General features: G+C 68.0%; 50 protein-coding genes, 1 tRNA gene and 4 pseudogenes (2 of these 55 cut by a window edge). 22 read left to right on the plus strand and 33 right to left on the minus strand.

Translation table 11 applies throughout. The annotated features are described in order from the left end of the window. From ACFZCP_RS05805 to ACFZCP_RS05815, 3 genes are all read left to right on the plus strand, one after another. Positions 1-923 carry the 3' portion of an alpha/beta fold hydrolase gene (locus tag ACFZCP_RS05805; protein ID WP_391424359.1) on the plus strand. 64 nt of this gene lie to the left of the window's left edge, so only the last 923 of its 987 coding nucleotides appear in the window; the start codon falls outside the window, past its left edge; it ends in the stop codon at positions 921-923. Beyond that, positions 920-1,804 carry an SDR family oxidoreductase gene (locus ACFZCP_RS05810; RefSeq protein ID WP_362680817.1) on the plus strand — a complete coding sequence of 295 codons (885 nt, stop codon included), beginning with the start codon at positions 920-922 and terminating at the stop codon, positions 1,802-1,804. Before ACFZCP_RS05805 ends, ACFZCP_RS05810 begins: the two co-directional genes overlap by 4 nt. A 94-nt stretch (positions 1,805-1,898) precedes the next feature. Further along, positions 1,899-2,138, plus strand: coding sequence for a hypothetical protein (locus ACFZCP_RS05815; protein ID WP_391424362.1), 240 nt, complete (start codon positions 1,899-1,901; stop codon positions 2,136-2,138). A gap of 333 nt (positions 2,139-2,471) precedes the next feature. Here ACFZCP_RS05815 and ACFZCP_RS05820 read toward each other — a convergent pair whose 3' ends face one another. Then, positions 2,472-6,074, minus strand: a complete 3,603-nt coding sequence (locus tag ACFZCP_RS05820) for a S41 family peptidase (protein WP_391424364.1) — start codon at positions 6,072-6,074, stop codon at positions 2,472-2,474. 237 nt (positions 6,075-6,311) lie between these two features. Between ACFZCP_RS05820 and ACFZCP_RS05825 the strand changes: the two genes are divergently transcribed. The 3 genes from ACFZCP_RS05825 (at position 6,312) to ACFZCP_RS05835 (ending at position 9,961) form a co-directional block, all read left to right on the plus strand. Beyond that, on the plus strand, positions 6,312-6,914 hold the full coding sequence (locus tag ACFZCP_RS05825) for a TetR/AcrR family transcriptional regulator (RefSeq protein ID WP_362680808.1): 603 nt from the start codon (positions 6,312-6,314) through the stop codon (positions 6,912-6,914). Between the two features lie 103 nt (positions 6,915-7,017). After that, entirely contained in the window at positions 7,018-9,243 is a 2,226-nt protein-coding gene (locus ACFZCP_RS05830) for an MMPL family transporter (protein ID WP_391424367.1), read from the plus strand. 256 nt (positions 9,244-9,499) lie between these two features. Next, positions 9,500-9,961, plus strand: coding sequence for a hypothetical protein (locus ACFZCP_RS05835; RefSeq protein WP_391424369.1), 462 nt, complete (start codon positions 9,500-9,502; stop codon positions 9,959-9,961). 96 nt (positions 9,962-10,057) lie between these two features. On the opposite strand, the pseudogene ACFZCP_RS05840 reads toward ACFZCP_RS05835, so the two are convergent. Further along, positions 10,058-10,294: pseudogene (locus ACFZCP_RS05840) on the minus strand (ATP-binding protein); the annotation flags it as partial. 171 nt (positions 10,295-10,465) lie between these two features. Here ACFZCP_RS05840 and ACFZCP_RS05845 point away from each other — a divergent pair. From ACFZCP_RS05845 to ACFZCP_RS05870, 6 genes and pseudogenes are all read left to right on the plus strand, one after another. Then, positions 10,466-11,307, plus strand: a pseudogene (locus ACFZCP_RS05845) (helix-turn-helix domain-containing protein). A gap of 2 nt (positions 11,308-11,309) precedes the next feature. Further along, a complete protein-coding gene (locus ACFZCP_RS05850; protein WP_391424371.1) occupies positions 11,310-11,558 on the plus strand; it encodes a DUF397 domain-containing protein in 249 nt (82 codons plus the stop codon). 303 nt (positions 11,559-11,861) lie between these two features. Beyond that, a tRNA-Met gene (locus ACFZCP_RS05855) sits at positions 11,862-11,935 on the plus strand. Between the two features lie 75 nt (positions 11,936-12,010). Further along, positions 12,011-12,109, plus strand: a pseudogene (locus ACFZCP_RS05860) (EamA family transporter); the annotation flags it as partial. Positions 12,110-12,231: 122 nt separating this feature from the next. Then, positions 12,232-13,125, plus strand: coding sequence for an NAD(P)-binding domain-containing protein (locus ACFZCP_RS05865; protein WP_391424373.1), 894 nt, complete (start codon positions 12,232-12,234; stop codon positions 13,123-13,125). Between the two features lie 152 nt (positions 13,126-13,277). Further along, entirely contained in the window at positions 13,278-13,553 is a 276-nt protein-coding gene (locus ACFZCP_RS05870) for a dsRBD fold-containing protein (protein ID WP_391424375.1), read from the plus strand. A 329-nt stretch (positions 13,554-13,882) separates the two neighbouring features. Here ACFZCP_RS05870 and ACFZCP_RS05875 read toward each other — a convergent pair whose 3' ends face one another. The 4 genes from ACFZCP_RS05875 to ACFZCP_RS05890 form a co-directional block, all read right to left on the minus strand. Next, a complete protein-coding gene (locus ACFZCP_RS05875) occupies positions 13,883-15,043 on the minus strand; it encodes a serine hydrolase (protein WP_391424720.1) in 1,161 nt (386 codons plus the stop codon). A gap of 204 nt (positions 15,044-15,247) precedes the next feature. Then, positions 15,248-16,009: an ATP-binding cassette domain-containing protein gene (locus ACFZCP_RS05880; RefSeq protein ID WP_391424377.1), complete on the minus strand. Its 762-nt coding sequence runs from the start codon at positions 16,007-16,009 to the stop codon at positions 15,248-15,250. Beyond that, positions 15,997-16,794 (minus strand): cobalt ECF transporter T component CbiQ, encoded by a 798-nt coding sequence (cbiQ, locus tag ACFZCP_RS05885; protein ID WP_391424379.1) that lies wholly within the window; start codon positions 16,792-16,794, stop codon positions 15,997-15,999. The genes ACFZCP_RS05880 and cbiQ overlap by 13 nt, the downstream gene beginning before the upstream one ends. 1 nt (position 16,795) lies before the next feature. After that, a complete protein-coding gene (locus ACFZCP_RS05890) occupies positions 16,796-17,848 on the minus strand; it encodes an energy-coupling factor ABC transporter permease (protein ID WP_391424381.1) in 1,053 nt (350 codons plus the stop codon). A 149-nt stretch (positions 17,849-17,997) separates the two neighbouring features. Here ACFZCP_RS05890 and ACFZCP_RS05895 point away from each other — a divergent pair, with 149 nt between their 5' ends. Beyond that, positions 17,998-18,336 carry an SsgA family sporulation/cell division regulator gene (locus ACFZCP_RS05895; RefSeq protein WP_362680763.1) on the plus strand — a complete coding sequence of 113 codons (339 nt, stop codon included), beginning with the start codon at positions 17,998-18,000 and terminating at the stop codon, positions 18,334-18,336. An 86-nt stretch (positions 18,337-18,422) separates the two neighbouring features. Here the strand turns inward: ACFZCP_RS05895 and ACFZCP_RS05900 are convergent, their stop codons facing one another. From ACFZCP_RS05900 to ACFZCP_RS05990, 19 genes are all read right to left on the minus strand, one after another. Then, positions 18,423-20,090 (minus strand): penicillin-binding transpeptidase domain-containing protein, encoded by a 1,668-nt coding sequence (locus ACFZCP_RS05900; RefSeq protein ID WP_391424384.1) that lies wholly within the window; start codon positions 20,088-20,090, stop codon positions 18,423-18,425. Between the two features lie 96 nt (positions 20,091-20,186). Next, a complete protein-coding gene (locus ACFZCP_RS05905) occupies positions 20,187-21,821 on the minus strand; it encodes a penicillin-binding transpeptidase domain-containing protein (protein ID WP_391424386.1) in 1,635 nt (544 codons plus the stop codon). 275 nt (positions 21,822-22,096) lie between these two features. Next, positions 22,097-22,858 (minus strand): calcium-binding protein, encoded by a 762-nt coding sequence (locus tag ACFZCP_RS05910; protein WP_391424388.1) that lies wholly within the window; start codon positions 22,856-22,858, stop codon positions 22,097-22,099. Between the two features lie 473 nt (positions 22,859-23,331). Then, positions 23,332-23,973, minus strand: coding sequence for a hypothetical protein (locus tag ACFZCP_RS05915; RefSeq protein ID WP_391424390.1), 642 nt, complete (start codon positions 23,971-23,973; stop codon positions 23,332-23,334). Next, entirely contained in the window at positions 23,930-25,210 is a 1,281-nt protein-coding gene (locus ACFZCP_RS05920) for a tyrosine-type recombinase/integrase (protein WP_391424392.1), read from the minus strand. Before ACFZCP_RS05920 ends, ACFZCP_RS05915 begins: the two co-directional genes overlap by 44 nt. 77 nt (positions 25,211-25,287) lie before the next feature. Next, a complete protein-coding gene (locus tag ACFZCP_RS05925) occupies positions 25,288-25,530 on the minus strand; it encodes a helix-turn-helix domain-containing protein (protein ID WP_391424721.1) in 243 nt (80 codons plus the stop codon). 456 nt (positions 25,531-25,986) lie between these two features. After that, positions 25,987-27,471: an ATP-binding protein gene (locus ACFZCP_RS05930; RefSeq protein WP_391424394.1), complete on the minus strand. Its 1,485-nt coding sequence runs from the start codon at positions 27,469-27,471 to the stop codon at positions 25,987-25,989. 2 nt (positions 27,472-27,473) lie between these two features. Continuing rightward, positions 27,474-28,316, minus strand: a complete 843-nt coding sequence (locus tag ACFZCP_RS05935; RefSeq protein ID WP_391424396.1) for a bifunctional DNA primase/polymerase — start codon at positions 28,314-28,316, stop codon at positions 27,474-27,476. Further along, a complete protein-coding gene (locus tag ACFZCP_RS05940) occupies positions 28,313-29,536 on the minus strand; it encodes a DNA cytosine methyltransferase (RefSeq protein ID WP_391424398.1) in 1,224 nt (407 codons plus the stop codon). Before ACFZCP_RS05940 ends, ACFZCP_RS05935 begins: the two co-directional genes overlap by 4 nt. A gap of 85 nt (positions 29,537-29,621) precedes the next feature. After that, on the minus strand, positions 29,622-30,074 hold the full coding sequence (locus tag ACFZCP_RS05945) for a hypothetical protein (protein ID WP_391424400.1): 453 nt from the start codon (positions 30,072-30,074) through the stop codon (positions 29,622-29,624). A gap of 11 nt (positions 30,075-30,085) precedes the next feature. After that, the gene (locus tag ACFZCP_RS05950) at positions 30,086-30,547 is read right to left on the minus strand and encodes a hypothetical protein (protein WP_391424402.1); all 462 of its coding nucleotides are present in this window, start codon (positions 30,545-30,547) and stop codon (positions 30,086-30,088) included. 207 nt (positions 30,548-30,754) lie between these two features. Continuing rightward, entirely contained in the window at positions 30,755-32,923 is a 2,169-nt protein-coding gene (locus tag ACFZCP_RS05955; protein ID WP_391424404.1) for a hypothetical protein, read from the minus strand. Continuing rightward, complete coding sequence (locus ACFZCP_RS05960; protein ID WP_391424406.1) at positions 32,923-33,537, minus strand: hypothetical protein; 615 nt, start codon at positions 33,535-33,537, stop codon at positions 32,923-32,925. Before ACFZCP_RS05960 ends, ACFZCP_RS05955 begins: the two co-directional genes overlap by 1 nt. Further along, positions 33,534-33,812, minus strand: coding sequence for a hypothetical protein (locus ACFZCP_RS05965; protein WP_391424408.1), 279 nt, complete (start codon positions 33,810-33,812; stop codon positions 33,534-33,536). Before ACFZCP_RS05965 ends, ACFZCP_RS05960 begins: the two co-directional genes overlap by 4 nt. 4 nt (positions 33,813-33,816) lie before the next feature. After that, a complete protein-coding gene (locus tag ACFZCP_RS05970) occupies positions 33,817-34,317 on the minus strand; it encodes a hypothetical protein (RefSeq protein ID WP_391424410.1) in 501 nt (166 codons plus the stop codon). Between the two features lie 31 nt (positions 34,318-34,348). Beyond that, positions 34,349-34,732, minus strand: a complete 384-nt coding sequence (locus ACFZCP_RS05975) for an RRQRL motif-containing zinc-binding protein (protein ID WP_391424412.1) — start codon at positions 34,730-34,732, stop codon at positions 34,349-34,351. Further along, the gene (locus ACFZCP_RS05980) at positions 34,732-35,631 is read right to left on the minus strand and encodes a DUF2637 domain-containing protein (RefSeq protein WP_391424414.1); all 900 of its coding nucleotides are present in this window, start codon (positions 35,629-35,631) and stop codon (positions 34,732-34,734) included. The genes ACFZCP_RS05975 and ACFZCP_RS05980 overlap by 1 nt, the downstream gene beginning before the upstream one ends. Then, a complete protein-coding gene (locus ACFZCP_RS05985; protein WP_391424417.1) occupies positions 35,628-35,939 on the minus strand; it encodes a hypothetical protein in 312 nt (103 codons plus the stop codon). The genes ACFZCP_RS05980 and ACFZCP_RS05985 overlap by 4 nt, the downstream gene beginning before the upstream one ends. Continuing rightward, complete coding sequence (locus tag ACFZCP_RS05990) at positions 35,936-36,229, minus strand: hypothetical protein (protein WP_391424419.1); 294 nt, start codon at positions 36,227-36,229, stop codon at positions 35,936-35,938. Before ACFZCP_RS05990 ends, ACFZCP_RS05985 begins: the two co-directional genes overlap by 4 nt. 409 nt (positions 36,230-36,638) lie before the next feature. Here ACFZCP_RS05990 and ACFZCP_RS05995 point away from each other — a divergent pair, with 409 nt between their 5' ends. Continuing rightward, positions 36,639-37,034, plus strand: a complete 396-nt coding sequence (locus ACFZCP_RS05995) for a GntR family transcriptional regulator (RefSeq protein WP_391424421.1) — start codon at positions 36,639-36,641, stop codon at positions 37,032-37,034. Positions 37,035-37,250: 216 nt separating this feature from the next. Here ACFZCP_RS05995 and ACFZCP_RS06000 read toward each other — a convergent pair whose 3' ends face one another. The 5 genes from ACFZCP_RS06000 to ACFZCP_RS06020 form a co-directional block, all read right to left on the minus strand. Beyond that, positions 37,251-37,754 (minus strand): flavoprotein, encoded by a 504-nt coding sequence (locus tag ACFZCP_RS06000; protein WP_391424423.1) that lies wholly within the window; start codon positions 37,752-37,754, stop codon positions 37,251-37,253. 56 nt (positions 37,755-37,810) lie between these two features. Beyond that, complete coding sequence (locus ACFZCP_RS06005) at positions 37,811-39,046, minus strand: helix-turn-helix domain-containing protein (protein WP_391424426.1); 1,236 nt, start codon at positions 39,044-39,046, stop codon at positions 37,811-37,813. 493 nt (positions 39,047-39,539) lie between these two features. Then, a complete protein-coding gene (locus ACFZCP_RS06010) occupies positions 39,540-40,967 on the minus strand; it encodes an AAA family ATPase (protein ID WP_391424428.1) in 1,428 nt (475 codons plus the stop codon). A gap of 826 nt (positions 40,968-41,793) precedes the next feature. Continuing rightward, positions 41,794-42,414 carry a hypothetical protein gene (locus tag ACFZCP_RS06015; protein ID WP_391424430.1) on the minus strand — a complete coding sequence of 207 codons (621 nt, stop codon included), beginning with the start codon at positions 42,412-42,414 and terminating at the stop codon, positions 41,794-41,796. Between the two features lie 272 nt (positions 42,415-42,686). Then, positions 42,687-43,262 carry a hypothetical protein gene (locus tag ACFZCP_RS06020; protein WP_391424432.1) on the minus strand — a complete coding sequence of 192 codons (576 nt, stop codon included), beginning with the start codon at positions 43,260-43,262 and terminating at the stop codon, positions 42,687-42,689. A 250-nt stretch (positions 43,263-43,512) separates the two neighbouring features. Here ACFZCP_RS06020 and ACFZCP_RS06025 point away from each other — a divergent pair, with 250 nt between their 5' ends. After that, positions 43,513-43,695 carry a DUF6233 domain-containing protein gene (locus tag ACFZCP_RS06025; protein WP_391424435.1) on the plus strand — a complete coding sequence of 61 codons (183 nt, stop codon included), beginning with the start codon at positions 43,513-43,515 and terminating at the stop codon, positions 43,693-43,695. Positions 43,696-43,796: 101 nt separating this feature from the next. On the opposite strand, the gene ACFZCP_RS06030 is transcribed toward ACFZCP_RS06025, so the two are convergent. Further along, complete coding sequence (locus tag ACFZCP_RS06030; protein ID WP_391424437.1) at positions 43,797-45,407, minus strand: tetratricopeptide repeat protein; 1,611 nt, start codon at positions 45,405-45,407, stop codon at positions 43,797-43,799. A gap of 823 nt (positions 45,408-46,230) precedes the next feature. Here ACFZCP_RS06030 and ACFZCP_RS06035 point away from each other — a divergent pair. The 5 genes from ACFZCP_RS06035 to ACFZCP_RS06055 all read left to right on the plus strand — a co-directional run bounded on the left by ACFZCP_RS06035 (position 46,231) and on the right by ACFZCP_RS06055 (position 51,992). After that, positions 46,231-47,268 (plus strand): HNH endonuclease, encoded by a 1,038-nt coding sequence (locus ACFZCP_RS06035; protein WP_391424439.1) that lies wholly within the window; start codon positions 46,231-46,233, stop codon positions 47,266-47,268. Between the two features lie 134 nt (positions 47,269-47,402). Continuing rightward, positions 47,403-48,491 carry a DNA cytosine methyltransferase gene (locus tag ACFZCP_RS06040; RefSeq protein ID WP_391424441.1) on the plus strand — a complete coding sequence of 363 codons (1,089 nt, stop codon included), beginning with the start codon at positions 47,403-47,405 and terminating at the stop codon, positions 48,489-48,491. A 116-nt stretch (positions 48,492-48,607) separates the two neighbouring features. Beyond that, a complete protein-coding gene (locus ACFZCP_RS06045; protein ID WP_391424444.1) occupies positions 48,608-49,825 on the plus strand; it encodes a NaeI family type II restriction endonuclease in 1,218 nt (405 codons plus the stop codon). A 242-nt stretch (positions 49,826-50,067) separates the two neighbouring features. Further along, entirely contained in the window at positions 50,068-51,429 is a 1,362-nt protein-coding gene (locus tag ACFZCP_RS06050) for a hypothetical protein (protein ID WP_391424446.1), read from the plus strand. Next, entirely contained in the window at positions 51,429-51,992 is a 564-nt protein-coding gene (locus tag ACFZCP_RS06055; protein WP_391424448.1) for an NUDIX domain-containing protein, read from the plus strand. The genes ACFZCP_RS06050 and ACFZCP_RS06055 overlap by 1 nt, the downstream gene beginning before the upstream one ends. Before the next feature lie 253 nt (positions 51,993-52,245). Here ACFZCP_RS06055 and ACFZCP_RS06060 read toward each other — a convergent pair whose 3' ends face one another. Next, positions 52,246-52,926, minus strand: a complete 681-nt coding sequence (locus ACFZCP_RS06060; RefSeq protein ID WP_391424451.1) for an HNH endonuclease — start codon at positions 52,924-52,926, stop codon at positions 52,246-52,248. Positions 52,927-54,343: 1,417 nt separating this feature from the next. On the opposite strand from ACFZCP_RS06060, the gene ACFZCP_RS06065 reads away from it, so the two are divergent. Next, the gene (locus ACFZCP_RS06065) at positions 54,344-54,481 is read left to right on the plus strand and encodes a hypothetical protein (protein WP_391424453.1); all 138 of its coding nucleotides are present in this window, start codon (positions 54,344-54,346) and stop codon (positions 54,479-54,481) included. Here the strand turns inward: ACFZCP_RS06065 and ACFZCP_RS06070 are convergent. After that, positions 54,465-55,673, minus strand: coding sequence for a hypothetical protein (locus tag ACFZCP_RS06070; protein ID WP_391424456.1), 1,209 nt, complete (start codon positions 55,671-55,673; stop codon positions 54,465-54,467). The two genes, ACFZCP_RS06065 and ACFZCP_RS06070, sit on opposite strands and share 17 nt — an antisense overlap. 339 nt (positions 55,674-56,012) lie before the next feature. Between ACFZCP_RS06070 and ACFZCP_RS06075 the strand changes: the two are divergent. Beyond that, positions 56,013-56,150 (plus strand): annotated as a pseudogene (locus tag ACFZCP_RS06075) (hypothetical protein) (its annotated part continues 78 nt past the right edge of the window); the annotation flags it as partial.

The following is a 56,150-nucleotide window of genomic DNA, read 5'->3' on the forward strand; positions in this document are numbered from 1 at the left end:
CCGTCGTCTCCGCCGACGGGGCGCGGTTGCACGTCGAGGTGCACGGGCCCGAGAACGCGCCCCCCGTCGTCCTCTCCCACGGCTGGACCTGCTCGACCGCCTTCTGGGCGGCCCAGATACAGGAGCTGGCGGCCGACCACCGGGTCATCGCCTACGACCAGAGGGGACACGGGCGCAGTCCCGCGAGTCCCGCGTGCACCACCGGCGCGCTGGCGGACGACCTCGAAGCGGTGCTCGCGCAGACCCTGGCACGCGGGGAGAAGGCCTTGATCGTCGGCCACTCCATGGGCGGCATGACGGTCATGGCCGCCTCCGCGCGCCCCCGTTTCCGCGAACACGCCGCCGCCGTCCTGCTGTGCAGCACCGGCAGCTCGCGGCTGGTCGCCGAGTCGCGCGTGGTGCCCCTGCGGGAAGGGCGCGTGCGCACCTGGATCACCGGGCACATCCTCGGATCCCGCGCTCCCCTCGGACCGGTCACGCCGGTCGCGAAGAGGATCCTCAAGTACGCCACCATGGGCGCCGGTTCGTCTCCGCACATGGTCGAGGCGTGCGCACGGATCGTGCACGCCTGCCCGCGCGCCGTGCGCCACGCCTGGGCCGCCGTTCTCGCGGCGCTCGACCTCGACCACGGCGTACGCGAGCTGCACACGCCCACCGAAGTGGTGCACGGCGCGTCCGACCGGCTCACGCCACCCGTGCACGCCCGTGCGCTGGCCGCCGCGCTGCCCCACTGCATCGGCCTCACCGAACTGCCCGGCGTCGGCCACATGACCCCGATCGAGGCGCCCCGGTGGGTGACCGGCAAGATCCGGGAACTGGTCACCACGTACGTCACCGGGAGCACCCCGGGGTCCCCGTCCGAGTCCCCGTCCCCGTCCGAGTCCCGTCCCACCCCCGCAGAGCACGTCAAGGAGGGCGCATGAGCAGGGTCAGCCTCGAAGGTCAGGTCGCCGTCGTCACCGGAGCGGCGCGCGGCGTCGGCGAGTTGCTCGCGCGCAAGCTCTCCGCGCGCGGCGCGAAGGTGGCGCTCGTCGGCCTGGAGGAGGAGGCGCTCAAGGCGGTCTCCGAGCGGCTGCACACCGACAGCGCGTACTGGTACGCCGACGTCACCGACCACGAGGCGATGAGCCGGGTCGCGCAGGAGGTGAAGGAGCGGTTCGGCAAGGTCGATATCGTGGTCGCCAACGCCGGTGTGGCGAGCGGAGGCCCGTTCGCCGACTCCGACCCGCAGGCCTGGCGGCGCGTCATCGAAGTGAACCTGATCGGTTCGGCGGTGACGGCGCGCGCGTTCCTGCCGGTGCTCGTGGAGAGCCGCGGCTACCTGCTGCAGGTGGCCTCGCTCGCCGCCATCACGCCGGCGCCGATGATGACGGCGTACTGCGCCTCCAAGTCGGGCGTGGAGGCGTACGCGCACAGTCTGCGCGCCGAGGTCGGCTACCAGGGTGTGCGCGTCGGTGTCGCGTACCTGTCCTGGACCGACACCGACATGGTGCGCGGCGCCGACCAGGACGAGGTGATGCGCGAGCTGCGGCAGCGGCTGCCGTGGCCGTCCAACAAGACGTATCCGCTGGGCCCGGCCGTGGACCGTATCGTCGCCGGGATCGAGCGGCGCTCGGCGCATGTGTACGGGCAGTGGTGGCTGCGCGGCATGCAGGGGGTGCGCGGATATCTGCCGGCGCTGATCGGCAGTGTGGGCCAGCGTGAGATGCGGCGGTTCGCTCCCCGTTTGCAGGGGATGCGTTCCGGACTCGTCGGTGCAGGTGGGGAGGCTGACGAAGCGGCGCGCTCTACGCACCGTAACTGATCGAAATGCGCCCTGTGTTCCTCCGTGTGAATCTGGTCGAGGCCCCATCTGGAGGCCGAACCCCCACTCTCACTCACCACAGGAGTGAACCCACATGGGTATGAAGGACAAGTCCAACCAGCAGCGCGGTCAGCAGCAGGGTCAGCAGCAGCGCGGCCCGCAGCAGGGGCAGCAGGGCCAGCAGCAGGGCCAGCCGCAGCGCGGTCAGCAGCAGGACCAGCGTAAGCAGGGCAAGCCGGGTCAGCAGGGCGAGCGCGGCAAGCAGAACTACCGTGACATCCAGGACACGGAGCAGGAGATGCGGGACCGGCTCGACCAGGACTACGACGCCTAGTCGCTGCGCTCGGCCTTGGCCGAAATGGTGTGGGGTGCCCCTTCTTTGGGGTGCCCCACGCTGTCGGTTCTGTGTGCTGCGGGTGCGTTGGCGGGTGCGGGGCCGTGGGCTTTTGCGCAGTTCCCCGCGCCCCTGGGGTACGCGTTGTGCGTTGGCGGGTGCGGGGTGGTGGGGGGCTTTTGCGCAGTTCCCCGCGCCCCTTTCAGGGCGCGTGGTTCCTCGCGTTCCTCGTTCCTGGGGGGCAGTTCCCCGCGCCCCTTCAGTCAGGGCAGTCAGGGGTCCCCGCGCTCCTTCAGGGCGTGGCCCCTCTACAGGGTGTGTCTTCAGGTTGGTTCAGGTTGTTCTCGGGGGGAGTTTTGGGCGGGTGCGGTTCGGGGTGTCGGTGTAGTCCGGGGGGACGGCCGCCGGGTTGGACTCCAGGAGGTCCAGGGCCAGTTGGATGGCGTCGTCCATTTCCACGTGGCGGCCCTCGGCCCAGTCCAGGGGGGTGCGCAGGACCTCCAGGTCGGGGGCGACGCCATGGTTCTCCACGGACCACCCGTAGGCGTCGAACCAGGCGGCGTTCATCGGCACCGTGATCACCGTGCCGTCGCCGAGGCGGTGCCGTCCCGTCATGCCGACGACGCCGCCCCAGGTGCGCTGTCCGACGACCGGCCCGAGCCTGAGCAGCTTGAAGGCCGCGGTGATCATGTCGCCGTCGGAGGAGGTCGCCTCGTCCGCCAGGGCCACGACCGGGCCCCGGGGTGCGTTCGAGGTGTACGACACGGGCTGCGCGTTGCGGGTCAGGTCCCAGCCCAGGATGGTCCGGGTCAGTTTCTCGATGACCAGCTCGCTGATGTGGCCGCCCGCGTTGCCGCGCACGTCCACGATCAGTGCGGGCCGCGACACCTCCATGCGCAGGTCCCGGTTGAACTGGGCCCAGCCCGAGCCGCCCATGTCGGGGATGTGCAGGTAGCCGCACTTGCCGCCGCTCAGCTCCCGGACGACCTCCCGGCGTTTGGCGACCCAGTGCTGGTAGCGCAGCGGACGCTCGTCGACGAGCGGGACGACGGCGACCCGCCGGGCGGTCCGACCCCCGTTCCCCTCGGGCGGGACGAAGGTCAGCTCCACGGTCGTACCGCCCGCGCCCGCGAGCAGCGGGTACGGTCCCGTCACCGGGTCCACGGGCCGGCCGTCCACATGGGTCAGGACGGAGCCCTCCCGGATGCCCGTACCGGCCAGCGGTGAGCGTGCCTTGGAGTCGGACGAGTCGCCGGGCAGGATGCGTCGGACCGTCCACCCCTCGTCGCGTCGTGCGAAGGTGGCGCCGAGCAGGCCCTGCCAGCGCTGGTAGTGGCGCGGGCCCTCGTTGCGGCGGGCGGCGGTGACGTAGGCGTGCGAGGTGCCCAGCTCGCCCAGGACCTCGCGCAGCAGGTCCGCGAACTCGTCGGGGGAGGCGACCCGTTCGACGAGCGGCCGGTACTGGGCGAGCACCGCGTCCCAGTCGATGCCGCTCATGCCCGGGTCCCAGAAGTAGGCGCGGATGAGACGGCCGGCCTCCTCGTAGGACTGGCGCCATTCGGCGGCCGGGTCGACCTCGTGCAGGATGCGCCGCAGGTCGATCCACACGGTCGTGTCGCTGTCGCCCGACTCGGTCGACGGCACCGCCCGCAGATCCCCCTCGTCGACCACCACGAGCCGGGTCCCGTCCCCGCTCACCACGAACCAGTCCAGGTGGTCGACGAGTTCGGACTTCTTCGCCTTGGTGATGTTGAAGTACTCCAGCGTCGGCCGCCCGCTGGTGTCGGCCGGGTTGACGAAGGTCTCGCCGAGCGCGCCGGAGATGGGCCAGCGCAGCCAGACCAGGCCGCCGCCCGCGACCGGGTGCAGCGCCGAGTACTTGGAGGCGATGACCGGGAACGGAGTCACCCGGTTCTCCAGGCCCTCCACCTCCACCATCACCGTGCCGTTCTCCCCGGTCTCCTCGTCCTCGACGGGGTCGAGCCCGCCGGCGGCCGGGCGGCCCTCGGGGTTCAGGGCGAAGGGGGAGGGGGTCGCCGAGGAGAGCGGTACCAGGTACGGGCGGCAGCCCAGCGGGAAGGACAGGTCGCCGGTGTGGACGTCGTACACCGGGTCGAAGCCGCGCCAGGAGAGGAAGGCGAGATAGCGGCCGTCGCGGGTGAAGACGGGGTTCTCGTCCTCGAAGCGGCCGTTGGTGACGTCCACTATGTGCCGGTCCTTGATGCGGGCCAGCTTGATCTGCCGCAGCGAGCGCCCGATGCCGGGGTGGGACCAGGCGAGCCAGGAGCCGTCCGGGGAGAAGGCGAGATCGCGGACGGGGCCGTTGACCGACCGGATCAGCTCGGCGACCGCGCCGTTCGTGCCACCGGTGGCCGCGCCGCCCGGGCCGCCGGCGGCCGCGCCGTTCGGGTCAGGAGTGGCCTCGCCGTTCGCGTCAGGAGCGGCCTCGCCGTTCGGGTCCTGAGTGTTCTCGTCGTTCGTGCCGTCCGTGGCCTTGTCGTCCGGGGTACCGGTGCTCGTGCCGCTCGGGTCACCGGCGGCCCCGTCGTCCGACCCCTCCGACCCCTCCGAGCCCTCCCCGTCCGCCCGCGCCTGTTCCCCGACCTCCCCGACCGCTTCCGCCACCTCCCGGACCGCTTGCGCCGCCTCCCCGACCGCTTCCGCCATCTCCCCGACCGCTTCCCCCATCTCCCCGACCGCTCCGGCCGTCGCGTCCGTGGCGTCGATCAGCAGCAGCCGTCCGTCGTGCGAGGCGACGGCCAGCCGCTCGCCCAGGGGGTCGCAGACCATCTCCAGGACCCGCCCCAGCTCCCCGGAGGCCAGGCGGCGCGGGGCGCGGTCGCCGGTGGCACGGGGCAGCTGGGCGATCTCGATGGCGTCCTCGCCCTCGGCGTCCGTCACGTACGCCATCTGCCCGGTCGAGCCGAGCATCTCCGGCAGCCGGACCCGTACGCCCGGGGTGTCGGCGATCGTGCGCGCCGGGCCGTCCCGGTGGGTGAGCCAGTACAGGCTGCCGCGGACGACGACGGCGCTGGCCCGGCCGGTCTCGTCCACGGAGATGCCGTCCACGTGCTGGGCGGCCGGCACCTGGTACCTGCGGCGCCCCGCACGCGGGGCGCCCAGCCGGATGTCGAGCCTGCGCGGAACGGCGCCGGGGGCGAAGTCGTCCATCAGCCACAGGTCGCCCGCGCACTGGTAGACCACCCGGGTGCCGTCGCCGGCGGCCTGCCGGGCGTAGAACGCGTCGTGGTCGGTGTGGCGGCGCAGGTCCGAGCCGTCGTACGCGCAGGAGTAGAGGTTTCCGACGCCCTCGTGGTCGGAGAGGAAGGCGATCCGGCCGGCGACGAACATGGGGGCTTCCAGGTGCCCGCCGATGTCCGGCAGCAGCCGCTGTCCGTGCAGCCACAGCCGGCCCATGGCGCCGCCCCGGTACCGCTTCCAGGAGGCCGGTTCGTGCGGTGGGGTGCCGGTGAGCAGCAGGGTCTTGTGCGCGCCGTCGATGTCGGCGACCTGGATGTCGGCGACCGGGCCCCAGGGCAGCTTGCGGCCGGGGTCGCCGTCGGGGGTGACCATGTAGGCCCAGGTGAAGTAGGAGAAGGGCTCGCCGTGGGAGGCGACGGCGAGGATGTCGCTCCTGCCGTCCTCGTCGGGGGGCATCCAGCCGCGGACCTCGGTGTCGGTGCTGCCCCAGTACGTCAACTGCCGCGCGGGGCCGCCGTCGACGCCGACGAGGTGGATCTCGGGCACCAGGCTGCGCCAGCTCGTGTAGGCGATCCGGCGCCCGTCGGGGGAGAAGCGGGGAGGGCCGGCCTTCGTGCGGTCCACCGTGAGCCGCCAGGCGCGGCCCGGGGTGTCGAGGGCGGTCAGCCAGAGGTCGTCCTCGGCCACGAAGCACAGCAGGTCGCCGCTGAGGTGGGGGAAGCGCAGATAGCTCACCTCCCCATGCTTTTCCGGGGGCGGGGGCCCAGCAACTTGTGGGGGCGGGCCCGACCCCTTATGCGGAACTGACACTCGTGAGGCAGCACACGTACGAAACGGTTTCGTTTCGCTAGAATCTGCGGTACCTTTTACGTGTACGGAACCGTGTCGTTCGAAGCGGTACGTGGAGCAGGATGTGTACCAGCAGCCGAAGCGGCAGCCGAAGCGGCAGCCGAAGCAGGAGGGGTGAGGAAGATGACTGAGATCGCCGCCGTGCGTCGCAGTCGGATCACGCCCGAGCGCGAGGCCGAGCTGTACGCCGCCGTGCTCGACCTGCTCCGGGAAGTCGGCTACGACGCCCTCACCATGGACGCCGTCGCCGCCCGCACCCGGTCCAGCAAGGCCACGCTCTATCGCCAGTGGGGCGGCAAGGCCGAGCTGGTGGCGAAGGCCGTACGGCACAACAAGCCGGGCGGGTCCGCGGACGAGGTCGACACCGGGTCGCTCAGGGGCGACCTGCACGCCCTCACCATGCGTTCGGACGACTGCGAGATGGAGCAGAACTCCGCGCTGATGCGGGGTCTGGCCATGGCGATCCACGGCAATCCGGACCTCCTGCGGGCGTTCCGGGAGCATCTCATCGAGCCCGAGACGGCGGACTTCCGGCGTGTGCTGCAACGGGCGGTCGACCGGGGTGAGGTCCGAGCGGACAACCCGGCGCTCGCCTACGTGATGCACATGATGATCGGCGGTTTCGCCGCCCGCACGATGCTCGACGAGCTGCCGCCGACGCAGGACTTCCTGCTTTCGTACATCGACGCCGTGGTCCTCCCCGCCCTCGGCGTCACCACCGGCTGACCCCTCTCCCCAGCAAGCCCACCACCTGACGTCACCGCTCACGTCGTCGGGCTGATCACCCCTGCCCTGATGAACCCAACGACCTGACCGGGAGTACGCCCTCGTGGCCACATTCCTCTACAAACTCGGCCGGCTCGCCTTCCGGCGACGGCACTTCGTCGCCCTCATATGGGTGGCGCTGCTCACCCTCGCCGGGGTCGGTGCGGCCTCCGCGCCCGCCGCCGGCAACTCGTCGTTCTCCATCCCCGGCACCGAGGCCCAGAAGGCCTTCGACCTGCTGGAACAGCGCTTCCCCGGGATGAGCGCCGACGGCGCGACCGCGCGGGTCGTCTTCAAGGCGCCGAGCGGCGAGAAGATGACCGGCAAGGACAACAAGGCGGCCGTGAACAGGACGGTCAAGGAGCTGAAGAGCGGCTCCGAGGTCGTCTCCGTCGCCGACCCCTACACCGGGCACGCCGTCAGCAAGGACGGCCGGATCGCCTACGCCTCGGTGAAGTACAAGGTCTCCGGCATGGAGCTCAAGGACTCCTCGCGCGACGAGCTGAAGAAGGCGGCGCAGGACGCGCGGGACGCCGGGCTCACCGTCGAGGTCGGCGGTGACGCGCTGCAGGCGACGCCCGAGACCGGCAACAGCGAGGTCATCGGCCTCGCGGTCGCCGCGGTCGTCCTCGTCATCACCTTCGGTTCGCTGCTCGCGGCCGGATTCCCGCTGCTGACCGCGGTCATCGGCGTCGGCATCGGCGTCTCCACGATCACCGCGCTCGCGAACGCCCTCGACCTGGGCACCACCACCTCCACCCTGGCCTCGATGATCGGCCTCGCCGTCGGTATCGACTACGCCCTCTTCATCGTCTCCCGCTACCGCGCCGAACTGGCCGAGGGCCGCGAGCGCGAGGAGGCGGCCGGACGCGCCGTCGGTACGGCCGGCTCGGCGGTGGTCTTCGCGGGCCTGACCGTCGTCATCGCCCTGGTCGGCCTGTCCGTGGTCGACATCCCGATGCTGACCAAGATGGGCGTCGCGGCCGCCGGTACGGTCGCCATCGCGGTCCTCATCGCCCTCACCCTGATCCCGGCGCTGCTCGGCTACGCGGGCCGCAGGCTCAAGCCGGCCGGCGAGAAGAGCAAGCTGCTCGGCGGCGGCAGGGCCAAGAGCGCCGAGAAGAAGGCCCGCCCGAACATGGGCACCCGCTGGGCCAGCTTCGTCGTACGGCGCCCGGTCGCCGTCCTGCTGCTCGGTGTGATCGGCCTCGGTGCGGCGGCGGTCCCGGCCGCCTCCCTCGAACTGGGCCTGCCGGACGACGGCTCCCAGCCGGTCTCCACCACCCAGCGCCGCGCCTACGACCTGCTGTCCGAGGGCTTCGGGCCCGGTTTCAACGGCCCGCTGATGGTCGTGGTCGACGCCAAGGACAGCGACCACCCGAAGAAGGCCTTCACCAAGGTCGGCGACGAGATCAAGGGCCTCAAGGACGTCGTCACCGTCACCCCGCCCATGCCCAACAAGGCCGGTGACACCGCGACGATCACCGTCGTCCCGAAGTCCAAGCCGTCCTCGACCACCACCGAGGACCTGGTCCACGCCATCCGCGACAAGGGCGAGGGCATCACCTCCGCGACCGACGCGAAGGTGCTGGTCACCGGCTCGACGGCGATGAACATCGACTTCTCGCAGAAGCTGAACGACGCCCTGCTGCCGTACCTCGCCCTGGTCGTCGGCCTGGCCTTCCTCCTCCTGATCGTGATCTTCCGCTCGATCCTCGTCCCGCTGAAGGCGGCCCTCGGCTTCCTGCTCAGCGTGCTGGCGGCCCTCGGTGCCGTGGTCGCGGTCTTCCAGTGGGGCTGGCTGTCCAGCCTGTTCAACGTCGAGCAGACCGGCCCGATCATGTCGATGATGCCGATCTTCATGGTCGGCGTGGTCTTCGGCCTCGCCATGGACTACGAGGTGTTCCTCGTGACCCGCATGCGGGAGGCGTACGTCCACGGGGAGAAGCCCACTCAGGCCGTCGTGACCGGCTTCAAGTACAGCGCACGGGTGGTCACGGCCGCCGCGATCATCATGATCGCCGTCTTCTCCGGCTTCATCGGCTCCAGCGAGTCGATGATCAAGATGATCGGCTTCGGCCTCGCCGTCGCCGTCTTCTTCGACGCGTTCATCGTCCGCATGGCCATCGTCCCGGCGGTGCTCGCACTGCTCGGCAAGACGGCCTGGTGGCTGCCGAAGTGGCTGGACCGCGTCCTGCCCAACGTCGACGTCGAGGGCGAGGGGCTGCGCACGCCGGACGAGCGCAAGGACGCCGACCCCGACGGGGAACGGCAGCTGGTACACGTCTGACGTACCGCCAGTGAAAGACCGCCGGTGAGGGATCCGTGGGGACGGGGCACCCTCACCGGCTTCTTTTATGTCCCCGTGATGCATTCCGAATCAATAGCGGAGTTGGGGTCTGGGCGTGTAAAGCTGCCCGGGGTGTCGGATTTCCCTGGTGCTGCCACTGGGGTAAATGGTGTTCAGAAATACGCTACGTCTAGTCCTGGCCGGGTGGGGGGATCCGGAGTAGATTCATCGCCTGGTCGCTCGAAAGGAGGTGAAGATGTCATTCTTGATAAACCCGAGCTTTGAGGGCAAGGAAGATCACTGGGTCCGCATCAACTATCCCAATTCCACCACCCTCGAATTCAATCCTGTACTGACGCCGGCCGGGCAGCCCGTACCCCCCAAGTCCGGCAGCCTCTACCTGTCTCTGACGTCCTCGCAGGCAGCAGGTTCCGTCGGGCAGGATGTAGTCATCCCCGAGCGCTTGGCGGCGATCTCTGCCTTCGCATGGGTCCGCGCAGGCGACGCGGGTTCGGTCCGGGGAGCGCTGAACATCTGGCAACTGGATACGGACCCCGACCGGGCCATGTCCGCACCGTTCGTCGCCGACGGTGAGTGGTCTCTTGTCACGAGCACCCTCGATTTCCCGAATCCGGCCGATCGGAAGACCATCCGCATCGAGTTCTACGTCCTGGAGCCGAACAAGTCTCTGCTTGTCGACAGTGTGAATGCCTTCTAGAGGGCATCGATTTCCAGGGTGGCCCCGAACCATTTCAGGCATGCCGGTTCGGGGCCGCTGGATTTCCCCCCGTTCAGCAGGAACGGTAATGCGGCGTCAATGGGCTCGGGCCGGCCGACTCCGGCCGCCGTCTCCGTGCAGCCTCACCTCGGCCCACACCGTCTTGCGCGGGTGTGGGCCTTGTGCGACGCCCCAGCGGTCGGCCAGCGCCGCCACAAGGAGAAGGCCGCGGCCCGACTCGCCGTCGGGGGCCGGGCATGCGTGGTGGGGGAGAAGGTCACCGCGCGTGTCGGTGACCTCGATCCGGAGGGTGTCGGCGACGACGTAGAGCGTGGGGGATGACGGCGGCGGTTTCTTTATTCACGTCACTCAGCGTGGCCGGTTCTGCTTACGCAAGGGAGTGATGACGCCTGTGCGTAGCGTGACTGTCCCGGCTTTGTCCTGGGCTGTCTCGGCTGTCCCGCGGGGCGTAGGGGTACCGGTGCGCGGTGGAGGTGTGTGAGCGTGAACGAGGGTGTGGACGAGTCGGGTTGGGACGTCGAGCCCGGGGACGAGATCGAGCCGCTGGTCCAGGCGGTGGGGCATCTGCTGAAGGTCTGCCGGGAGGCGGCCGGTATGCGGGCGGCCGACCTGGGCGAGGTCATGGGCTACGGCGAGGACATGATCCGCAAGATCGAGCGCGGGCAGCGGATTCCCCGACCCGAGTTCCTGGACAGGGTCGACGGGATCCTGAAGGCGCAGGGGGGCATCTCAGGGCGTTCATGAAGGACATGGAGAGGGCTCGGTATCCGAAGAAGGTGCGGAGGCTGGCCGAGATGGAGGCGCGGGCGGTTGAGCTGCTGATGTACGGCAACCACAACATCCATGGCCTGCTGCAGACCTCGGAGTATGCGAAGTCGCTGTACGAGATTCGGCAGCCCCCGCTCTCCCAGGATGTGATCGAGCGGGAGGTTGCTGCGCGCATGGCCCGTAAGTCGGTCTTCGAGCGGGACCCTGCACCGGCGCTCAGTTTTGTCCAGGAGCAGGTGACGTCAGAACGCCCGCTCGGAGGGAAAATGGTGCTGCGTCGACAGCTCGAACACCTGCTGGAGGTGGCGCAGTTGCGGAACGTGTCGATTCAGGTCATGCCGACCGATCGCGAGGAGCACGCAGGAATGCACGGCGTGATCGAGGTGCTGAAGTTCGGCGATGGCACAGGCATCGGGCGTTCCGAGGGCGCGTTCAACAGCCGCCCGATCTCGAACCCGAGGGATCTCAGGGTCCTTGATCAGCGGTATGGGATGATCCGGGCCCAGGCTCTCCCGCCGAGGGAAAGCCTGGCCTTCATCGAGGAAGTACTGGGGTGACTATGAGTGCCACGGAACTCCACTGGTTCAAGAGCAGCTACAGCAGCAGCAACGAACCCGGTGACTGCGTGGAAGTAGCCCTGGGCTGGTTCAAGAGCAGCTACAGCGACAGCAGTAACGGCAATGACTGCGTCGAAGTCGCCACCACCCCCGCCACCATCCACATCCGCGACACCAAGACCCCCGACACCGCGCAGCTGAAGGTCACCCCGGCCGCCTGGACGCAGTTCCTCGCGCACGCGGTCAAGTGAGCCGCAGGCGGACCTTCGGGCCTTGCTGACGCCGACGAATCCGCAGCTCACCCCCCTTTTTCGCCTCGCTCCGATCGCGGCCCTGCGCGAGTCCTCAGTCAAGCGCTGCTCATGCAGTAATGACTTGGCTGGTCGGGGGGCTGGTCGTCGGGTAGTGGCTGAGGCGTGGGCCCTTTTGAGCCCGCTCGGTCCCAGAGCGGCCAGGCCATCTGCCAAACCTGCTCCGACCTCTAGCCAAGGGCGTCGTCAGCCGAGGACTGGTCACTGGATGCCGCTGAGTGGCGTAGGGTGTTCCTACAACGACGCGGGGTGGAGCAGCTCGGTAGCTCGCTGGGCTCATAACCCAGAGGTCGCAGGTTCAAATCCTGTCCCCGCTACTACATGAAGCGGAGCCTGTGCATACACGCCAGGCTCCGCTTCATTTATTGCCAGGCGCTTTCCTTTCGGCCTGGCGGGTGATGTCGATCATCGTCGGCGCGGCCATCGGCGCCCTGTTCTTCAAGGAGCGGTTCGGTGCGCCCCGGCTCGCGGCGGCAGGTCTGCTGGTCGTGCAGGGTGTCGCTTTTGGCGGAGCCGACTTCGGCACCCGCCGCGGAAGGAGCCGTTCCGAGGGGCTTCCGTACGAAGATGACGGGGGAGCAGAGGACAGGAACCGTAGGAGAGGGAGCCGTCAATGACCGACAAGCCGACCGTCAGCGTCCTGGGCACCGGCATCATGGGCGCCGCCATGGCCCGTAATCTCGCCCGCGCCGGGCTCGCGGTCAGGGCCTGGAACCGCACCCGGGAGAAGGCCGAGCCGCTGGCCGCGGACGGGGTCCGGGTCACCGGTACGCCCGCCGAGGCGGTCGAGGGCGCCGATGTCGTGCTGACCATGCTGTACGACGGCAACACCGTCCTGGACGTGATGCGCGAGGCCGCTCCGGCACTGCGTCCGGGTGCCGTGTGGGCGCAGTGCACCACCGCCGGCATCGAACTGGTCGCCGACCTGGCCGACTTCGCCCGCGAGCACGGGCTGGTGTTCTACGACGCCCCCGTCCTCGGCACCCGCCAGCCCGCCGAGGCCGGTCAGCTGACGGTGCTGGCCGCCGGTCCCGAGGCGGGCCTGGAGACGGTCACGCCCGTCTTCGACGCGGTCGGCGCCAAGACGGTGTGGACCGGCGACGACGGGGCCGCGGGCAGCGCGAGCCGGCTGAAGCTGGTGGCCAACAGCTGGGTGCTCGCGGCCACCGCGGCGACCGGTGAGGTGCTGGCCCTCTCGAAGGGCCTCGGCGTGGACCCGCAGAGCTTCTTCGACCTCATCGCGGGCGGGCCGCTCGACATGGGGTACCTGCGGGCCAAGTCCGCTCTGGTGCTCGACGACAGGCTGACCCCGGCGTCGTTCGCCGTGTCCACCGCCGAGAAGGACGCGCGGCTCATCGTGGCGGCCGGCGCGGGCAACGGCGTACGGCTCGACGTCGCCGCCGCGACCGCCGAACGCTTCGCACGGGCCGCCGCCCAGGGACACGGCGACGAGGACATGGTCGCCGCCTACTTCGCCAGCTTCGAGGAGAAGCCGGCCGCGGACTGAGGACCGGGGGCCGGGGACCGAGTACCGGGACCGGGACCGAGTGTCGGAGACCGGGACCGAGTGCCGGGGACCGCGGAGCGACCTGGCCTCCACGTGACGTTCCGGGCCCGCGGGAGCACCCTGGAATCAGCGCTCTTCCGGAGGTGGTCGACATGATGAACACCGTTGTGGGATGGCACGTCGAGCTGGAATTCGAGGAGGACGACACGCGCACGCGCGCGGTCGCCCTGGTGCGTCTGCCCGACGGCACCGAGATCCGGGCGCACGGGCACGCCAGCCGCCACCGCATCGACGCGAACCAGCCCAGAGTCGGCGAGGAGATAGCGGGTGCCCGCGCCCTGAACGAACTGGCCATGCAACTGCTGACCAAGGCGCACGGCGAGATCGACGCGGATTCCGGGCGGACGTCGCACCCGATCAACGTGTGAGACGGGTCGGGCCGAGGGGGGGCGCGTGGCGCACGCACCACCGCCGCGCGCACCCCTTGCGCCCCGAGCGCCGCACCCGGGCCCCGAGCGCCGCACCCGGGCCCCGAGCGCCGCACCCGGGCCCCGAGCGCCGCACCCGGGCCACGAACCTCGCGCCTCTGGTCCGAACCCGGATTCTCCAGCCCGAGCCCGAGCCCGAGCCCGAGCCGCGTGCCCGAGCGCGGTACGCCCTACGCGAGCGCTCTACGAGAGTGCGTCCTGAGCAAGCGCTCTAGGAGACTGTGTCCTGCGCGAGCGCCCCACGCGAGCGCTCCCTGCGAGAGGGCGTCCTACGCGAGCGCCGTGCGTACCGCGCGTACCAGCGCCTGCGCCCTCGGGTCGGCCGTCACGCTCTTCCTGAAGCCGTTGGTCACATAGCCGAAGGCGATACCCGTCTCGGGGTCGGCGAACGCCAGGGCGCCGCCGCGGCCGGGGTGGCCGAAGGAGTGGGGGGAGAGCAGCGGGGACGCGCTGCCGTGCAGCATGTAGCCGAGGCCGAACCGGGTGCCCACCACCAGGACCCGGTCCGGCCCGGCCGACTGCTCGCCGCGGGCCAGCTCCATGGTCCGGGGGGTGAACAGGCGGGTGCCGCCGTCCACGTCTCCGATGAGCGAGGCGTAGAAGCGGGCCAGGCCGTCGGCGGTGGCTATGCCGTTCGAGGCGGGCAGGGCGGCCGCCCGGTAGCCGGGCGCGTTCTCGTCGGGGAGCGGGGTGATCGCGGCGAAGGCGCGGCGGGTGAGGGAGGCGGGGTCGGCGTAGGCCTCGGAGACCGCCCGCTTGGGGCGCGTCCTGAGCGTGCCGGCCGTCGGGGGTTCCGCCGCGGGCCCGACGCGGCCCGCGCGCCCCTGCTCCGCCTCGGGCAGCCCGAGCCACAGGTCCGCTCCGACCGGTGCGGCGATCTCGTCGGCGATCCACTCGCCGATCGGCCGCCCCGTGATCCGCCGGACCAGCTCGCCGGTGAGCCAGCTGTAGGTCTGCGCGTGGTAGCCGTGGTCCGTACCCGGCTCCCAGGCCGGCGCCTGCGCGGCGACGGCGGCGGCGCCGAGGTCCGGGTCGGCCGCCTCCCCGGGCGTCAGCGGGCGGTCCAGCACCGGCACCCCGGCGCGGTGTGCGAGCAGATGCCGCACGAGCGTGTGTTCCTTGCCGGCCGCCTTGTACTCGGGCCAGTACGTGCCCACCGGGGCGTCCAGGTCCAGCTCGCCGCGCTGGTGCAGCAGCAGGAGTACGGCGGCGGCGACGCCCTTGGTCGCGGAGCGCACGATCTGCGCGGTGCCGGGCTCCCAGGGGGACGTACCGTCCACGTCCCTGGTGCCGCCCCACAGGTCGACGGCCCTGTGGCCGTCCCGGTACACGGTGACGGCCGCGCCGCGTTCCCCGAGCAGCCCGAAGTTGGCTGCGAACGCCTCCCTGACCGGCTCGAAGCCCTCGGCCACCGTGCCGTGCACGTTCACACTCACGCCCGGGTCCCTTCCCTCGCTTGCGACAACGAGTGAAACACGGGGTGGCGGCCTTGGATTCCTCGGTGGGGCAGTGATTTCGGCTACGGTCCGGCGTCCTGCGGCCCGTCCTCGTACCTGGCCGGGACCGCCCGCCCGCACGGGCGACACCGGTGTGGTACCCGGGAAGGGAAGCCTCCACCCCGGCGTTCCGGCGCGTCACGCGCCCATGGCCACCGACTTCGGGTCGAAGCCGAACGGCAGCTCCAGCCTGTGTGCCCGCATCAGCGGGTCGTCGGAGAGCAGTTCGCCGGTCGGGCCGTCCGCCGCGATCACGCCGTCGCTGAGGACCAGCGAGCGCGGGCACAGCTCCAGCGCGTACGGCAGGTCGTGCGTGACCATCAGGACCGTGACGTCCAGGGAGCGCAGGATGTCGGCGAGTTCGCGCCGGGAGGCCGGGTCGAGGTTGGAGGACGGCTCGTCCAGGACCAGGATCTCCGGCTCCATCGCGAGGACGGTCGCCACGGCGACCCGGCGGCGCTGGCCGAAGGAGAGGTGGTGCGGCGGACGATCGGCGAAGTCCGCCATGCCGACCCGCTCCAGGGCGCCCCGCACCCGCTCCTCCAGCTCGGCGCCCCTGATCCCGGCCGCCGCCGGGCCGAACGCCACGTCCTCGCGCACGGTCGGCATGAACAGCTGGTCGTCCGGGTCCTGGAAGACGATGCCGACCTTCTGCCGGATCTGGGCCATGTGCCGCTTGCCGACTGGCAGTCCGGCCACCGTCACCGTGCCGGTGCCGCCGCCCAGGATGCCGTTCAGGTGCAGGACCAGGGTCGTCTTGCCGGCGCCGTTCGGGCCGAGCAGCGCGACCCGCTCGCCGCGTGCGATCGAGAAGTCCACGCCGAACAGGGCCTGGTGGCCGTCGGGGTAGGCGAAGGCGAGGCCGGAGACCTCCAGCGAAGCAGTACTCACAGGACCCATCCCAGCAGACAGACGACGAGGGCGGTACAGGGGAGCGCGAGGGCGTGCGACCACTGCGCACGGGATGCGGTCACCTCGTCGATGACCGGCATCGAACCGGCGTACCCCCGGCTCACCATGGCCAGGTGCACACGCTCCCCGCGCTCGTAGGAGCGGATGAACAGCGCGCCGGCGGACTTGGCGAGCACACCCCAGTGCCGCACGCCCCGCGCCTCGAACCCGCGCGACTCCCGCGCGATCCGCATGCGGCGCATCTCGTCCGTGATGACGTCGCCGTAGCGGATCATGAAGGAGGCGATCTGCACGAGCAGCGGCGGCAGCTTCAGCCGTTGCAGTCCGAGCAGAAGTTCGCGCAGCTCGGTGGTGGCGGCCAGCAGCACGGAGGCGGCGACGCCGAGTGTGCCCTTGGCGAGCACGTTCCAGGCGCCCCAGAGACCGTTCACGCTCAGCGAGAGCCCAAGCACCTGCACCCGCTCGCCCTCGGCCACGAACGGCATGAGCACCGCGAACGCCACGAACGGCACCTCGATCAGCAGCCGTTTGAGCAGGAAGCCGGCGGGCACGCGCGCGTGACGGGCGACGACCGCGAGCAGGACGGCGTACACCGCGAACGCCCACATCGCCTCGCGCGGCGTCGACACCACGACCACCACGAACGCGAAGGCGGCGGCGAGCTTGGTGTGCGGCGGCAGGGCGTGCACGGGCGAGTGCCCGTGCCGATAGAGCCTGTGCGCTCCCCCACGCTCGAACGCGCTCGCGCGGGAGGTACCCTCATCGGCCCCCACGTCAGACGCCGGTGTTCAGCGTCGAGGCGGGGGAGGCGTCCGCCGTCCGGCGCCGGCGCACCGCCCAGAACACCGCGCTGCCCGCGACGACCGTCACCCCGACGCCGATCACGCCCGCGAGACCGCCGGAAAGCCGGGCGTCGGAGACGTCCTTGACGCCGTAGTCGGCGAGCGGCGAGTCGGACGCCGCGTGCTTCCCGGCCTTCTTGTCGATGCCCTTGTCGTGCGCGACCTTCTCCAGCCCGTCGGGGTCGGCCGAGGCGTAGAAGCTGACGAACCCGGCGAGCACCAGCGAGGTGACCAGGCCGGTGATCCACAGCGTGCGCCGGGAGGTGCGCGCCGCCACGGGCGCCGTGGGGGCCGGCGCGTCCACCAGGGCGCCGTTCACCCGCAGCTGCAGGCGCTGCCGAATCCCCCGCGCGCCGTGCACCAGGTCCGGCCGCACGGCGATGACGGCGCCCACCGTGAGCGCGGTGATCGCCGCCTCGCCCATGCCGATCAGGACGTGGACGCCGATCATCGCGGTCGCCACCTTGCCGATGGCGACGTCGGTGGTGCCGCCGACCGCGTAGATGAGCGTGAAGGCCACCGCGGCGGCCGGCACCGAGACCAGGGCGGCGACGAAGGAGGCGGCGGTCACCGAGCGGCGCCCCCGGGGCAGCACGGCGAGCAGCCCGCGGAAGACGGCGTAGGAGACGACCGTGGTGACGATCGCCATGTCCGTGATGTTCACGCCGAGCGCGGTCAGCCCGCCGTCCGCGAACAGGACCCCCTGCATGAGCAGCACGACCGACACGCACAGCACGCCCGTGTACGGGCCGACGAGGATGGCGGCGAGCGCACCGCCCAGGAGATGGCCGCTTGTTCCGGCCGCGACGGGGAAGTTGAGCATCTGTACGGCGAAGATGAACGCCGCCACCAGACCGGCCAGCGGAGCCGTCCGCTCGTCGAGTTCGCGGCGGGCGCCGCGCAGGCTCACCGCGAGGGCGCCGGCGGCGACCACCCCGGTGACCGCGGAGGTGGGGGCGTCGATGAATCCGTCAGGTACATGCACCGTACGATTTTAAGGCTTTGTTGCGAACTATTTGCAAGAGAGACGCAGTCTCCGTCTTCCGTCGGGCGGGAGCCGGAAAATGTGGCACATTGGATGGAAAGCGGATTCACGTTTTCCGCATGGGTCACAGAACGTGAAAGGGCGATCCGATGTCTGTAGTCGAGCAGTACGCGCGCGCCCACATCGTCACGGACGAGGAGGATCCGGGGGCCGTACCCGTAGTGCTGCGGTACGACCCCGACTCCGATCCACGCTCGGTCCGGTTCGGCCTGCCCGGACCGCACGAGTGGACCTTTTCGCGCGCGCTGCTCGAACGCGGACTGCGGGCGCCGGTCGAGAGCGGCGACGTACGGGTGTGGCCGTGCGGCCGTGTCCAGGCCGTGGTGGAGTTCCACTCCGCGCACGGCGTCGAGGTGGTGCAGTTCGAGTCCAAGGCGCTGATGAGGTTCCTGCGCCGGACCTACACCGCCGAGCCGGTCCACAACTGACGTGCCCGCGGGCGGCCGCCCGTCTTCAACGCTGTTCGGCCGCCCGCCCCCCGGTGCTGCTCTCGGCCGCCCGTCCTCGGTGCCGCTCAGCCGCCCATCTTCAGCAGCGTCGCGACGATCGGCCCCGCCGTGTCGCCCCCGTGCCCGCCCGCCTGGACCACGCCCGCGGCGGCCAGGTCACCCCGGTAGGCGGTGAACCAGCCGTTCGGCTTCTTCTGCCCGTCGACCTCGGCCGAGCCGGTCTTCGCGCCGGAGTCCGCGCCCAGTCCCGCCATCGCCTTGGCCGCCGTGCCGTACGCCGCCGTGTAGCGCATGACGTCCTTCAGCTCGGACTGCGTCTTCGACGACATCGTGCGCGAGGCCTTCGCCGTCGTGCGGCCGTCCACCGAGGGGGACACCAGGTACGGCTGGTGGAAGACGCCCGTCTGCACCGTGGCCGCCACCGACGCCATGTTCAGCGGGTTCATCCGCACCCCGCCCTGACCGATCAGCGAGGCGCCCATCTGCGCGCCGCTCTGCACCGGAACGGAGCCGTCGAAGGTGGGCACGCCGATGGACCAGTTGTTCAGGCCGAGGCCGTAGACCTGCTGGGCCTCCTTCGTCAGGTCGCTGTCGGACAGCTTGGGCGCGAAGTCGATGAAGGCGTTGTTGCAGGAGGCGCCGAAGCTCTGCTTGAACGTGCCCTTCTTGATCTCCGAGTCGGCGTCGTTGTGGAAGGTCCAGCCCGCGAGCTTGTAGGTCTTGGGGCAGGGGTGCTGGGCGTCCGGGGTGATCAGGTTCTTCTCGAACAGCATCGTCGACGTCACGATCTTCATCGTGGAGCCGGGCGCCAGGGAGCCCTGGAAGGCGGTGTTGAAGCCGTGCCCGGTGTTGGCGACGGCGAGGATCTCGCCCGTCGAGGGCCGCAGGACCACCACCGAGGCCTGCTTCTGCTTGCCGACCTGCTGCTCGGCGGCCGTCTGCAGCGACGGGCTCAGCGTCGTCTTCACCGTGCCCGGAGTGCCCTGGCTCAGCGCCACCAGCGTCTTGTCGGACAACTTGGCCGCCTTCGACGCCTTGCCGCGCACCACCCGCAGCTCCACGCCCGCCTTGCCGCCGGCCTCCTTGCCGAACTTGTCGCGCAGACCGTCCAGGACCGTGCCCAGCGACGGGTACCTGGCGGCCGTCAGCTCCCCGCCGTCGCGGTCCAGGGCCTTGATGGGCGGGGTGCCCGACGCGCCGGTGACGAGCGTGTCGCCGTCCCGCAGGTCCGGGTGGACGACCTGGGCGTGCCAGCCGACCAGCGCGCTGCCGTCGCTCTTGCGTCGCACGACGGTGAGCGAACTGTCGTACGCCAGCGGCTCGGTGAGGTTCTTGTACGACACCGTCGCCTTGACGGAGAACGCCACCTTGGCGCCGGTGGTCCGGCCGGCCGTGAGCGTGACGTTCTTCAGGCGGGCGTCCTTGGTGTAGCCGGCGAGCAGGGCCGTGGCGGCCGACGGGTCGTCGGTGGCCGCCGCCGCGTCGGGGACGTGGCCCTGCTGCCAGGCGGTCAGGAAGCGCGTGGACGCCGTCCGCACCTCGGCCGCGGACAGCGGGCCCGTCTTGACGGCCCGGTGGCCGGCCGTCGTGGCCGTCCCCTCGTCGGCCGCCGCGCCGCCGCCGTAGAGCGCGTAGACGCCGAGTCCGGCGCCGACGGCGACCACGGCGATCATCCCGCCGACCACGACGGGTCCGGTCTTCCGTCGCTCGGCGACGCGCCTTCTCTTGCCCACAGCCTCAGTTCCTCCGCACCTTCCCCAGGGTCCCCGCAGCCCTCACACTCCCCAACGACGGCGACCAGCCTAGAGTCCCCACCTTTGCGGGTGATGTCAGCGGGCACTCCGTAGCACGGTTGCGACAATAGGCCCGGCCGCGTCGACGCCGTGACCGCCGTCCTGGACCATCGCGGCGGCGGCGACATCGCCCCGGTACCCGGCGAACCAGCTGTCGGACTTCGCCTGTCCGTCGGTCTCGGCCGAGCCTGTCTTCGCGCCGATGTCCCTGCCGAGCCCGGACATGACCTGGGCCGCGGTGCCGCTGAGGGCGGTGCGGTTCATCATGGCGCGCAGCTGGGCGGCCGTGCCCGACGACAGCCCGCGCGCGCGTGCCGGATCACGGTGGTCCAGGCCGAGCGGCACGATCACCGGCTGCCGGAAGCTGCCGGTCATCGCGGTCGCCGTCACGGAGGCCATGTTCAGGGGGCTCATCTGGACCTGGCCCTGGCCGATGAGGTTGGCGGCGGTGTCCGGGCCGCCGGAGGCGGGGACCCGGCCGTCGAAGGAGGGCACGCCGATCTGCCAGTTGTTCTGCCCGAGCCCGAACCGCTCCTGGGCCTCCCGGGTGAGCGAGTCCGGCTTCACGTCGTCCGCGAACTTCACGAACGCCGTGTTGCAGGAGCGGGCGAAGCTGTCGGAGAGGGTGGCGTTCTCGTCCGGGGCCAGGCCCGTGAGGTTGTGGAACGTCTGGCTCTGCCAGACGGCGGTCGGCGGACAGGGCGCCTTGCCGCCCGCGGTGGTCAGTCCGCTGTCGATGAGGGTCGCCGCGCTGATGATCTTCATGGTGGAGCCGGGCGGGCGCTCTCCGAGCAGGGCCGCGTCGAAACCGTCGTCGCGGTGGTTGGCGACGGCCAGGATCTCGCCCGTGCTGGGCTTGACGGCCACGACGGACGCATCGGGGTATTTCTCCACGGCGGCCTCGGCCGCCGCCTGCGCGCCCGCGCTGAGCGTCGTGCGCAGTCTGCCCGGTCTGCCCTTGGCGAGGGTGAGCAGAGTGGTGTCGGCGGCCTGGGTGCCGTCCGCGGCGTCCGCATGGCGGATGACCAGCTCCACGCCGGGCCGGCCGCCCGTCCGGTCGCCGTACTTCTTGCGCAGCTCGTCCAGGACCGGGCCGAGGGAGGGGTACTTCTCCTTCGACAGCACCCGGTCGTCGCGGTCCACGGCCAGGATCTCCGGGGCCGCCGACTCGCCCGTCGCCAGGGTGTCCCCCTTGCGCAGCTGCGGGTGGACGACGGAGGGCTGCCAGTCGACCAGCGGGCGGTGCGAGGTCCGGCCGCGGACCACGGTCAGCGTGCTCCTGTAGGCGAGCGGCCGGTGCTTGCCGTCGTACGACACCGTCGCCCTGACGGTGAACGGCACGGTGCTGCCGGCGGCCCCTTCGGCCGTGATGTGCACCGCCGTGATGTGCGCGTCGTCCGCGTACGCCGTCAGCAGCTGCTCGGCGGCCTGCGGGAAGTTGGTGTACGTCGCTGCCGTGGCGGCGTCGCCCTTCTCCCAGGCGGCGAAGAACGCGTGGGCCGTCTGCCTGGCCTCGGCGCCGCTGGGCGGCCCGGTCCTCGCCGCCGCGGGCGCGGCCGTTCCCCCGTCGCCGTCGAGCGCGGTCACGATGTTGTAGGTGCCGTAACCGGCACCGCCCAGCATCACCGCACACACGCCGCCTATGACAGCAGCCTTCACTCCGCTGCGCATCGCGCGCACCCCTCCCCGTTCCCCGTGGGGACCTGCACGCGATCAGACTTCCTGAACGCGTTCAAAAAGCAGGTCGCAGAGGAACTGTAAGCGGTTGTGCGCTTCCTGTGACCATGGATGGCGATTGTTGGCCGAACAGAGATCTCGCCGTCTCCGCTCGGTTGTCGTGCCACAGGCTACGCACGGCAATCAGCGCCTCGAACGGGGCGCGGATCGCCGTCCCGACCCCGCCGACCCGGCTGCCGCCGGCCGCGGCCGGTGTCGGCGTCCACTGATTACTTGGTGTCGACGTAGTCGCCGGCGGCAGTGGCGGAGGCCGTCGTGGTGGTGCCCGCGAAGCTGTAGCGCCAGTAGCCGTCGGCGGCAGCGGCGACGGTGGTCCTCAGGGTGCCGGTGCTGCTGGTGGTGACGGTCCTGACCGTGGTGTAGGTCCTGGTGCCCGCCTTGCGGAACTGCAGCTTCACCGACTGGCCGGCGTACCCGTGGTACGCGTTGTCGTCCCAGTTGGCCCGGCTGAGCTTGCCCGTCACGGTCAGCGTCGCGCCCTTGCGCACCGGTTCGGGCGAGGCGTCGGTCGTGAGCTTGGCGTACCGCTTGACGTAGAACTTGTCCGGGAAGTTCTGCGTGATGACGTCGTGGTCCTTGGAACTGATGTCCACGTACGCCTGCCAGGCCCCCGCCTGCGCGTTCTCCAGCCCGTAGCGGCCCGGGTCCATGACGTAGCTCATCGAGCAGGTGGCGGTGGTGGCGTTGACGGCCTTGCAGCCCAGGTTGTCGTGGTAACCGAAACCGGTGGCGGTGGCTGTGCTCCAGATGTCGGAGTAGGCCGCGTTGATCCCGGAGCCGTCCGTGGCGGTGATCGCCAGGACGAAGGTCTTCTTCTCCGTGGTGCCGACCACGACGGACTTGCCGCCGTTGAACGACACCTTTGTGATCTTCAGATCTCCGTTCCCGGTCACGGCCTCGGCGGTCGGACCGGTCAGGGCCGACAGCGCCACCGTGCACGGCAGAAGGATGCCGACAGCAAGTCTTCGCATGAAACCCCCCACAGGGCAGGCCCACCGTCCTGATCGATGACGGTGGGGTGAACAGGTGTGCGGAGTGTAGGGGCGCGCGCCCAGGCCGATCTCGGCGGGGCGGCGATGGACGTCGACCTGTGCAGACCGGGCCGACTCCGGGCCGTCGGAGGGGGACCGGTGACGGTCGCCGACAGCCGACAGCCGACAGCCGACAGCCGACAGCCGACAGAGCCGACACCCGACGGCCGGCAACGACCACGACGGCGCGGCAAGCCTGCCGCGCCGTCGTGGTGTGTCTGCGTCCGCCCGGCTAGACCCAGGTGTCCAGCCACATCCGCGAGCGCCAGGAGTCGATGGGGATCGCCGTGCCCGTGTACAGGGGCCAGAAGTAGATGAAGTCTGCGCGGTGGGGGCCGTCGGGGCTCCGACCAGCGCGTTTGCCTCTGGATGGGGCAGGGGCAGGCGGTCTGGGCCGTCTACGGGCCGTGGTTCTAGGCAGCCGGTGTACCTAGAGTCCCGCGGGTTGCTGCCACTAGGGTCATCCGAGCTTCTGTCTCGCGCTCGGCCAAGTGCAGAAACTCCTGTCGCCTCTCTTGAATGGCGCCGTGGTCTCCTCTCCGGATGGCGGCAGACCAATCCACCTGCTTAGCGAACCGATGGGCCGCAGCATAGGCGAGTGCACCAGCCAGCCTCACGACCTCGTCAGGTCCCCAGAGCTGAGTCCTGGCTATGGTGCAGCCGAAGGCTGCGAGTCCATCTTTGGCGCTGGCCATCTGCTCAGCGGAGAGAGCGGAACCATCGTCCATCAATTCCCGGAGGCTCTGAGACGTCGTGAGTATCGCGACGTGTCCCTCTACGACGGCGCTATACACCTCTTTGCGCTGCTCACGTACCCAGTGAGTGTGCTCAGCTGCTGATTGTCGGTCTACTTGGGTCTGTGCAGCCTCGATGGTCTTCTCGGCCCCAATGCGAGCTCCGTAGGCCGTTGCAAGCCCGCCAATGCCAGCCCCAACGAGCCCCGCTATGCCGGCGATGACGCCGGCGATCCCCTGATCCATTGAGACATTCTCACGATGCGTTGCCGCGATGTCAGTGGTTCCCGTGATCAGGAGCCTCGGCTTCTCGCAGGACATGGTCGGCTTCCGTGGCTGTCATGTACATCCCGTCTACGGCCTTCCGGGTGCGTCCATCACTGTTCGGCATCAGGTGTGTGTACGTCCGGAGGGTGAACCCCGGATCGTTGTGACCGAGGTACTGGCTCAGGGCCCGGATGTTCTCGCCAGCGTCCAGCAGTACCGATGCGTAGAAGTGCCTGAGCGCGTGCATGCCGTGTTCGGGGGCTGATGCGTACCGCTTGCCTGTCTCCCGTGCCGGGATGACGCCTGCGGCGGCCAGAGCGGGTTTCCAGTGGTGGTCGTTGAAGTTGCTCACGCGGACGTGTTTGCCCTCGGGGCCACTGAAGATGAGCCGCTTCGTCACGAGGGGGCCGTCCGGTGTGCGCCACGGAAGCGTCACGTCGACGGGCGCGAACTCCTTCGAGTGGGCCCGGAGCGTGGTGGCCACGGCCTTGGGAAGCGGCACGTCGCGAACCTTGCCACCCTTCGGCAGGGCGAAGACGTACTTACCCCGGATGCGCTTGAGCTGATGGCCGACGGTCAGCCAACCGCCCTCGTGGTCGAGTTCGTCAACGGCGAGACCGAAGATCTCCCCTTGTCGAAGTCCGCAGCCCGCACCGGCGTCCACGGCGGCCTGATAGCGCTGGGGAAGCGCAGCGCGCACGCCGAAGGCCTGCTCTGCCGTCCACGGGACGACGCGCGGCTTGCCCGGCTTCGGGAGCTGCACTGTGCGGGCGCGGCATGGGTTCTTACCGAGTAGCCCGTCGTCAACCGCCGCGCTCAGGGCTGCGGAGACGGTGCCGACGATGATGCGGCGATGCGACTCCGCCGGCACGGTGGTTTCCAGAGCGGCGATCCAGGCGCGGATGTGCTCCGGCTTGAACGAGCCGAGCGGTCGTGAGCCGATGTGGGGATAGGCGTGCAGGCGGAGCCGACGTTCCGCAGCCTCACGGCTGTTGATTTCGCCGGTGTGCGTCTTGACCCAGCGCTCCGCGTACTGCCGGAACGTGGTCCGCGCGTTGCGCGGGTCGACGTACTGCCCGCGCGACATATCCGCTTCGATCTCCGCGAGCCACTGCTTGGCCAGCCGCAGTTCCTTGTCACGGAAGGATTTGCTCTTTTCGGTGCCGTCCGGGCCGATGTACCGAGCGCGGTAACGGAGCCCGGACCCGTAGCGGTCGGTCTTGACCTTGGCGGGCTTGCCATCAGGACCGGTGACGGCCTTGAACCAACGGTCTTGGATGTGTCCTGCCACGTGGCAGCAGTCCTCTCAACGTGCAGCAGGGAGAGCCGCTGACTCGCGGCTCTCCCTGCTGTCCTCTGTGTGATCGGTCAGGCAGCGGCGAAATCGGTGCTCTTACGCTCGGCGACGTAGGCGCGCACATCGGCAGGGTCGTAACGGATGTACTTGCCGATGCGGAATCCAGGGGGACCGATGCGCTTCTTGCGCCACTGATAGACCGTTTCCTTGGGCACCTCGAAAATCTCGGCGATGTCGTCGGGGGTGAGGTAGCGGTCGGGTAGTCCGCCACGGAGGATGGCGCGGGGGTCCAGCCGATCAAGTGCGGTATCGATGAGGCGCCTCCGTACGTCATGTGTCGGGAGTCTGCGTGTGTCCGAGGTACGGATTTCTGCGTCATCGCGTCACGCACGTCATTTGTGGCTCTGACCTGCTGCTATGCGGTGACGCGGGTCGCTCGGGGCGTGTCACAGGGCGGGGCGGGGATCTGTCACCCGTGATGCGGGTGACGCGAGATGACGCAGGTGTCGGCCGTCTGCGTCACCGCTTTAGCCGCAGGTCAGGGGCGGTTTTCTGATCCGTGGTGACGTGGGTGACGCAGGGTCTCTTCTCTTAGGAAAAAGAAGAGGGGGTGGTGTCTGTGGTGGTGCGGTGCGGCTCAGGACGTGAAGAAGGAGCCGCCTTGCGGCGCGACTTGTGCAGCGGCGGCAAGCCGCCGGAACAGCAAGAGGAGCACGCGTGGCGCGGCGTGCTCCTCTTGCTTGTTCGGTGTGGCGCCGTGGTGGCGCGGGTCAGAACGCCGCTTCCTGCTCGTGTGGGGGCGGGAGAGTGAGCGGGGTACTGCGGGTCATTTCGATGTAGCGGGCGGCGCTGGTGCGGCCCCAGTCGATGAGGACGCCGCGTGCGGCGAGGGTCGGCTGCAGCCGCTTGAGCCGGTCGGAGAGGACCTTGCCCGTGGTGGGCCAGCCCTTGGGCAGAGGACGGCACTCCTCGCCGCTGTAGAGGCTGGTGAGGCAGTGCAGCCACTCCGAGGACGTCATACGGACTTCCGCGCCCGCGTCGAGCCCGCCGGCGTGCTGCAGGACCGTCTGAGCCAGCAGGTCTCCTTCGATGACGTCGTCGTTGAGGTCGTCGAGGCTGGCCCGGTAGGCGCTGAGCGCGCCGAAGCCGGTAGCCGCATCGAGCTGGGCGCACAGGTGGGCGAAGTCGGCCATCCGCAGGTCGGTGGGGGTGTCCGCTTGGGCGGCCCGCACCTTCACTGTCAGGTCCAGCAGGGAGCCGAGAACGACCGGCAGGATCTCCGCGTACTCGGCCCACAGCTCTGCCTCGGTCCGCCGTACCCGGGGCCGCACGAGACGCAACGGCAGGAGGCGTTCGGCGAGGTCCGGGCGGATGACGCCGACATCGATGCCCGTCAGGAGCATGGGGCGCCGGTAGCGGGAGCGGACCACGTCGCCATCGGTGAACAGCGCGCGCTTGATGCTCTCGGCGCCGGTCACGATGCAGCACATGAGGTCGGACAGGTCCGGGGGCAGGTGGGAGAGGTTGTCCAGGGCGGTAACCCATCCGGCGGCGACCGCCGTGATCATGTTCTCCTCGTCCTTCGGCGCCCTGCGCAGGTCCCCGCTCATCCCTTCGATGATCCGTACCAGCATCCGGCCGCCGGTGGACTTGCCCGCGCCCTGGGGTCCGGTGAGGAACGGTGCGGGGACGGGCACGGACGGCTCCAGGCAGCCGATGAGCCAGGCGAGGGCCAGGCACTCGGTCTCAGCACTGGCGAAGTTGCACAGGCGGAGCAGGAGGTCGATGCCCTTGCCGTTGGTGTCCCGGGCGGGCAGGGGGAGTTCGCCGGTGAGCTGGGTGCGTCGCCAGCAGACTTCCTGCGGGTCGGGGGTGAGGATGTCCCAGCCGGTGGGGTGGATGCGGACGCACTGGCCGTCGTCGCGGCCCAGGTCGAGCCAGGTCGCACCGTCGAACCCGGGCGCTACGCGGATGTGGGTGGGCTGTACGTCCTCGGTCAGGGCGAGTGCTTCGATCAAGTCCAGCGCCTCCTTGAGTGCTGTGCCGTTGAACACGCCGATGCCGTCCTTGAAGAGGCCGACCATGAGTTCCTGCCGGTGGCTCCCGGTCGTGCCCTGGGAGCGGATGGGCCGGGCGACGGGGTGGCCGTTCTTCTGCGCGTAGACGGTGCCGTCGATGGTGCGGAAGTACCGGAAGTGTGCTTGTGCGTAGTCGGTGATGATCTGGCGGGCCGGAGTCCTCTCGTCCTCAGCCATGGCTACATCCCCAGTGCGGTGCGGGCGTTGGTCCACGCGTCGGTGCAGTGCCGGGGTGATTCGCCCTTGGCCTGCGCGGCGGTGAACAGCCGCGCGACATGGGCGTCCGTGAGGCAGCCGCACCGGCCATGGGTCGACAGCACCGCGAGGAACGTGCGGTACACGGTCGCGTGGATGGCGCTGCGGGCCTCGGTGATGCGCTGTTCGGCCATGGTGATGCCACGGTCCAGGTAGGCGGGCGTGCGGTGACGGCACTCCCCCTCACGGCCCCTCAGGGGCACTGCAAGCCTCCGTGGCGCGCTGGGAGCAGTGGGCTTTACTGCCAGGGCGCGCACAGCGTCCGGGAGAGCGGCCGTGGCGCCGCTGCCGGGAGTGAGCCAACGGGCGTACGCCATGAGGCACTTGATGTCGACTCCGGGCCGGACCGCGTTCGAGGACGGCATGGTGCCCTGGTAGATCCAGTGCTCGCCCCGTGTGGTGGTCACGGTCCGGGTCATGGGCAGGGTGGCGCGGGCCCACTGGACAGCGGCGGGGTCGTCGAGGTCGACCACGGTCACGCCGGCGCCGCCGGGGTGGTAGGCCACCGTCGCCGCGTGCCGCCATGCCGTCGCCCACGGCGTGGAGGTGAGGACGTGTGGGTCGGTGGTGGCGGCGGCCCAGCCGTGGCACGGCCGCGGGCAGACACAGGGGCCGGGGGTCTTCATGTTCGGCCGGCCACCGCACGCGTTCTGCACGCAGGCCGGGCAGTTCCCGAACGGCAGCTTCCCCCGGCGCAGGGGCAGCACGGGGACCCCGTCCGCAGCGAGGTGCAGCGCGGTGTGAAGCGGGGTGAGTGCGGTGGTCACGCAGCCACCTCCAGACCGCTGGTCGTCGAGCGAGTGAGGCTGGCGCGCAGGAGCAGGCCGTAGGCGTGGTGGGCTTGCTGCCAGACCACGCCGTTGCCCAGGATCTTGAGCTGTTCCTTGCGGGGGACGCCGGGGACGGCGGTGACCCAGCCGGCGGGCAGGCCCATCATCCACTCGACGAACGGTGGGGCCAGTCGGCGGTTTCCGCGGGTGCCGGGTTCGGTGGGCAGGGGTGCCGGGCGTCCCAGGACCCGCTCCCATCGACGAATCGCCGACTCGTACTTGCCCCACTCCTGATCGAGCTGTTCGGGCTGCCAGGACCGAGGAGCCTCGCTCCAAGCGCGCAGCTCCCGGGGAAGGATGCCGTCGGCGATCTCGATCGCCTGCTCCAGCGAGGGAGCCGAACGGGAATGCCGGCCGACGGCCGCGTGCCGGCTGGTGCGGTCGGCGGCGGTGCGCGGGGTCGGCAGGAGGTGCACGACGGCTCCGGGCAGGTAGTAGTTGCCCTTCGCGTCGCGCTGGTTGGGGCCGCCGTGCGGTCCGTCGGACGCCTTGGGAGTGGGCAGCAGGCTCAGCCCGCGGGCGGGGGCAGCTTCGTCACGGCGGTCCGCAGGTTCAGTCCGCCCCTGCGGTTCGGGCTGGTGCCGGGGCCGCCAGTGCCGTCCGAGCTGGTCGGGGTCGGCATCAGCGGGATGGGCAACTGCGAACCAGCGATCCCGCGGGTGCGGGGCGCCGACTTCGGGGTCACCAGCTCGTAGACATGTCCACCGGACGTCATACCCGATCGCGGCCAGGTCTTGGGCGACGACGTCCAGCCCGCGCGAGCGGAGCGCCGCCACGTTTTCCAGGAAGACGTAGCGCGGTCGAAGCTGGCCCACAGCCTGAGCGACGTTTTTCCAGATGCGCGACCACTGGCCATTGATCCCGTCCTTTCGTCCGGCGTTGGAGATGTTGCGGCAGGGGAAACCGGCACCGATCACGTTCGGCCGGTACAGCGCGCGGACCTGGTCCCAGTCCACGGTGGTGATGTCCCAGAGGTTCGGCACCCCGGGGTGACGGGCGGCGAACACGGCGGCGGCGTGCGGGTCGTTCTCCGCAAAGGCGGCGACCTGGCCGCCGATACCGGCGCAGACGGCGGTCTCTAAGCCGCCATAGCCCGCGCACAGGGCGAGGATCCGCGGCGAGCCCGGGACTCGCCCGATGTCCTTGCGATGGGTCATGCTGGGTGTCTCCAGTTCCTTGGTGGGTGCTGGCTGGCAAGGGCGGCCCCGGACTTTGGCGAGACGGGGGCCGCCCTTGGCGTAGCTAGTGGTCGTTGGCCCACCGGGCGTACTGCTGGCGGACGTAGGCACGCGGGTTGCAGCCGATGACGTTGCCGTCCAGGGCCATCAGCCGGCAGGCCAGGTCGAACGCGTTGCTGGTGCTGGCGAAGTGGCCGGGAACCATGCCGGAGGCCACGCGGTCGACGAGCGCGGCGCGGCGCAGCCACCACTCACGCCCCCGCTCCTCGGCGTCCAGGAGCCAGGCCAGTTCGCTGTCGGCGTCGGGCGCCCCGGCGTAGGCCTCGGTGCGGCCGGGCCACTCGTCAGGGGTGTTCGTCTGGGGTGCGTGCTTGTGGTCGGGGCGGGCGTAGAGGCGGTTCTTCTCGCCGTCGCGGCTGGGGTAGACGGTCACGGTCCCGGCGTTGAACGCGCTGTCGAGCGCGGCGACGACGTGATCGGTGTCGGCGGACTTGCAGATGATCCGGATGTCGAACACAGGGGCTCCTGTCAGCCGTGGAAGTGGTTGCGCTTGATGACGGCCTTGCGGATGTTGACCGTGGTCCCGTCCCCGCCGGATGTGATGGCGCGGGTCGGGATGCGGAGGGCGAGGACGATGACGCCGAGCCAGAACAGGACGCCGGAGCCGAAGCCGGTCGCGGCGTTGATGACCTCACCGGCGCCGTACCCGATGCCGGCCGCGAGCGTGCCGCCGCCAATGCCCGCGGCGGTGATCCGTTGGGCGAGAGGGTCGAGCAGTGGGAGGGGGGTCAGGTCGCGCGGCTGCGGCATGGGCATCGGGGGCGGGGCGAGGTGCTTGGGCATGGGGACCATGCGGCCGTAGGCGTCGGGCACCCACACCACCGGCCCGCGCTCCGCGGACAGCTCCACCGCGGCCGGCATCGCGTACGGAACGGGCTCCAGGACCATGTCCTGGGCGGGCGGCTGGTAGGGCTCCAGGGGATGGTTCACGGGTCCTCCAGGGCAGGCAGAGGCCGTCCCCACGCCTCAACGGGTGGTGACGGTGCGTGATTGTCACGGGGAATGTCACGGCCGCTCGTGACTGTCACGAGGGCGACGTCACGGCGTTTTCGCGTGACTTTCCTATAGGCCCCCGCCTGCCGTGACAGTGACAGTCACGGCAGGCGTGACAGTCACATCCGTTGCGGTGTGTGACCGTTAGGCGGCGTCGGCGACCGGGCGGACGATGGTGTACTCGCCGTGGGCGTCGTGGCGGAGCACGCCCTGGCGGACGAGTTCGTTCAGCTCCTTGTGGAGCCAGCCCCGCTTGCGGCCCGCGGCCACGGCGACGGGGATCAGGTCGCCGGTCTCGAAGGCGAGACGGTCGCTTGCGGCCCACTGGTCGATCTGGCCGTAGAGGATGGCGCGGGCCTCTTCGGTGGAGGGCCTGTCCTGCTGCTCGAAGGCGAGCGGGGTGTCGGGGTCGGCGTCGGGGACGTCGTCCTCCAGGCGGAGGCGTGCGTAGCCGGCGTCGGGTTCCGGGTCGGCGGGGATGTGGCCCATCACCTCCTCGTAGACGTCCTGCAGTTCCATCGCGGCGGCCTCCTCCGCTGCTGGGTCCACGGCGTCCATGTCGTCCGTGTCGTCCATGGTGTCCTCCGGTTCGTCCCAGTCCTCCAGCTCCGGTGATGGGACGGTGTGTAGACGGGCGGGGGCCGCTGCGGGTGTGTCGGTGGGGGCGTTGGTGCGGTTGGTGCCGTGGTGGGTGCGCTGTTCGTAGGCCAGGCCGGCGGCTCGTGCGGAGATCTCGTCCAGCGGATCCCTGTATGCGGCGGCGGCCAGGATCATGTCGCGGATCTGGTCGCGGACCGTCTTGGTCAGGGAGCCGCGTACTTCGGTGGTCCACCGCTTGGACGGGATGCCCATGCCGGTGGCGTAGGCGTAGCCGGGCCGGTCGGAGCCCCAGTCGGGGATCGCGCCGGACTCGGTGACCCGGTCGGGCAGGCAGAACGCGGCGTCGGAGGCTTCATCGACGCCGAAGCATGCGGCGGCCTGGAGGTTGGCGCGGACGTCGGTGTCCAGGTTCTTCCAGGTGGCGCGCTGGAGGCTGATGACCAGCCACATCCCGACCGACCGGGCGGTGCGTGCGATCTTGGAGATGACGTCGAAGTCGGCGACGTCCGCGGCCTCTTCGATCCAGACCAGCATCGCGTTGAGCTTGGAGGCCGGGGTCCACTGGTCCAGCCCTTCTTGGGCGAGTTCGTCGCCGCGGGCGGCGATGACGCCGGGCAGGCAGCGGAGCATGGCTTTGGCTTCCTTGGTGCCGCCCTTCTTGCGTGTGACCAGCCAGTCGAAGCCTTCTTCCATGTGCCCGATGGTCTGTGCGCCCTTGGACAGGTCGATCAGCCACACGGACATTTGCCTGCGGGTGAGCAGGTGGGCGAGGACGGCGCGGGCGAACTCCGACTTCCCGGAGCCGGTCACCCCCATCACGAGCAGGTGCTGGAGGATCTCGGCCAGGAAGGGGTTGATCCACCAGACTTCCCCGTCCGCGTACAGGCCGGCCGGGATCGGCTCGGTGGGCAGCAGTCCCAGCTCTGACGGGGGCTGGAAGGGCACACCGTCCTTGAGCAGGTCGGCGACGCGGGCGGAGAACGTGCCGCGTCCGGCGTTGTCCGGGTCCCTGCCCACGGTGATCGCGGACGGCGGTACCTGCAGGGCTGACGCGATCTTCGGGGCGGCGGACTGGACGTCCTCCACCGTCATGCCGGGCTGGGGCCAGACCTCGGCGGTGACCATGCCCTTGCCGTTGCCCTTGGCGTGCTTGACCTGCACCTTTTCCAGGCCGATCGCTTCGGCGAGCTTGCCGAGACCGCCCTTGTCGGTCTCTTCGGTCTCGTCGTGGGCGTTGCGCATGAGCTGCCGCACGTTCCACGACGCCGCGAACAAACCGGCCCCGAGCAGCCACAGGTCGGCCATCGGGTGGCCGAAGGGGCCCGCGGAGACCGCGCAGGTCAGCCAGCCCATACCCGCGGCGACACTGGTCGTGGCCTGCGCGCGGCGGTAGCGGCGGAACTTGTTCGTGCCGCCCGCCACGGCCCAGGTGACCGCCGACAGGACGACTCCTCCGGCGCCCATGCCGGCCGACGCGAGCCCGGCCGACAGGGCACTGTTGCCCCACATCTCGTGCACGCCCCACCCGGCTACGGGCGGGAGGACGGCGGCGCCGACCCACGGCGGCAGATACGGCGCGGCCTTGGCCGCGATGTGACTGCCGATGGTGGACAGGACACCGCCCTGCCCACCGGGCAGGGTCGCGAGCGCGTAGCCGTTCTGCCCGTCCCACCCGCGCAGCCCGGAGGCGTTGTCGCGGGTACGGCGGGGCATCAGTCCTCCCCGATCGTGAACGTGGGGCGGGCCGTCTTGCCGTTGCGCTTCTGCCTGGCCTCCTGCTCCGGCTTGACGAAGTGCCGGTTGAAGGAGTGCGCCATCTTCAGCGCGCCCACCCCGAGCGCCTTCGCGGCCTCCGCACTGACCTTGAGGTGGGCGGAGACGAGACGGGCCTTGATCCGGGACTGGGCGCCGAAGGTGTACCACTTGCCCTTGTAGGTCGACAGCACTCCGTTCAGCTCCTCGGCCCGCATGCCCAGGATCAGGTGCAGCTCACGGCCCAGGTGGTTGATGGCCTTGGCCAGGGCCATGATGTCCTTGTCGTTGCGGATCTCGATCCGCTCGATGGCGTGGATCAGCCGGTCACCCTGGTGCCGGTCGGCCGCCCCACCCCCGGCAGAGCCGCCGGTGGCCCCGGAGCCCGTGCCGCGGTTGGTGCCGATGTTGACGTTGTAGGTGCGTTCCTTGTGGGTGTGCCGGGTCCGGCCGCCGCCGGAGGACGCCCCGCCGCTGCCCTTGTTGCTGTTGGTGTTGGTGTTGGTGTTCCTGGTGCTGTTGGCCGGGCCCCAGGGCCATTGGTCGTTCGGGTTCCTGCTGGGGGGAGTGCTCACTGGTCGTCCTCCTCGAAGACGAGCGCGTCACCGAGCAGCGGTGAGGTGGCGATGAAGTCGACGGACCAGCCGTCATCGACCGCGTCCGCGGCCTGCTCGATGAGCCGGTGGGAAGCCGCGAACCGTGCCGTGACGGCCGCGGCGTACAGGTCGGTGGGCCGCCACCGGGTCTGTCCGGAGACGGCGTGGATGAGGGCTGCCAGGGTGCGGGCCGCTCGTGAGCCGAACGCCCACGAGCGGTCCAGCAGGCTGGCACGGTGTGAGCCGAACACCACGGGTTCAGCCCTTCCGATGGATGAACAGCCACGACGCCTGAGCGGCGAGGGTGTTGACCAGCCACAGCACCAGCAGCGGCCCGGACAGGGGCCCGAGGGCGGCGGCCAGGGCCAGCCACAGCAGCACCGACGTGGCCGCGACCGTGAGCCCGACCCGCCAGAGGAGGACCGAGCGGCCGGCCGGGCGGCGCTTCAGCGCGAAGACCAGCCAGCCCGCGGGGGCGGCCACCAGCGGGGCGAGGAGCAGCCCCGACCACCACGCCCACCAGTGCAGGAGGCCCGTCAGCGGCAGTGCCAGCACGGACAGCAGGAGCGGGGCGAGGGGGCGGCGCCGGTCCCAGACGGCCAGCGCGAGTGCGCTGCCCAGTTCGGCCAGCAGGGAGGGGCGTTCGGGCACCACGACGACGAACGGCTGATGGGAGCGGCGGCCGCGCTGGCGGGGGATGCGGACGGTGTGGACGCCCGCGGCCGTCTTCCGGAGGCGGGCACGAGTACGACTGGACACAGCGAACTCCCGGGGAAGTCGAAGGGGGCGTTCAGGCGGCGCGCTGTTCTTCGGCTGCCAGGCACAGGCCGCAGATGCCGTGCCGGGTCGACAGGCAGTAGCTGTAGGTGACCTGGCAGCTGGGGCAGGTGCGGCGGGCGAGCATCGCCAGCGCCAGGGCACCCCACTTGCGGGAGGTCATCGGCCGGACGGGCTTGGCCAGCTCCTCGCGGTAGAGGTAGGCGACCCGGGGCGTGCCGCAGCGACGGTTGACGCGCATGAGCTGAGCGGCGACCGGCTGCGCGCCCGGCCGTAAGCCGAGCGAGCGCAGCTGCCGGCGGGTGGCGTATCCGTCGGGTGCCATCCGCCACGGGTAGGTGGGCACCCCGTAGCGGGTGCCGGTCGGGTCGAAGCACAGGCTGTAGGCGGTCGGCATCAGCCCACCTCGGCCCGCAGTGCGCCGGGGAAGTCGGCCAGGTACGGCTCACGTGCCTTCACGCGGCTACGCGCCGTGCGTGCGGTCGACGGCGACGTGCCCAGTCCGGCACGGTCCATGGCCATCGTCATGCGCATGGTGCTCGGCTGCGTGAAGTCGGTGCCGTACAGGGCCCGCACCAACTGATCCACCCGGTTGGGGTAGACGACCGGCGTGCACAGGTCGACGGCCGTCGACCGCGCCTCGGCGACGACCGGCTCAGCGCCGACGGGCGCCGACTCCGCGTCGACGTCGACCGGCACGGCCGCACGCTCCGGCACGGCATCCATCTCGACCACTAGTGGTGAGGACGAAGCCGTGGGCGCGTGATCGGCGGCGACGTCGGCGGGCGTCGACGGGGCGTCGACGCCCGTCGGCGGGGTGTCGATATCCATCGAGGCCCGGCGGGCCAGGTAGGCGTGTACCTGCCGCATCAGGGCACCGAACGCCAGCAGAGCGGCCACCGGCGGGACGGCCGCCACCACGTAGTCGAGGGCGTTGGCGTCGTTGCCCACGCCAGCGACGTTCAGCGCGATGGAAGCCCCGTCTCCTGCCGTGACCAGCATGATTGCCCACCAGTCCACCCTGTGGGCGAGCGAGGCGCGCAGGATCAGCAGTTCACCGATCACGATGAACAGATCCACCGTGGCCGGCCATGCCCAGGAACGGGCCACCGCTTCGGCCATGCCGTGTCCGGCGGCTACTTCTTGCAGGTGCTCGTAGGAGAGCCAGAACGCCACCGCGGTGAGCACCACGGTGAGCACGGCGGCGATGACGGTGATGGTGCCCTCGGCGTTCAGGGGCGTCGACGCAGCCTCGACGGGCGTCGGCGGCTCCTCGACGCGCGCCGCGGCGTTCATGCCGCACCTGCTTCCGTCGGCGCTGGCTGGTAGGTGGCATAGACGTGGAAGTCGATGCCGTAGGCCGTCGCGTCGAACTCCAGTGAGGGCTGCGTGCCGATCCGGTCGGCGACCACCTTGTCGGGGTCGACGCCCAGCGCCTCCCGCCACGCCTCCACCGCGGCCGGACTTTCGAGCTGCACGGCCACTTCTCCCGGCGTGTAGCGGCTGATCGTGAGGTAGGCGCCAGGCAGGTTCGGGTGACCGACCGCGAGACCGGCCAGACACGTAAGGACAGCCGCCTGCGTGGCCAGCGTCTCGGCATTCACGCGGCCACCTCCTTCCGGGAGGGCCTCCGGCGCACGGCCGGGCGGGTCAGCGGGACGACGTTGAACAGTTCCGGTGCGTGCGCTTCGATCACCTCGGCGACGACGCGGGATACGGCGTCCGGGAGGTCGGGGTTGTCGGCGAGGATGTCGCGGGCTGCGTCCAGACGGGCCGCGCGTTCTTCGTCGGTCTCGCCCTCCACCCCGAGCCACAGCTCAGCCGGGGTGCCCAGGGCCAGTTCGATGAAGTCCTTCACAGAGACGGCCTGATGACCGCCGATGTAGGCACGCATGACAGCGCTCCTGATGTCGAAGGGGCAGAGAGACCGAGCGGTCGTGGCCTTGTGGTGAGAGGCGACCGTTCGGGGCGTGCATCCCCAAGCTGCTTCTGCGGCGAGGGCAGCGCCCTGACCGGGAGTCGAACCCGGCCTACGACCATCAGGGCGTTTTGCGCTGTTCAGCACACGGGCCGAAGCCCGCGTGCGCCGCCTACTTGGCCGAGGAGAGGTGGCGTGATCCTCATTCAGTTGTCAAGGCACGAACGCTTCCGACAAGCGCGGTAAACCCCTGGTAGAAGGGGCTCCCGGCCCTTGCGGGGCGGGGCCTGCCGAGCGCCTTCAGATTGACCTAAGTCAATCCGACTGTCAAGGGGATCCAGTTCAGAACCAGAGATTGACTTAGGTCCCGGCTACTCTCGAACCCATGGAGCAGAGCTCAGAAGCGCCCAAGCAGGCGCCCACGGCCAAGAACATCGCTGCGGACTTCCGCGCGAAGATCACAGGCCCGAACCGCGAATACGAACCGGGACACCGACTCCCCGCGGCACGCAAGCTCGCGAAGGAAATTGGCGTGCAGCTCCTGACGGTGCAGAGCGCGTACAACCAGCTCCGCGATGAGGGGCTGGTTCTCACCCAGCAGGGCCGCGGGACGTTCGTCCGTGACCCTTCCCTGCCGCTCGGCACTGAGCCGGGCAGCAGCCCCGCATTCACAGCCCTGGCCGCAGAACTCAGCTCGATTCACGAAGCTCTTCGCCTGCTCGATGAGCGACTTGACCGTCTTGAGCAAGTCGTTGGCAATGAGACTCCACCCGTGCAGTGAGTTCGTCCGCGCGCCTCAGCAGTCGCTCGACTGTGGCGCGCGCCTCGCTCAAACTCGCTTCGATCACTGCGAGTTCTGCGAAGGTGAGACCTCTCGACTCGCCACCTCGCTCCTGGATTCCTGACATGCCAATGAGCATGCGGCCGGAAACAGAAGAGGACCCGGACAGACTGTCCGGGTCCTCTTTCTTTGCAGCTCAAACGGGTTGTCCACTCGTCACCCGGTGGCTTCGTCCACCGCGTCCAGCACTGCCCCCCACGGGAGTTCACGCCCGGCTGGTGCTTCCCTCGGTTCATACAGCGGCCACACGTCCGGGCCGTAGACGAGGTGCACATCCCCGGCTCGCAAGGCGTCAATGTGGCCTTGCCACGCGGGATGACGCGCATGCGCCGCGTTCACCCGCGGAAAGACGACGACGGGGAGACCGAGAGTGCCGATAGCTTCGCCAACCTGCGTCAGTGCCTGGTTGTCCATTACGCCAGTGGCAAGCTTGGCGACCATGTTGGCCGACGCGGGAGCAACCACGTAGCAGTCAATCGGAGGATGTGGACGAGCGTCGCCAGGGAGACGCGGTTCGTCACGCACAGGCAGGCCCGTCAGCTTCTCCAGCCGCTCGACCTCGCCACTCATCCGCAACCACTGACCTGCGGTCGGCGTGAGCGTGACGGCCACCCGCCATCCGCGATCCATCGCGGGCTCAACGAGACCGGTACGCAGCACTTCTACGCCTCCGGCCGCTGACCCGACGACCCCGAGCACCCCACGCTTGCCTGAACTCATTGCACCGCCCTGCACCGCTGAGCCATCGCGAACACCTCGGACGAGCGCGAGCCGCCGGTGACCGGGGATTGTTTGATCAGGTCTCGCAGCGTCTCGCGCACCCTTGGATTGTTGCGGACGAGCTGCGGAGACGTGCGCTCGGCTGTGCACAGTTCCGAGAATGCCTCGTCCCCCTGGCCGGCGAGTGATAGAGCCCGTGCGTAGTCGATATGGTGCGACACGCTGCGCTCCTGCGGCATGTGGTCGACGTTGATCCGGCCGTGTTCCACAACGTATGAGACGTTGTCGAGATCTAATTCAACGGACAGACGATGGAGTAGGACGTTCGTCGGCCCGAATCCGGTCTGCCAGTAGTTCTCATCCGCCCCAAGGTCATCGGCCAGTTCTTCTGCACGGTCCAACAGTCCTGTGGCCGTCGTCCGCTCCTGGTGCCGTGCTGCCGCAACGGCGGCACGCAGGTGGATCATCCCGAGCAAGCTGAGCGCGGCCGGGTCGTTCTCGTTCACCTGAGACGACAGCCACCTTGCCGCCGTGTTGCCAAGTTCGAGAGCATCGTCGTAGCGACCATTGGCAAGCAACGCGTGCGTGCCGGACCGGGCTGCGGAGGCCAACACGAGCGGGTCGTCCGACTCATCGGCGGCCCGCATCGCGCGCTCGGCAGCGAGCCATGAGATGTCGGACTCGCCGATTTTCGCGAGCGTCGTTGCTGCGAGGTGGTGCGTGCGAGCCGACACTGCCCAGCAATCGCTAAGGTCGTCGCCGCGACGCGCCCCGCGATCCTCCAACTCCTGCGCGGTCTGGAGTAGCGCGGGAAGTGCGGCAATGACGCTCCCGAGCCGTCCGCCTTGATAGTCGTTCCACGCCTGCTCCACTCGCACGGCCACTCGGGTGGGTGTCGGCAGCTGAGTGTCAGCTTCGGAGCCGAAGAGCAGCCGTGAGAGACGACGCGGACTCATGAGGGCGTCACGGACGGCGGGGACGTCATCCTGTTGACGCTCGTCTTCCATGAGGACGGTCTGTCCCAGCAGGTCCCCGAGAGGCACGCGCAAGATGCGCGACAGTTCGGCGAGCATGTCGATGCGGGGCGGCTTCCGACGCCCCGTCTCGATCTTGGCGAGCCAGTCGGTGCTACGACCGACCAGACCAGCCAGCACCTCTTGCGTGTAGCCGCGGCGCTTCCGGTAAAACGCGATGCGCTCGCCGATGCTGAGGTGATCTCCAAGACCACGCATTGCCTGTTGCCTCCTGCTCGTAGGGGCTGGCTTCACGGTACCGAGTTGACCGATGCCGAGACAGGCGGCCTCATCCGCCCGCCCATCCGAGCATGCAGCCGCCAACAGGCGAGGGCCCGGACGAAGTGTCCGGGTTCAAAGTCTCGCTACACCATTCAAGGCCCGCGCACGGCGCGGGCGCGCGCCGCCTTGTCGGCGGGGCCGCCGCCCTGTCTTCGCCAGCGGCGGCCCCGCCCGGCGGCGCGCTGCGTGCTTGCGGGCGGAGGTAGGAAAAACCCTCTGTGGCTGAGGCCGGTCGGCTCTGCGGCTTTAGGCAGTCAATTTGGCGCGAGCCTCGAAGATCACGGCCCAAGACCGGGCACTAACGGGCAGGCTCACAAACCTGCCCGATCCGCGGGCTAGCGTAATGGGCAATGATCACTCGCACCAAATCAGCTCCATCCCAAAGCCGTTCCGCCGACCTTGACGGAAAGTAACCCGCCACTTGAGTGCATCATTTGATCTGACATTCAATGTCGCGCACGAGTTTCTCTGTCAATGCTCGATTTTCCGATTCCTCATGCCAAATCGAGAAGGCCGCACGCAGGCAGTAGCGCCAGTCATTTCCGGTTCTCAGGGACAGTGTTTCCAACCATCGATGGTGATCAAGCCCATTGAGCTCGGATAGGTACACGTTGACAGACGCTAGCGAGCATCCCAAGAGCTTCGCAAGTTCTTCTGGGTATTGTATCGCGTGGCGTATAAGGACCCGTTCGGGTGGCTCAGCTCCCGGCAGGAACAGAACGTTTCGAGATGCGTCGTTGAGTTTCGGGTTACTTCGCTGATCGCCGTCGACTACAGCGACGGCTCGCAGTCGTTGTGATTTAGAGAGGCCTACCTTCATGCTCAAAACGTCATTCCATGAACCGACGTCGATAATCTCTGCCTCGCCGCTACTTGCGAAATTATGGGCTGCGAGCATGAGCTTAAGGAGTTCCAGTGCTGCCTCATCCTCGACCAGAATAATTGACCGCAAAGGATTCTCGACACCCAAGGCGTCGCGTAGGTCAGACGCCTTGGACGGCTGCATAACCATCGGGCCGTGACTGGTTCGCACGCAGACTCGTACGAACTCAAGGGGAACTCTGGTGAGGAAGACCGGAGAATGTGTGACGGCAAGGACCTGCACCTGTGCGGCCCGGGCTAGACGCGCCAGGTCGTCGACCAAAGCGGCGTGACCGCGAGGCGCAATGTTCGCCTCCGGCTCGTCTAGAAGAACGATCGAGTCATCGTATGGGTGCCTCACGAACCAGCGCATCCGGTGGACGGATAGCTCGCCATAACTCATGGAATATGAGTCCACCCAGCGGTCTTCTTGACGTGCCCGAACGTAAGGAAAGATCGGCGATAGGTCATCCATTTTGACCGGGTAGTAAACAACCTCATCGTACGTAACGCCCAAGATGTCTCTGAGTGCATCCAAGTCTTTTCGTGACTGAACCCATTCAGCACCCTCTTGTTTCTCGATCACCTTTCCGTCTCTAGGGGCATCTTGGAAGAACATTGATATCTCAGAAGGAACCTCAAACGAATTGTGCACATCCGGGAAGATGCCAACCTCGCTACTCCCTCTATCCCTCCACTCCGACTTCACCGACAGGTTGACCGTGTAAGAAAAAGTATCACCTCCCTTACTTCCTGAAACCTCTACCTGCCCTCCTAGCGCCGTTGGGGAATTCGCTCCGAGGAGAGGCGGGTGCTCGCGACTCCACATGCCGGTCATTAGTGACTCGGAGATGCATTTCAGCAGCGTGCTCTTACCTGCTCCGTGCAGTCCGGAGATTACCGTGAATGGTGCGAGAGCGATTACTTGGTCAACAAAGGGGGCGTCGGCAGTGAATTTCAGTGAAGTTAGGCGAACTGGCGGCAGGTAACTCCGCATTTCTCGCCAAAGCTTCAACGAGGTGTGCGACGTGCCGCTCATTTGTCCCCACGTTCCGTCGGTTGGTGGCGTTTCCCAGAAGAGTAGGGCAATACGCGGTCGAGGATAGGAAGTTTTGCGAGTGGAGCTGACCCGGTGCGCCGGGCGCCGTGCCACTGGACATGCCTGCCCTCGGACTGTCCCGCTTGAGGCAACGACGCCGGACGGCAGCAACGCTCGGCGGCCCGGCACGGGACGATCGGATCCGCCCCACCACGGCGTGTCCGCATCTTCTGAGCGACTGTGCCGCCGGCAGCCACGAGCCCACCGGGCGGCGATGGCCGGTGAGTGTCTAACTGCATGACAACGCCGACGCACAGCGGCGAACAGCCGCGGACGTTTGCGGACGGTCGCAACAGGTGAGAGGCACACCGGCCCATGGTCAAGCGCTCCGCGAAGTTGCTTCGGGACGAAGCGGCTACGGGATCAAGGCTGCGGGAGGTGGCCGGTGAGACGTCTTGGGCCACAGTCTCAGTTGCAGTCTCAGTTGCTTCTCGTTCCGGGAGGGTTCGCCCTCGTCCACCAGCATCCGGGATACCCGCTGACCTGGCAGGAGGTGGTCTAGGCAGACGCCCACGGACACTCCCGGACCAAGATCAGACAACTCGTAATGTGTAGGTCTCGGGTTCGAATCCCGCGGGGGCTCCACGGACCCCAGGCAGAGCTTCTCACTCCTGGACTCTTTCAACGTCTGGCGCCCTTGCGGGAAGGCGAACCTTCCGAAGCATTGAAAACCCCAGTCGGAGTGGGTGTCGGAGGAGGCCCGGCGGCCGGTTGCGGAGCGTGGTTATGCAGGGGGCGTCGGCGGCGTGCCGTCTCCGCTCGCGATATGAGCGGCGTCGCGTCGCCGGGCTCGCATGCGCGACCACCACGGAGTGTGGAGCCGGTCCTTGAACTCAGCCTCGTCGCGGATCGCCTTGGCCAGAAGCTGATCAGCCAGGTCGACAGTCTTCGCCAGTTCTTGGAGTTCAGCCCACTTCCTGTCGGCGACCTCCCACATCTCCCTGTTGCTCAGATGGGCAGTAGCGCGGGCATTCAGGTCACTCCACTGCGATAGCGCACGGGACCAGTTGTTGAACGCCGCGAGGGAAATGGTGTCCAGAGCCTTGATCGCGTTCGAGCCGAACATGGTCAGCTGGGCCTGCGTCAGGTGGAAGGCATTGAGTTCGCCTTCAACATCGGTGATGGCTGACTTGGCCGACTGGGTGCGCAGCACGTCTGTCCTGTGCTGAGACAGGATCCGGCGAGTCCTCAACACCTCTTTGTAGGTATCCATGCGGCGGTCCCATACGCGGTGCTGGCGGTCCCGGCGGATGGTCAGCCGGTGAGTAATCAGTACGGCGGACGTCGAAGCCAACACTGAGGCCGTTCCCACGATCAGCGTGGCCTCGACTGGTTGTAGTGCCATGTCCTGATCATATGGACTAACACCACCTATTTGGGCCAACATCAGGACTTCCAAAGGTGGTTCTCCAACCCCCAGTCACTCCAGGGCAAAATTGCCCGTGTCAGGGCTCGGTTGTGCGGCCGCTCTCGCAGCCCCGACGGCCACGTGGCGATGGCCTCCGCATCCGCGTCGGCCATCGTGGGCTCCAGAACTGACAGGGCGCTCCTCCTGGTTCGGTCAGACGGCCTGGGCGCGGAATAGATCAGTTGAGCACGCCCTTGCCGTAACAGCGCCTAGGCGTTGCTCCACGCTTCAAGGAATCGCTTGCGGTCATCCTCTGTCTCGTACGTCCGACGGCTGGCAAGCAGGACGTACCAGGCAGAGGTCTCGGCATCACGCAGCCATAGCTTCCCGAGGTACCGACCCCCTGCTACAAATGTGTTGTGGTCCAGTGCGCCCCCGATCACTTCGGTCACGGCGTCGCGCTGCTGGTCGTCGAGCTTTCCCAGGAAGCTGAGCACACGGCCGGCGATGCCCGCTTCGTTCCCGTCGATCAGGTAGTTGAAGAAGGGGCCACCCGCGTTGGCGGGATCGACGTACAAAGCGGCCTCACCCCCGGCACGCCTCAGCGCCTCCCAGAACTCGTTCCCTTCAGGGGTGCTTGGCAGGGGGAGCGCGGCGAAAAGGTCGACCAGATGGCCGTTGGCCGCTTGATTGTAGGAGACGTCGCAGGCTGCCGCGGAAGCAATCTTCGCGACGTGCTCGGTGTTCAGCCCCCCGTCCTCCGGCCAGTCCAGTGGAGTGTTGAGCTGCTGGGTAAGATGCTGGGTCAGTTCATCGCTTTCATCCAGGTATCGCCGAACGATCATAAGTTCCCCCAGTTCAGGGTCAGATGGCGTACAAGGCAGCTTCTCTCCGCCTGCCAGTCTGCCCAACTAGGCGGTGATCAGCAGGGATGTGTGGACAACGTCTTAAAAGAGCTGGTGACCGGAAGGTTGCTCCGTTTCCTGGAGCGGCTGCAGGAACGGGACCTTGCACGCACCCGCACGTGGATCGTTGACGAAGAGCGTCGCGAAGCCGGGCGACAGCGAGTCGCCCAAGCTCGCTCGACCGCGCGGAATGGCTCATCGAAGTGGGCTCAACCGGCACGTCCCGCCCCTGTATGTGCAGGTTGGTGACAGCTGGAACGTGGTCAAGCGCAGCCGACCTGTCAGCAGGAGGCAGGCTCGGCGCGCACTCGCCGACGGGGTCAGGGTGTGTCGGCAATGGTGGCCCGATACGACCTTGGGGATGCTGGACTAAGCGCTGCACAAAATATCGTTCGCCCTGGATGCGAACCTGCGGAGCACATCTGGCCGTCACACGGAAGAATTTGGAAGACCTCATCTATTTCCGCCTTGGGGTTATTCCATTCCCTGGGGGCCTATCTCTCTAATGAAATTGGGGAGATTCTGCAGCATAATCGTGGCGTCTGTGAAGCCGGCTTGCTCTGCACGTTGTAGCCAGATTCGACCTTCATCAACTTCCCCATCAAGTACGGCAAGGAGGAGTCCGTTGAGGGCCATTCGATGCTCTCCGTCGAGCTCGGCAGCACGCTCCAGCCAAGCGCGACCCTCCTCCTTTGCGCCATGCCTGAAAAGGGCTAGCCCTGCCACAGTTGCACAGGTTGCTCCTCCGGTCTGCACGGCGCGCTCGAACCATGCTTGTGCCTCTTCTGTATTTCCTTGGGAAAGGAGTAGTTCGGCGATCGCAATCGTGGCTTCAGCTCCCCCCTGATCAGAGGCGATGGCTAGCCAGATGTGCCCTTCTTCTAGGATTCCGGACCCGGCAAGGGCGATCCCGATGTAGCCAGGTGATTCGCCTTCCTGTACAGCGCGCTCTAGCCAAAAATGCCCTTCCTCTGGATCATGCTCCATGAGGAAAAGGCCTGCCATGGTTGCCACGCCGTGGCCTCCATGCTGGACTGCTTCCGCTATCCAGGAACGTCCCTCTTCCTTTGCGCCGCGGAGGATTAGGAAGCAGCCGATGACGGGGGGAGGGATTTCGACGCCTCTGCGAATTGCTTCACTAAGCCATGAGCGACCTTCTGTGATTTGCCCGGAGATAATTAGTGAAGTCCCGAGGTGTACCATGGCGTAGTGATTCCCGGAAATTGCGCCGCGTCTCCATGCGTGCTGTGCGAGGCGTTCACGCCCGTGGAAATGGGCCGTATCTCCGATTTCTAGGCAGACACCTTCCGAAGACGCCTCTATAAGTAGAGTCCATTGCTCCTCTGGGGCATACTCCGTGATCGGCGAGTAGCATTGAACATGCTGGGTGAGGATGTCCGTGACGCAGTAGCCATCGATCTGCCCAATCTCAGCGCCCTCGGGCCTGAGAGGTGCAATGTCTCCGCGGACTGGTTCGCAAGCCCAACTTAGGGCGCTGGCAAGCCAGTTGTCTGAAGCTTGGGCGCGTTGTGTAGGAGTCAAAAGGGAAACAGCCAGAGCCTTAATTACTTCCAATGGTATCGGCTCTGGATGGCCGCAGAGGCCGGCGATAATTCCCCCTTTCAAGATAGCTGCACCGAGAGGATCGGAAGCATTCTCCCACCTACGGATGAGCTCAGGGGCCGCAGCGAGCACCTCGGTTGCCTGATTGCCCCTCTCGTGTGAGAGAGCTTCCTTCAGGCGCGGATCCGTGGAAGCTATTTCTTTGGCTCGATCTCTTTCCGCCTCGCTAAACTCTTTGAGGGTGAAGTGCTGGGCTAATCTGAGGATATCTCTTGAATCCCAATCGATTTCCTCGGTAGCGCGAAAAGGGGCATCCCTGATGAGTCTTTCGTACTCTCTTGGCCAGATAGTTCCGATCAGGATGACAGGCTGCGTTGTGTCTGCAAGTAGTTGACGGACCGTCTTGGCGGACAATTTGCCGGGGCCTAGGTATCTCTGGGTTTCATTAAGCCAGATAACGGTGTGCGCGAGATCTGCGCCACTGGAAACTAGAGCGGTAATCTGCTCGTCACTGGTTGGCATGCATATGCGCCAGTCGCTCAATACGACTCTTATTGCTTCGTATGCGCAGCGTGTCTTGCCGGAAGCTGCTGGGCCAATCAGGAGGAGGAAGCCGTTATTTGTGCTGGCGGAGCGCAGCGCCGCGTGTAGATCTGTGTCAATGTCTCGGGGGACATACGTGGGTAGGGTCGCCGACAGCTCAGGACTGGCACCAGCAGGCAGCGGGATAGCTGGATGGATTCCCAAGAGCGCTCGATCGGTGACGTCTCGGATGCACGGTAGATCTCCAGTAGGGCCAGCCAGTGACTGAAGAGCGTCTATCCGCTCTCGTGCACGTTCCCCTTCGAGTCGAGTGCGTTGTGTAAGACCATCCAGGCGGGCCTGCAGCAGGGGGGTAGCCACAAGCAGCAACACGCCGCCAAGTCCTGCGACGGCGGTGGTGACCCACGCGGGCCCAGGCAGTTTCACGACGTTGAGTACGGCTGGGCCGATGGTGAAGAGCCCGACGCCTAGCAAGGGGCCGATCAGGGCAGCCCACCCCACATCTCTCCATCGCATAGGGCCGAGCATGCCGCAAGGAAGGCCTGCGAAGGGGCGGATCGCTAGGTCAGTGTCGGGCAGTGCGGACGAGACGTGGACGATTAACGGCCGAGAACGGCGGGCGGCGGCCATACTCGCTGCTCAGGCGCCTAACGGACCGAAGACTCTGAGGGGACTGTAAATCTGCTGGGCTCCCGACGGGGTTGGCGTCGGCAGTCCCAGACAGGGGAGTGGCAGCCAATGACCATGACGAGCGCGCAGCTGTCCGCCGCGTGCTCGTGGCGTGCGGGCTGGGCAAGCCCAGATGTTCGACGGCATCCTCGACCGCAGGGTGTCGGCTCTGCTGTCGTACGCTGCGCCAGCGATCAAGATGCCAGGGGGGCACATGCCATCTAAGGGCGAAGCACGCTCTGTGCAAGCGATCTCGAACATGCGAGTCGCCGCCAGCGAGTACCTGAAGGTGTTGGAACGAGCTGAGGACGCCACAGTCGGTAGGGAGGCATGGTTGGAGTTTGCTGCGGAGCTGGGGGGCTTGTCGGCCCGTCTCCGCGACGGACTGAACGAAGCGAACAAGGGCCTTGGTATCGCGTCGGCGCGCGAGGCCATACTGCTCTACCTGCGTCGCCATGTGGGCGAACCGGTACCGGCCGATCATCTCGCCGGCGTCTCGGGCATTGTGGAGTGGGCTAGGCGGGTGCGGGAACTGCGAGTGGAGTTTGGCTGGCCGGTCGAATCCGGCGTCACCCGCGATGATCTTCCCTATGACCACTACCGGCTGACGGCGGACGAACCGGATGAGGACCTGGCGGACCGCTGGCGAGTGGCCAAGGAAGCACGAACGCTGAAGAAGCCCGGAGGCAAGGATGCAGCCGGCCGCGCCAGGCTTCTCCACTACCTCCAGGCGATCTCCCCACGCCCCGCCGACAAGGAGCAGCTCGCCTACGTGGCCAAGATTCAAGAGTGGCCGCGTCGTCTGCGTGAGCTGGAAGAAGAGGGTTGGCAGATCATCTCCAACGTCGATGATCCGACCCTCCCGCCAGGGTCGTACAGGCTCCCGTCGCTGGAGAAGCGACCGCCGCGCGTCCGAGAGGCGATCAAGCTTCGCTACAAGATCCTCGACAGAGACAAGCGCACCTGCCAGGACTGCGGGCGGACTCCAGCGCAGGGTGCCTCGCTACAGATTCATCACGTTCTGCCAGTGCACAGGGGCGGCAAGAATGACGACGAGAATCTGATCACGCTCTGCATTCAGTGCCACGGAGGACGGCACGCCCTCATGGGTGGGGCCCCGAAGGATGAGTTGCTCAACCCGGAGTACGAGGCAGACCTGCGGGACGTCTAGAACCTCACACGGTTCCGTCTAGCCGCGGGAGACCGACACGGCACTGGGTTGTCAGTGGTCACAGGTACGCTCCCAGAGCGCTGCACTACAGAGTGCGGCCGCTTGGACCGCCACCCTGACGCTCTGGAGATCACGTGCAGCCAGTCAAGATCGTCGACTTGTTCGCCGGACCTGGTGGCGTGGACGTGGCTGCCGAGAGACTGGGAGTACCCACGGTCGGCATTGAATGGGATGCCGACGCCTGCGAGACCCGCCGCGCTGCCGGCCTGGGCACAATCCAGGGCGACGTGCGACAGTACGGTCCGGCCGACTTTCCGGACGCAGACGTGCTGGCCGGTGGCCCGCCCTGCCAGACATTTACGGTCGCAGGCAGTGGGGCGGGCCGTAAGGCCCTCGATGACGTCCTCAAATTCGTTGAGCAAATGACTGCTCGCGTCGACCGCGAGCAGATCGTTAGCGATCTCGCGAACCTGGATGACGAGCGGACCGGCCTCGTACTGGAACCCCTCCGATGGATCTTGGAAGCCATCGACGTGCAGAAGAAGCCCTACGAGGCAATCGTCCTGGAGCAGGTGCCTGCGGTGCTCCCTGTATGGGAGGCGTACGCCCGAGCCCTCAGGAACGAGGGTTACTCGGTTGACTACGGACTCCTGCTCACGGAGGCCTACGGCGTTCCGCAGACGCGGAAGCGGGCCGTACTGGTCGCGCGCCGGGGGGAGCACAGCGTGAAACTGCCCGCCTCTACCCATCGGACCTACCGCAAGGGGGTTCCGCGTGATGCTGGCGACGCGTCGAAGGAGCCCTGGCGCACCATGGGCGACGTAATCGAGCGAGGAACGCCCTTCGAGGTCATCTCGAACTACGGAACGGGCGGCGACCCGAAGCTGCGTGGGCGCAGGACCTCGTCCCAGCCCTCTGCCACGGTGACTGGCAAGATCCGCCGAAACCGTGTCGTCTCCCTCGACGGGGCTGAACTGGATCGGTTCAATCACTCCGAAGCCGGACGTCTGCAGACCTTTCCTGCCGACTACCCATGGTCCGGTCGCGACATCGGGCAGCAGATCGGGAACGCCGTTCCGCCGCGCCTGGCAATGCATGTCCTGAGCGCCGCCTTCGGCTGGTCTCCTCCGAGTGAGGACCTGCTGGCGAAGCTTGATTGGTGGCACCGACTGCCGGTGCAGGCCGCGTCTGCGCCTGACGACGAGGTGCTGGTACGGGCCTAACGCTTTTGCGTCCTCCTCGAAGCCCGTCGAGGATGTGTCTCCTGTCGGTTGCCGACCGCGCCCGCTGAGGAGGGTTCGTCGAACCCGGCTGAGTGCCTGCTGCCAGACTTCAGCGCGTGACGATACAAGAGGGTCTGTGGTTGCCTGAGGATGCTGCTCAGGCTGGCATGCAGGATTCGCGCGCGTTGGCGGCGAAGCACTCGCGCCGCAATTCGTACCGCACTTGGGATCTCCCGACCGAGCCCATGAGCAGGGTGCCGCGTGAGTGGCGGATCCAGTCCGGTCTTACGCAACCCGTCCCCGATGACCTTGTCCCGTTCGTGGAGTGGTTCTACAGCCAGCCGGAGGCGCGAGAGCGCTTCCGATGGGCGCTCCGCGACTCCCTCGACGAGTTGCTCGATGGCCAGCGGACGGGGCGCTGGGCGTACCAGCACCTGACGAAGACCGAGAAGACGTATCTCGGCACGGCCGTCGAGGTGAACCTCACCAAGGAGTTCGCCATTGACAACGGCGCAGACCTCGACTGGTCCATCGCCGGCCTCGACATCGACTGCAAGTTCTCCAAGGATCTCGGTGGCTGGGAGATCCCGATGGAGATGTATCTGTGCGCCGACCACGGCGAGCGGAGTGGCCGTGCCGACCATGCTGCAGTCGTGACCTGGATAGACGACGACACGAGCCGGTGGGCCGCTGGCGTAGTACGGATCACCGATGAGCGCCTGCGTTGGAAGAGAGTGCTGGGTGCAAACGGTGACCTCGTCCGCGCATATAACCGAGACAACAAGCGCAAGCTCTCCGACGGCGCCAAGTCCGAGGTCTACTGGCTCTGGGGTGGGCTCCAGAGGGACCTGCCGACAAACCTGCTCCGCCACCTGGATCCCGAAACACGCGAGCGGATTCTCACTGCCCGACTGCCGCGCCGCCGATCCTCGTCGGGTCAGCAGCGGGTGAACCAGCTGTTCCGTGATGTGCAAGACCGACTCATTGGCCGCCAGACCATGTTGACCGTCGGCCAGCAGGACGACGCGCCGAAGCGTGCCCGCGACGCCCGGATAAAGCTGCGCCCGGAGGGCATTGTCGTGCTGGGTCACCAAGGATCACACCCACACGCCGCCCGTGCGGTTGGATTGCCGGAACCGACCAAGGGTGAGTGGATCTCCACCAGCCTCGTTCCTGTTTCATCTGACGATGACCGACCGAAGTTCTCACTGGACGGCCAGTTCTGGGCGCGTGCTTGCGGGGAGGAGCAGTTGCATCCCGTTCCAGCACCCGACCTACCTGATGGCCGCGAGAGCGATTGGGTGCACCGCTTCGGGTCCGGTTTCACTGCCTAGCTCGGCTCTGATCCCCCAGCAGCGAGTGACACACGGAAAGCCGCAGGTCACCGATGGCGGAAGCGGCCCGCTGTAAATCTATCGGCTCAGCCTTCCCGGGTTCGAGTCCCTCGAAGACTCGTGACTGCCGTGGGCGGCGTGGTCCTTCCACAGGCTCGCCAAGATCGAGCGCTCTCCGTTGTCCCGCCCGTCCACACATGCTGGACTGGCCCACGTACGAACACCACAGAAAGGGCTGGCACATGACCGCGGTCCTCAGCACCGGGTGGGACAGCGTACGGCAGCGGGCCAAGCTGAGCGCCCAAGCGCCCGGGGCCACCGCCCCGGTGGAGAGGCTGCCCCCCTCCGGGCGGGCAGAACTGCTCGGGCGGCTGCGCTGGGAAGTCATCCAGGGCGGATCCCTGTTCCTGACCTACCCCCAACTACTCGACGGCGCCGTCTTCGCTGTGCTGCGGCCCGCCGCACTCCTCGACGAGTTGGCGATCCGTGCGGTCGGCGGTGGCGCGGTACTCCCGATCCGGGTGAACTCCCGCAATGCAGACCTGGCCGGACAACTGGTCGCGATGCTCTCGACCGGTTTCCTCTTCTCCTCCCTCCCGATCCCCGACGAACAGTGCCTGCGGCTCCAGCGGGAGCTGGCTGTCCGCGCGGACGGCGAGGCCGCGGTCGCGGCCCTCGCCTCGGAGGGACCGGTCGGCATGGCGGACAGGTTACTAGCGGCGACAGGGGTCCTTGACGCTCCGCTACGGCGGCGCGCAGTCGCCCGGTGGGCTGACTGGCTGGACGCCGCCGGGCGTGGCCTGCTGGAGGTCAGCCCCCTGACACCGGCCGACTACGCAACCGCGTACGCGCTGCGTCCCCCGCCGCGCCCGGAGGAACTGGCCAGTGACCACGGCCAGTCGGTGCTCGCCGCCTGGACTGGCGGGGAGTTCGACGTGAACGGGCTACCCAGCCGTAGCCGCCTGTACGAGAGCCTTGACCCCCTGCTGCACTCCGGTGACCCGGCGGCACAAACGGACGCACGGACACTGCGCGAGTCCTTCGACGAGACGTACTACCGAGCCATCGCGGCGGGCGAAGGCTGCATGCTCGGGCTGGCCTCGCCGCGACGCGGCGTCCGGCGCCGGGAGGCAGCGACACTCGTGGAGCAGACACCGGTCGTGACCTACCCGACCCGGTTCGAACTGCGGCTCGGCCTGATGAGCGGTGAGCAATGGCAGAGTTACACGGATGAAGCAGCCGATGCCCTCGCCAAGTGGTGGCACCGGCAGGACCTCGCCGCACTGCAGGAGGTGGGCGACCTGCTCGCGGGCCGTACGAAAGAGCCACGGGCCGGTGATGTGGACGAGGTGCCGGTTACCCGACTCCAGAAATTCGCACACAGCGCGCGTGGCGCCACCGCTCAGATGGTCGCGGGCGGCGGAATGAGCCTGGCGACCAGCCTGCTCGGCCAGGGGACGCCCGGAGTGTTCGCCGCCGGCGCGGGCGGGGCGCTCGCGCCGGTCGTCGTCGCGGCCGTAGCAGCCGGGGTGACCCGTCTGACCGATTTCCGAGGCCGGTACGACGTGATAGAGCTTCCAGGGGTGCCGGGGAGGAGTGCCTGATGGACGCTGAGGCGCCACGCGCGCGCACCCACAAGGCCTACACCGATGCCGACGGCGGCCGATGGTGCGAGGTCTACATCGACATCTACCGCTTGCCCTCCGGCGGCGAGACCGTCCGGCACCGCGTACGCGTCGGCGGTGGCCGCACCGGAGTTGTGGTGCTGGCTCGACGAGGTGACGACATTCTGCTGGTCCGCCAGTGGCGACCGACGATCAGCCGGTGGGCCTGGGAACTTCCGCGCGGTTTCGGCGAGACCGACCCCGTCTCGGACGCGCTGCGCGAACTTGTCGAGGAAGCGGGGCTGGTCGGCTCCGCAGCCGCTGTGGTGGCGTACCTGGACGTCGACTCCGGCACGCTGGAGAGCGAGGTTGCCATCGTCGAGGTCTCGGTTCAGGGTGACGCACCACTGTGCCCTAGCCCGGGCGGCGACGGCGAGATTGCCGCAGCGCGCTGGTGGAGTCCGCACGAGATGGCACAGGCGATCCGTGCGGGAGAGCTGCGGGACGGCTTCACGCTTGCCGCACTCGGGGCATCCAGCGCGGCCCGAGGTTGGGCGGGGTAATGCTTTGCAGGTACGGCGCCCCCGGCACCGCCGCGGTCCTCGGCGCTCCGTGGACGAGGCGCGGACGGCGGACACGTATATCCCCGGGCGTGAGCAAGCTTCCGCAGGTCGCAGGAAGTGCGGGGACGCCAACGTGTGAGGTCTGTAAAGTTTCCGGGGGCCGTCAGCGTTGTACTTGCCCAAGTAGGGTCGCGGACGGCGCACGCTCGTCGTGCGCGTGCGCCGTCACAAGCCGGTGCCCGCGATCTTGGCACTACGACTCGTCCCTGGAGAAAGTGCGGTGGCGTTGGCGAGCGATGCGGAGCAGGGTGGTACGAAGCTGCCGGCGGTTACGGCCTCGGGTCTTAAGGGCATGACAGTTGGGGCAGAGCGCGATCATGGTTTCCGGGATGTCGTCGCCCCCGTTGCCGACTTCATTGACGTGGTCGACCTCAAGGATGGGTGCGCCGGCGTCCGTGAGCTCGGTGGGATGGCCAAGGCACCTGGGGTTCTCGCATGTACCGCCGCTACGAAGTAGCACGGCTTCGCGTGCGGCTGGTGAGCGGAAGTAGCGGTCGACCTCTGAGCGGCGCGACCTTTCGGAGCGGTTTGAGGCCGTGCGCCCCGCGGCCGCTGTTAGTTGGCGGTACCGGTCGCCGGCACTGAGCGTCTCTGCTTCTTCCGTCTCGTCGAAGGGCGTGTTCTGGGCGTGGTCGTGCACGTGGCCGTCGTCCTCGTTCAGCGCATCGATGATGTGCTGCGGCCAAGCGCCGCGTAGGGGGGAGGCCACCGGGGCGAGGACCCACGCATACTCGCGTCGTATCTGGCCGTCTTCGCCGCGGCCCCAGCGGCGGTGGCACTCCACGATCACGGCCCAGGTTTCGAACGCCCCCCGTCCCCTGTGGGGCTTGTGCCAGTAGCGCAGGGCGCGCTCTTCAGTCTGGTAGCGCTGCATGGACTTGTTGCCGCCACGCATCTGCTGGTCGCCGGAGAGCCCACGGGCAAGGAGGCCCCGCCTCACCATCTGTAGCGCGATGGCAGTTGATGATCAGAACCCATCAAGCCCAAAAGGCACAGCCGAACCAGCTGACACTGTGATTGGAGAGCAAACATCTCAAGCCAAGCGCGTGTGGATCACGTTGCCGCGCTTTGATCTTGGAGAGGTCGCCCCAATCGGCAACGGGATCGCTCCAACCTGCAGAAAAGATGCAGGTCGGCTGACCGGTTTCTAATCTCGTGTCCGTTTATTTTTGGCCAACTTCTGGTTCCTGCGGGGTGCCCCCAAGGAGCACCCACCAACCCCCGTTCGACCTGCGCGGAAATAGGGGCGAGCGCCCCGCGCACCCTACGGGGATTGGCCACTGCGACGAGGACCACTTCCCTGCACGGGCTATGGATGCAACGCTTCGTGATCGAATGGTTGACGCCAAGTAGCCGAGCCTAGACGGCTGCGAGTAGTGAACTCATCCGGCGGAACCATGCGAGCCGCGCACCCTAGTAACAGAAAGTGAGCGGCCTCCCGCGCTATCGGGAGGCCGCTCCAACACCCACCCCAGGCATTCGAGGAAAGAAGGTGTTGTCATGACCTTACGCCGTGGAGCCGCGCGCTCACAGAGGCGCCGTCTAAGGCCATCGATCTACGTGCCCATAGTCCTGTCGCTGGGAGTGATCCTGGCCGTGTGGGTCTTCCCGCACCTTGCGGCCCCTCTCAGCACAGCCGCCGCTGTTCTGGCAGCCTCCATCCCTGTACTCAGCAGTCGTCGGGGCTCCCAACAAGACCTGGCGACCATGCCCCCCAGGGCAGGCGACAGCGATACCTCCGACGCGGGAGAGCCCCTCTGACCGTGGGCGCTACAGCGGGGCTGGGGGAGGAGCGCAAGCCGCGCTTGTCCCCCACGCGGCCCCCAACGCGAGCGCAGCCTCGCCTTTTGCCTGGTCAGCGCCAGCCAAGCTAGCCCGCTGTAAATCTGCCAGCTTCGCCTTCCCAGGTTCGAATCCTGGCGCCGCCACACGGATGGAATCCCCTCCGACCAGGTTAATCACCTGGTCGGAGGGGGTTTCTCGTTGTCGGAGCCCCTTCGAGCCGCCGTGGACGAAGTGCGGCCGTGTCTCACCCCGTACCGCGCGTATCCCGACATCAGTCACTGCGTGTCCCCAGGTGTCGCCCGAGGGGCGGGCCAAGCTCACCCCACTCGTGCAGAGCATCCTCGATCCGCTCATTGGCGCGGTGCTGCGTCACCTTCGACCCGCACCTGCAAGCGAGCGGTCGAGATCCCCTTCAACCAGCTGTACACCCGCGGCTTGCTGGCACACGGCAGGGCGACGACCTCATCGGCCTGTGCCGCTCCGCGGGGCAACTACTCGTCCAGGAGATGTTCGACGTAGAGGCGCTGTGCCGGGCCGGGCAGGAAGCATGGCGCGGCATCGGGGACTCGTACTCCTGGGACCGCGGGAACAGTTCTCTCGCCCTGGCGATGTGGCTGAAGGGGCTGGTCAGTGCCGGGTCTTGATCTCGTCCAGCGCTTCTTCGACCGGGCCCGCCAAGACGTCGATCAGACCGTAGCGACTCCGTACCTCGCGGTTCGTCTGCTCGGAGAACGTACGGTTTTCCTCACCCCCCGGCGCGATGACCGGCGCCACGTCTACACCGTGTGCGCCAAAGCGCCAATAGGTAGTAACACGGCGCCTTTTTCTCGTATATTGATCGATCGCATTGTTTTCTTGCATGTCGGCTGTTTGGATGATGGTGTCGCTCTCTCTCTGGCCTCTCTTCACCCATTGGGGCACAGCAGCGCCCCGCCAGGAATAGCTAGGGTTTCCGAATTTGTCCATAACGAGCCGGTCTTTACGCGCCAGACTCAGGGTGGCGTAAAACGTCAGCTTGTCGAAATTCGTGTCTCTGGGAAGCTGAACAACGGTCCGCGTGAGCGACTCGTCGTTCGCCTCTACCCAGTTCCCGGGGGGCACCCATGGCTGCGCCGCCACCAGCTTGCCCGGCTGATAGACCTCCCTGCGGGTAAGCGGGTGCTTCTCCCGGTATCTAGCCCATTGCTCGGCGTCCTCTCGCCACTTCGCTCGGGCCAGGTCGCTCGGGCTCACCCTCACGTCCTCTCCCATGGCATGGAACTCGGCACCCAGCACGTAGAAGCTCATATCGCTGTGATTCACGAGCTTGATGTCGACCGGCACGGAAAACACCTTGCGGTCCGCACTGAGTACTGCCTTGCCAACGTTCAGCTGCACGAGAGGGGTGGCCTCGCGCCGGTACGGCTGGAAAATGTACTGGTAGCCAAAATTGGTGACCGCTACGAACGTGGAGGCAATGAGTGCCACAGCCACCCGCTTCGGAGTGGGGATCTCATCCAATCTTCGCCACACCAGGACGACAGTGGATAGCGAACTTGCGCTGAGCATAATGGACAGTACTTTGAAGCCGACTTTCTCGCCGTCATTCCATGTCTGTAACGCGAGCAAGACGTTCGTCAACAACGCCACGCCGGTACTGATCAGCGCGGCCACTCCAAAGTTGGAACTCGGCCCGCGGACCCAGCAGTCCACGACCGCAGCGACACCCACGACCATGATGAGAGCCGCCACCATGAGGGCCGCTCCGGTGACGCACCCCGCGAAAGTCAGAGCCTCCCTGAAGTCCTTGAAGCCGCACCAGCCCACGGGCAGCGCCGTCAGGAGCAGGACCAGCACAACCCATGCCATTTCCGCCCGCGAGCATGGGCATCTCCTCAGGCCTCTTCGCACCATCACGTACGAGCCAAAGCGGGCCCCTGGGTCGGGCCCTGAGGAAGTCGTCACATGATCACCTCCTGGCTACACACCGAAATCCGATCACCATGATCCGAGCGATCCACGCGATCACTACACATATTCCGCCGGGATCACTACACGCATTCCACCGGTCGGCCCACCCGTCCTGCGCCAAGCCGTAACAGCGATTGCGGCCTGGTGCGGGCAGCCTCCTGCTCTCATGGCCGCAGCTCGGTGTTCGCCGGAGGGATGAGCGCCCGGGAAGGCCGCTCGAGCGGGGTGTACGACGCCTACAGCTGCCGTACGGTCAGCCTCCAGTACCGCGCCAAGGGTGCCGACACTTTCAAGACGGTCAAGAAGGCCACCACCGGCCGCACCGGGGGACTGAAGGGCACGGTCACCGCCTCGGTCGATGGC

The organism is Streptomyces sp. NPDC007971, assembly GCF_042958635.1.
Lineage (GTDB): Bacteria > Actinomycetota > Actinomycetes > Streptomycetales > Streptomycetaceae > Streptomyces.

What these genes read in the sequence shown, in the direction of transcription:
- ACFZCP_RS05810 (WP_362680817.1), top strand. Translation starts at nt 920, where the DNA reads ATGAGCAGGGTCAGCCTCGAAGGTCAGGTCGCCGTCGTCACCGGAGCG.
- ACFZCP_RS05815 (WP_391424362.1), top strand. Translation starts at nt 1,899, where the DNA reads ATGGGTATGAAGGACAAGTCCAACCAGCAGCGCGGTCAGCAGCAGGGT.
- ACFZCP_RS05825 (WP_362680808.1), top strand. Translation starts at nt 6,312, where the DNA reads ATGACTGAGATCGCCGCCGTGCGTCGCAGTCGGATCACGCCCGAGCGC.
- ACFZCP_RS05835 (WP_391424369.1), top strand. Translation starts at nt 9,500, where the DNA reads ATGTCATTCTTGATAAACCCGAGCTTTGAGGGCAAGGAAGATCACTGG.
- ACFZCP_RS05850 (WP_391424371.1), top strand. Translation starts at nt 11,310, where the DNA reads ATGAGTGCCACGGAACTCCACTGGTTCAAGAGCAGCTACAGCAGCAGC.
- ACFZCP_RS05865 (WP_391424373.1), top strand. Translation starts at nt 12,232, where the DNA reads ATGACCGACAAGCCGACCGTCAGCGTCCTGGGCACCGGCATCATGGGC.
- ACFZCP_RS05870 (WP_391424375.1), top strand. Translation starts at nt 13,278, where the DNA reads ATGATGAACACCGTTGTGGGATGGCACGTCGAGCTGGAATTCGAGGAG.
- ACFZCP_RS05880 (WP_391424377.1), bottom strand. Translation starts at nt 16,009, where the DNA reads ATGGGTCCTGTGAGTACTGCTTCGCTGGAGGTCTCCGGCCTCGCCTTC.
- ACFZCP_RS05895 (WP_362680763.1), top strand. Translation starts at nt 17,998, where the DNA reads ATGTCTGTAGTCGAGCAGTACGCGCGCGCCCACATCGTCACGGACGAG.
- ACFZCP_RS05905 (WP_391424386.1), bottom strand. Translation starts at nt 21,821, where the DNA reads ATGCGCAGCGGAGTGAAGGCTGCTGTCATAGGCGGCGTGTGTGCGGTG.
- ACFZCP_RS05910 (WP_391424388.1), bottom strand. Translation starts at nt 22,858, where the DNA reads ATGCGAAGACTTGCTGTCGGCATCCTTCTGCCGTGCACGGTGGCGCTG.
- ACFZCP_RS05915 (WP_391424390.1), bottom strand. Translation starts at nt 23,973, where the DNA reads ATGTCCTGCGAGAAGCCGAGGCTCCTGATCACGGGAACCACTGACATC.
- ACFZCP_RS05930 (WP_391424394.1), bottom strand. Translation starts at nt 27,471, where the DNA reads ATGGCTGAGGACGAGAGGACTCCGGCCCGCCAGATCATCACCGACTAC.
- ACFZCP_RS05940 (WP_391424398.1), bottom strand. Translation starts at nt 29,536, where the DNA reads ATGACCCATCGCAAGGACATCGGGCGAGTCCCGGGCTCGCCGCGGATC.
- ACFZCP_RS05955 (WP_391424404.1), bottom strand. Translation starts at nt 32,923, where the DNA reads ATGCCCCGCCGTACCCGCGACAACGCCTCCGGGCTGCGCGGGTGGGAC.
- ACFZCP_RS05975 (WP_391424412.1), bottom strand. Translation starts at nt 34,732, where the DNA reads ATGCCGACCGCCTACAGCCTGTGCTTCGACCCGACCGGCACCCGCTAC.
- ACFZCP_RS05980 (WP_391424414.1), bottom strand. Translation starts at nt 35,631, where the DNA reads ATGAACGCCGCGGCGCGCGTCGAGGAGCCGCCGACGCCCGTCGAGGCT.
- ACFZCP_RS05990 (WP_391424419.1), bottom strand. Translation starts at nt 36,229, where the DNA reads ATGCGTGCCTACATCGGCGGTCATCAGGCCGTCTCTGTGAAGGACTTC.
- ACFZCP_RS05995 (WP_391424421.1), top strand. Translation starts at nt 36,639, where the DNA reads ATGGAGCAGAGCTCAGAAGCGCCCAAGCAGGCGCCCACGGCCAAGAAC.
- ACFZCP_RS06005 (WP_391424426.1), bottom strand. Translation starts at nt 39,046, where the DNA reads ATGCGTGGTCTTGGAGATCACCTCAGCATCGGCGAGCGCATCGCGTTT.
- ACFZCP_RS06010 (WP_391424428.1), bottom strand. Translation starts at nt 40,967, where the DNA reads ATGCGGAGTTACCTGCCGCCAGTTCGCCTAACTTCACTGAAATTCACT.
- ACFZCP_RS06015 (WP_391424430.1), bottom strand. Translation starts at nt 42,414, where the DNA reads ATGGCACTACAACCAGTCGAGGCCACGCTGATCGTGGGAACGGCCTCA.
- ACFZCP_RS06020 (WP_391424432.1), bottom strand. Translation starts at nt 43,262, where the DNA reads ATGATCGTTCGGCGATACCTGGATGAAAGCGATGAACTGACCCAGCAT.
- ACFZCP_RS06025 (WP_391424435.1), top strand. Translation starts at nt 43,513, where the DNA reads ATGGCTCATCGAAGTGGGCTCAACCGGCACGTCCCGCCCCTGTATGTG.
- ACFZCP_RS06030 (WP_391424437.1), bottom strand. Translation starts at nt 45,407, where the DNA reads ATGCCAACCAGTGACGAGCAGATTACCGCTCTAGTTTCCAGTGGCGCA.
- ACFZCP_RS06035 (WP_391424439.1), top strand. Translation starts at nt 46,231, where the DNA reads ATGTTCGACGGCATCCTCGACCGCAGGGTGTCGGCTCTGCTGTCGTAC.
- ACFZCP_RS06050 (WP_391424446.1), top strand. Translation starts at nt 50,068, where the DNA reads ATGACCGCGGTCCTCAGCACCGGGTGGGACAGCGTACGGCAGCGGGCC.
- ACFZCP_RS06055 (WP_391424448.1), top strand. Translation starts at nt 51,429, where the DNA reads ATGGACGCTGAGGCGCCACGCGCGCGCACCCACAAGGCCTACACCGAT.
- ACFZCP_RS06060 (WP_391424451.1), bottom strand. Translation starts at nt 52,926, where the DNA reads ATGCAGCGCTACCAGACTGAAGAGCGCGCCCTGCGCTACTGGCACAAG.
- ACFZCP_RS06065 (WP_391424453.1), top strand. Translation starts at nt 54,344, where the DNA reads ATGTTCGACGTAGAGGCGCTGTGCCGGGCCGGGCAGGAAGCATGGCGC.